Raw genomic sequence first — 57,071 nt, 5'->3', positions numbered from 1 at the left:
GGCGAAGTGTTCGCGGGTGCCCAGGCGGGCCAGGCCCACCAGGCCGGCGGCACCGTAGGCGCACCAGCCCACCCACGGTTCGGTCGAGCGCATGGACAGGACGGAGGCCATGGCGAAGGCCTGGGCGGCGTGCCCGGAGGGGAAGGCGTTCTGCGCGGAGAAGGGCCTGAAATCGTGGGTCCCCTTGCCGTCGTCGGGCCGGGCCCGGCCGAGGCCGTACTTCAGGGGCAGGATGGCCACCTGGGCCAGGACGGTGGCCACGCCCATGTCCACCACCACGGACCGGGCCTCGTCCCGCCCCGCGAGGCTGAAACCGAGGTAGCCGGCGCCCATGAGGATGAGGCCCCCCGTGCCGCCGGGCTGGGAGAGGTTCCGGAACAGCCGGTCCCGGGCATCGGTGCGGTTGCGGGTGGAGGCGTCGGCCAGGGTCCGGTCCAGGAGCAGGGCCGTGCCCACCACGGCGGCGGCGCCCACGCCCAGGGCCTGCCAGTCGGAGGTGGTCCAGGCGCCCGGGGCCCGGGCCACGGTCGTGGCGTCCTCCCAGGCCAGGCCCGGGAGCCGGGTGAACCCATCCCGGTCGTAAGGCGTCTGGCACCAGGCCAGGGTGCTGGCCAAGGCGAGGGCCAGGGCCCGCATCAGGCCTTGGCCGCCAGGCGCTGGGCCATGGCCTTGCCCATTTCAGCGGGGCTCACCACCACGGTGATGCCGGCGGCCTCCAGGGCGGCCATCTTCTCCTTGGCGGTGCCCTTGCCGCCGCTGATGATGGCGCCGGCGTGGCCCATGCGCCGGCCCGGAGGGGCGGTCTGGCCCGCGATGAAGGCCACCACGGGCTTGGTGACGTGGGCCTTCACGTAGGCGGCGGCCTCCTCCTCGGCGTTGCCGCCGATCTCGCCCACCATGACGATGGCGTGGGTGTCGGGATCGGCCTGGAAGAGCTTGAAGCAGTCGATGAAGTTGGTGCCGTTGATGGGGTCGCCGCCAATGCCCACGCAGGTGCTCTGCCCGATGCCCAGGGCGGTGAGCTGGCCCACGGCCTCGTAGGCGAGGGTGCCGGAGCGGGAGATGATGCCCACGTGGCCCGGCAGGTGGATGCGCCCGGGCATGATGCCGATCTTGGCCTGGCCGGGGGTGATGACGCCCGGACAGTTGGGGCCCACCAGGCGCTGCCCGGGGTGCTCGGCCAGCACGCGGTTGACCTTGACCATGTCCTGCACGGGGATGCCCTCGGTGATGCAGACGATGAGCTCGATGCCGGCGTCCAGGGCCTCGAGGATGGCGTCCGCGGCCGCCGGGGGCGGCACGAAGATCATGGTGGCGTTGGCACCCGTGGCCTTGCGGGCGGCCTTCACGGTGTCGAAGACGGGGAAGCCTTCCACCTCGGTGCCGCCCTTGCCGGGGGTGACGCCGCCCACCACCTGGGTGCCGTAGTCCCGGCAGCCCTTGGCGTGGAACAGGCCTTCCCGGCCCGTGATGCCCTGGACGATCAAGCGCGTGGAATTGCCGAGAAGGATGGACATGGGTGACCTCGGGGAAGGGGTTCAGGCGTCGTCGCGGAAGGAGTCGGGATCCGGCCCCGCCTGGGGCCGGGACGGGGAGATGCGGGGGTCCGGCAGCCTCGATTTGAGGGCGCGGAGCTCGGTGAGGTACCGGCGCTTGACGGCGTCGAGCTCCAGGTTCCTGCGGTACAGCTGCAGCACGAGGGCCACCACCACCGCCAGGTTGAGCGGCACGGCGATCCACATGAGGAGCGGGGCGTGGAAGGTCGTCTTCTCCCAGTTGCCCGCCCCCACGATCCAGATGAAGAGCCACATCATGGGCAGGAAGCCCACGGTGACGTAGAAGAAGCCCCATCCGATGCGCCAGGCTCCCCGGTGCATGACGGACTGGTACTCGGCCCATTTGGCCTCGTACTCGGCCTTGGGGTCGGCGGCCGTCATCGGATGGAGGCCACGACCTTGCGCGCCGCGTCGTCGAGATTGGCGGCCACTTCGATGCGCAGGCCGCTTTCGGAGAGGATGCGCTTGCCCTCCTCCACGTTGGTGCCTTCCAGGCGCACCACCACCGGGATCGTCACGCCGATGTCCTTGGCCGCCTTCACCACGCCCGCCGCGACGATGTCGCAGCGCATGATGCCGCCGAAGATGTTGACCAGCACGGCCTTGACGCCCGGATCCTGGAGGATGATGCGGAAGGCGTTCTTCACCGCCTCCTCGGAGGCGCCGCCCCCCACGTCCAGGAAGTTGGCCGGACTCGAACCGTGGTACTGAATGATGTCCATGGTGGCCATGGCCAGGCCCGCGCCGTTGACCATGCAGCCGATGCTGCCGTCGAGCTTGATGAAGTTCAGGCCGAACTTCGAGGCCTCGATCTCCGCATGGGCCTCCTCGTTGAGGTCGCGGTAGGCCAGGATCTCCGGGTGGCGGAACAGCGCGTTGTCGTCGAAGGCGATCTTGGCGTCCAGCGCGCAGACCTCGCCCTGGACCGTGACCACCAGCGGGTTGATCTCGACCATGGAGCAGTCCTTCTCCACGAACAGGCGGTAGAGGTTCTGGAAGAACGCGGCGCCCTTCTTCCAGCTTTCGCCTTCCAGGCCCAGCGCGAAGGCCAGCTCCCGGGCCTGGTGGCCGGTGAGGCCCAGGGCGGGATCCACGGCGATCCTCACGATCTTCTCGGGGGTGTGCTCGGCGACCTCCTCGATCTCCACGCCGCCCTCGGTGGAGGCCAGGGCCGTGACCCTCCCGGTGGCGCGGTCCACAAGGAAGCTCAGGTACAGCTCCCGGGCGATGTCCACGGGGTCGGAGAGGAAGACGGTGCGCACCGTGCGGCCCTCAGCCCCGGTCTGCTTGGTGACCAGATTCATCCCGTTCATCTTCGAGAAGAGTTCGGCGGCCTCCTCGGGGGTCTTCGCGAACTTGACGCCGCCGCCCTTTCCGCGGCCGCCGGCGTGGATCTGCGCCTTCACGACGGCCTTGCCGCCCATCCCGGTGGCGATGGCGGCCGCCTCCGCCGCGTCCCGGGCAACCCGGCCCCCCGGCGTGGCAACGCCGTACTGCCTGAGTAGTTCCTTGGCCTGGTATTCGTGGATGTTCATCAGGTCTCCTGGAGCGTGGCGCGGGTCGCGGAGCGCATAGTGTAGCCGGATCCTGGGTCTTTGTATCAACGAGTCCGGCGGATAGACTGGAGGTGTCCCCCCTTGGAGCCCGCCATGCCCCAGTTGGACCGACTTCTGGCCCACATCACCCCGCGGGGCGGCCTCCGGCTTCGCCTGGAGCCCAACGCCCCGCCCGTCCTGGAGCTGTCCGGGGGGGTGGAAATGCCGCTCCTGGCCAACCCCCTGCCCCCGACCATGGTCGAGGCCCTGGCCAAGGAGGTGGTGCCCACCGCCAAGGAGGCCGGCCTCGCCGCCACCGGCGAAGCCTTCTTCGACCACGAGGCCGGCGGGGAGCTGTATCGCGTTCTGGTGAGCCGCGGGCCCCAGGGCACCCGCATCACCGCGGAGCCCTCCCGGGGCGCCGCCACGGAGACCCAGCCCCTGCCCCGGCGCACGAACCCGGCGCCTGCGGCCGCGACCATCTCCCTCCCGCCCGCGAAACCCGCGCCGGATCCGGCCGCCGGAACCCGCGCCCAGCCCGCCAACAGCACCCACCCCCTGGCCGAATCTCTGTTCCGGGCCCTCCTGGAGCGCAAGGGCTCCGACCTCCACCTCAGCTCCTTCGAGGCGCCCATCGTCCGGGTGCACGGGGACCTGGAGGACCTCACGGACTTCGGGATCCTGGGGCCCACCCAGCTCATGGAGATGATGGAGTCCCTGGCACCGGAGGCCGCCTGGCGCCAGTTCAACGACAAGCACGACGCCGACTTCGCCTACCCCTTCGAGGCCGGGGGCTGCCGGCTGCGGGTGAACTACTTCATGGACAGGGTGGGGCCCGGCCTGGTGTGCCGGGTCATCCCCAACGAGATCCCCGACCCGGACAAGCTGGGCCTGCCCGACCCCGTGCGGCGCCTGGCGGCCCTCAACAAGGGCCTGGTGCTCGTCACGGGGCCCACCGGCTCGGGCAAGTCCACCACCCTGGCCGCCATCATCGACCTCGCCAACCAGCAGCGCGACGACCACATCCTCACCATCGAGGACCCCATCGAGTTCGTGCATCCCCGCAAGCGGTGCCTGGTGAACCAGCGGGAGGTGGGCACCCACACCGAGTCGTTCAAGTCCGGCCTGAGGGCCGCCCTGCGCGAGGACCCCGACATCGTCATGGTGGGCGAGATGCGCGACCTGGAGACCATCTCCATCGCCCTGGAGACGGCCATCACCGGCCACCTGGTCTTCGGCACCCTGCACACCTCCAGCGCCATCGGCACCGTGGACCGCATCGTGGACCAGTTCCCCGCGGACCGCCAGCAGCAGATCCGGGTGATGCTGGCCGACGCGCTGAAGTGCGTCATCAGCCAGGCCCTCCTCAAGCGCATGGGCGGGGGCCGCATCGCCGCCCTGGAGACGCTCTTCATCACGCCGGCCATTTCCAATCTCATCCGGGAGGGAAAGAACTTCCAGATCCCCAGCGCCATGCAGACGGGCCGCGCCTACGGCCAGAAGCTCATGAACGACGCGCTGGTGGAGCTGATCCTGGCCAAGCAGGTGGAGGCCAAGGAAGGCTACCTCAAGTGCCCGGACAAGGAATCTTACATGAACGCACTGAAGCGCGCGGGCATCGAGTGGGACCTGCGCGCGCACGAGGCGCAGCAGGGGTAGTGTAGGGCCATTGGATTTGTGGAACCAATTCGCCCAAATGGAATGTTGAGAAATATTCGAGTAAAGAACACGTACGCCGAGCACGCCGAGGCGCAGAGTTGCGCAGAGGTAGCTTCGCATTCTCGGCGCCGACCCATGCCGCCCAGGCCCTGCCCGCTATCGCGGGCCGCGCCGTTACCGGCGCGCGGCAGGGGGCGCAGGCCCTTCCGCATGCGAGCCTGTGGCGGGCCAGCGCCCCCTGCCTTTGACGGGCCTGGGCTTGATGCGCCGGATCCCGGAAACCGGCGAGGCAAGTGCATCCCGCCAGGAATGGCCTGAGCTTTTTCGAATACCCCGAGCTATCAGACTTCCGAGGCGTTTCGGGTTCTGGAGGAGGTCATGCAGAAAGGCGGTGCCCTGGAGATGACGTTCGAGGAACGCAAGGTCGTTTCTTGCGTGCCAGACCCCTTCCGGGAGGGTCCCTCGACCCCTAGGAAGGCCCCCCGACCTGACATCTGATCCGATTGCTGAGCCCAGGCCCGTTCAAGGCAGGGGGCGCTGGCCCGCCACAGGCTCGCATGCGGAAGGGCCAGCGTCCCCTGCCGCGCGCCGGTCACGGCGCGGCCCGCGAAAGCGGGCAGGGCCTGGGCGGCATGGGTCGGCGCCAAGGATGCGAAGCCACCTCTGCGCAACTCTGCGCCTCGGCGTGCTCGGGTCGGGTAGGCCCGGGGCGTTGCCGCCCCAGGCCCCCCTCAGATCCGGACGTGCCCGATTAAGGCATCCGGCTCCTCAGATCACGTGAGTAGCTGCGGGCATGAGCGTCACTGTCCGCTTCAGCCTTGGGGGCGGGAGCGGGAACCGCTTCAACACCTTCTCCATGGCCTCCCAGGTCAGGACTGCCCTTTGGGATCTTCGGCCCAGCCACTTCTTCCAGAGGTGACTCACCTCCCGAGCGAAGTTCCTGATGGATCTGAAGTTCCCCGTAATCCCGTAGTAGTTGTAGTGTCCAATTAGCTTCTGGCGCAGGGTCTTGTGCTGGTCCGAGAGCCGGTTATGCCGGTTCTTCTTCAGCCAGTCCCCTGTGGCCTTGATGGCGCGGCTGAACCGTTTCTTCGAGGTCTTCCGCTTCACCACCCAAGCCCCCTTGAGGGACTTGCCCCAGTAATGGGTGAATCCCAGGAAGTCGAAGTTGCCGGGTCCCCCTCCGGGGTCCCGCGGTTCCTTCGGTTTCCGGAACTCCACCAGCCGGGTCTTGTCCGGGTGGATCCTCAGTCCGAACCTTTCGAAGCGCTTCGGCAGCACCTCCAGGACTCGCCGGGCATCTTCCTCAAGGGCAAAGCCCATCACGAAGTCGTCCGCGTAGCGGACCAGAAAGGCTTGACCCCGCAGACGGGGCTTCACTTCCCGCTCGAACCATACGTCCAGCACTTCGTGGAGGTAGATGTTGGCCAGGGTCGGGGAGATCACACCCCCTGGGGAGTGCCCGTTTCCGGGTGCGTGATGCATCCTTGGTCGAGAACCCCCGCCTTCAGCCATTTGCCGATCAGACGCTTTACCACTCCGTCCCGCATCCGCTTGTCCAGGATTTCCCGCAGGCAGCCGTGGTCCAGCGTGTCGAAATACTGCCGGATATCCACGTCTAGCAGCCACCCACCGCCCAGGTTCATCGTCTGCTGCCAGATCGCCTGCAGTGCCTGGTGCGCCGACCTCCCGGGCCGGAATCCATACGAGCAGTCCAGAAAGTCCTGCTCATAGAGGGGTTCCAGGAGCATGACCACCGCCCTCTGGAGGACCTTGTCCTCGAAGGTGGGGATGCCCAGAGGACGCTGGGTTCCATCCGCTTTGGGGATGTATACCCTTCGCACCGGAGGGGCCTTGTAGGGGTCGCCGGCTTTGGCTCGGTTCAGCAGGGATTGGAGATTTGCCTCCAGATTCTCCGCGTATTCCTGGGCTGTTTGGCCATCCACCCCTACTGCCCCGTCCTTACGGGTTTGCCGGTAGGCTTCCTGAAGCCATTCGATGTCCATGTGGTGGGACAAGCTGCGAATTGCCGCCTCCGGCATTTGCCGGGACAGTTCCGCTATCCGTTGTTGTTTCGTGCAGACCGAGCTGGGAGTCGATATTCCCATGGTCTTTCCCTCCGACGATTCCGTGATCTGGCAGCCCCTTGGCTCCAGCGGGTCCCTCGGAACGGTTCCCCACCTTCATCGCTACTACGAGCTGCTCCGACTCCCTGCCGCCCTTCCCGCCGCCGTCATTTGGTTCCGGCTGGCGGTACCGCCTTCGCATCCGGTTGTTCGCTCCTGATCGGGTCGGTGCCCCCCGTCCAGGCCAGGGTTGTTTGGATCGTGGCGTCCCCAACCACGGGTCCAGGCGGAAACGACAGGGCCTCCCAGGTTCCTGGGGGACCCCCTGCGGACATGCCCTGCTCTGCGACCCCGGCGGGACCTTTGAGCCAGGCCGTTGCGGCTCTAAGGTGCGGCCTTCCGTTCGTACGAAAACGTCGGCTCCCACGGTAATAAGACTTTCGAGGCTCGATCACACGGCCTATACGCTCGCTGTCTACGCTTCGAAGGGTGGGTCACCCCACCACCACGCAAGACTCGCTTCTGGCTGCTGGCCAGCTTTGCCAGATGGGGTTGGCTACCCATCGGGTCCCATTGCGAGGTTTCAGGTGATTAGGTCATCCGTCCTCCTCGCCCAAGCTTTGCCTGGCGCACCGTACGGGTCCTTTACCCGAACAAACCGAAACCTCAAACCGGGCTAGGAAGGTTCCGCTATTTCGATCGGGCTACTAGTTGCTTCGCGCCAGGAGGATGTCCGGGATGTCCAGCAGCAGGCGCTTGGTGCCCTCGTGCCCGTCCACCCCCGCCAGCGCGGCGGTGGCGGCCCCGGAGGCGCGGCGGGCCAGTTCCCGCGTCTCGCTGAGGGCGTCGTGGCGCTCCAGGAGGTCGCGCAGGGCCTTCTCGTCGGCGGGGGTGATGGGGACCTTCTCGCCGTTCTCCCAGATGCGGGCGATGACCGGGCCCGCCTCCCGCGGGGCCCGCTCCAGCAGCGTGAGCATGGGGAGGGTCAGCTTCCCCTCCCGCAGGTCGGAAAAGACCGGCTTGCCCATTTCCGCCTCGGTGGACGTGTAGTCCAGGAGGTCGTCCACCAGCTGGAAGGCCCTGCCGATCTCCAGGCCGTAGCGGCGCAGGGCCTCGCAGTCGGCCTCGGGGCGCCCGGCCAGCACGGCGCCGGTCTCGGTGCAGCCCGCGAACAGCAGCGCCGTCTTGCGCTCCTGGATGTCGAAATAGTCCTTGCGGGTGGTTTCCAGGTTGAACAGGCAGTCGTTCTGGATGAGCTCGCCCTCGATCATGCGCGTGGTGACGTCAGCCATGATCTCCAGCATTCGGAACGACCTGCCGGCGATGGCCGAGGACATGGAATGCAGGTAGAGCAGGTCCCCGAAGAGCACCGTGAGGGTGTTTCCCCAGAGGGAATTGAGGGTCGGCTTGGCCCGGCGGGTCTGGGCGTGGTCGATGACGTCGTCGTGGATGAGCGTGGCCGTGTGCACCAGCTCGAAGACCACGCCGAACCGCACGTCTTCGCTGGAGTCCACCCCGCACAGCCGGCTTCCCAGCAGCACCAGGGCCGGCCGCAGGCGCTTGCCCTTGCCCGAGCCCACGTGGGCGGCGAGCCTGCCGATCACGGCGACCTCGGAGGTGAGCTTGCGCTGCAACTCCTCCTCCACCTCGGCCAGCTTGCCCGAGATGGGAAGGAAATAGCGCAGCAGGTCGATGCGGGCCATCGTTCAGTTCCGGTAGTTCGTGAACTGGAGGTCGAGCCCCTGGTCGTTCTTCTTGAGCAGGGCGATGGCGTCCTGCAGGTCGTCCTTGTTCTTGCCCGAGACCCGCAGCTGGTCGCCCTGGATGGAGGCCTGCACCTTGACCTTGGCGTCCTTGAGGACCTTCACCAGGCCCTTGGCCTTCTCGGAGGGGATGCCCTGGAGGATCTTGACCTCCTGGCGGCAGGTGCCCTTGCTGGCGGGCTCCACCTTGCCGAATTCCATGGCCCGGATGCTCACGCCGCGCTTGACCAGCTTGCTCTGGAGCACGTCCACCACGGCCTTGAGGCGCACCTCGTCGTCGCTGGTGAGGGTGAGCACCCCTTCGTCCTTCAGGTCGATCTTGGAGATGGATCCCTTGAAATCGAAGCGCTGGCCGATCTCCTTCATGGCCTGCGTGACGGCGTTCTTCACCTCGTCCATGTCCACCTTGGAGACAACGTCGAACGAACAATCACTGGCCATCAACCCCTCCGCGATCCTCCAATGTAGCATCCCCGTGACAATTTAGGAGCCGGGCAGAACCGGCATGGGCATCATCCGCCCAGGCCCAGGTCCTTCCGGAGGTCCTCCCAGCCCTCCCACAGGAACATGCGCAGCAGGGCCACCTGCACCAGCGCGTGGTCGATGCGGCCGTCCTTCAGCATCGCCTCGGCCTCCTTCCAGGGCACGGCCCAGACCCGCAGCTCCTCGGAGGGATCCAGGTCCAGCGCGGCCTCGGGGCGGCAGCCCAGGGCCAGGTAGAAGTGGCACCGGTTGTCCTGGATGGCGGGGTTGGGAGAACAGCTGCCCAGGCCGATCCACCGGTCCGGGACGTGGCCGGTCTCCTCCAGCAGCTCCCGGCGCCCGGAGGTGGCCGGGTCCTCGCCGGGGTCGCACACGCCCCCCACCACCTCCAGGGTGCTGGCCCCGATCCCGTGGCGGAACTGCTCCACCAGGAGCAGTTCTCCCTCCCGGGTGAAGGCCACCACGTTCACCCAGTCCGGGCACAGCAGCCGCGTGAAGCCATGCTCCCGGCCGGTGTGGGGCGACGCGCGGTGGACGAGCATGTGCTGGAACAGACGCGTCTCGCCTTTGGACTCGACAACCTTGTCCAGCCAGGGGCGGGTGGGATCGAAACCGGGGGAGTGCTGGGCGATCAGGCGCATGGGACCAGTCTAATCTTCATTCCGCCCGCCGAAGGTGCTATGGTTCCGCCATGGACTACCCACGAGCGTCGTTCCTGGCCCTGGCGGTGGCGCTGCTCACCGGCTGCAGTTCGGAAGACCCCCGGCTGCCGGAAAAGCTCTATGAGGAAGCCATCGAACTCAACCGGCAGGGACGGAACCAGGAGGCCCAGAGCCTCATGAAGCAGTTGGCCTCCCAGTATCCGGAGTCCCCCAAGGGCCAGCAGGCCACCAAGGACCTCTACACCCTGGAGGCCCTGCTCCGCCAGGACCTGCGGGACCGCACCCGGCAGCTCCACGGCACCATGAAGCGCATCGCCGACGCCCTCACGCGCTACAAGGGCAACCACGGCGAATACCCGCGGTTCCTGGCCTCCCTGGTGCCCGAGTACCTGGACCAGATGCCCGAGACCCCGTGGAAGCACCCCTTCCTCTACCGGCCCTACGTGACCGTGCCGATCATGGACGTCAAGGACCGCAAGGGCCGCGTCGCCCAGGTGTTCGGCACCAAGCTTGACGGCTACATCCTGGTGTCCCTGGGCGTGGACATGCAGGTGGGCGGCGACGACCTGGCCGCCGACACCTACGTGGTGAACGGCGAGTGGTACAAGGGCAGCGCCCCCCCGCCCATCCCCACCCCCCAGCCGGTGCGCTAGGACCTCATCCGCTTCGAGATGCCCCGCATGTGGGACGGTGTGACCCCCGTGACCGAACGGAAGGCGCGGGTCAGGGCGCTGTGATCGTAGAAGCCGCAGTTCTGGGCGATCTCGGCGATGTTCAGGTCCGTGTCCCGCAGCTGGCGGGTGGCCTCGGTGAGGCGCACCTGGTTGATGAGCTGGCTGGGGGTGACCCGGAAGATGCGCTTGATGAGCCGGGCGAAACGCACCGGGGGGATGCCGCAGCGCGCCGAGAGGTTCAGCGGGGAGATGGGCTCGTCGAAGTGGCTCTCCAGGTGGTTGAGGGCCTCGGCCAGAGTCGGGGGGATCTCCACGTGTTCGCCCGGAGCCAGAAGGACACGGCTGGTGGCCACCAGTCCGACGATCCTCCGCCCCTGGTCCATCACGGGGATCTTCGTCATGAGGCACCACCCCGGCCGCCGGAAGGAGTACCAATCCAGCTCCAGGTGGTTTATGAATGATTTTCCAGATTCCATGACGAGCTGATCCTGGGCCTCGAAGATCGCCGCCAGTTCCTTGGGGTAGATGTCCCAGACGCTCCGGCCGTAGAGCTCGGACTTGTTCTTGAGGCCCACCCGGGCCACCAGGGCCTGGTTGACCCCCACGTACCGGCCCTTGAGGTCCTTGATCGCGAAGACCGTGTTGGGCTGCTGGTCGAAGAGCTCCTCGATGGCGGATTGGCCGGCGAACAGGGCCGAGACATCGGGGGGGGCGAACGGCGGCCCCCCCCGGTTCGGGGGCGCCGGGCTGGGCCGGCCTGGGTTCAAGGTGTCCGAGAGATTCATAATCTGATGGTAGCCCTATTGGCTGAAGAGGTCCTGGAATCGATCCCGGAGCTTCATGACGGTGATCCTCCCGTCCCCCTCCGCCAGGATCCGGGCCGGGCGTGGAAACGCATTGGCGTTGCTGGCCAGGAAATGGCCAGAATAGGCACCGGTGTCCCGGAGGACCAGGGTGTCGCCCCGGCGTGGGCGACGGTGCAGGCTCGTCTTGAACGGCGTGAGCAGGTCGCCGGAGAAGCAGAGGTTGCCGGCGATGAAGGTCTCGAAGGGTTCGGACTCGGCCGCGCCCCCCAGGAGCTGCCACCGGTTGGCCCCCCCTTCCAGGAGGGCGTCCGCATGGCTCGTGATGCCCATTTCCACGGTCACGAGGTTGTGGACGGAGGCCACCCGCCGCACCTGGGCCACCGTGCACAGGGTGATCCCCGCGTCCTCCACGATGCTGCGCCCCGGCTCCACCATCAGTTCCGGCTCCCCAAGGGACGCCAGCGCTTCGCGGGCGCCCAGGGCCCGGCCCTCCACCTGGACCCGGCCCTGAAGGATCGCCTTCAGCATCGCCGCCTTGGGCCAGGGGCTGTGGAAGGCGGTCCCGTGCCAGCGGGAGGTATCCAGGACGCCGTCGGCGCCCACGCGCAGGCCGCCCGTGGTCCCGTTCCAGCCGAAGCCGTCCCGGGCGGCGAGGCGCCGGCGCAGGGCGTCCCAGGCCGGGCGGTCCAGGTAGTTGACGGGGAAGCCGCCCCCCAGGTTCAGGATGGGGCAGCTCCCCGTGCGGGCCCTCAGCGCCAGGCCCAGTTCCACCATGCGTCCCAGCACCGCGAGGTAGGGTTCCGGGCGCGTCAGCTGGGAGCCGATGTGGGCATGGAAACCCAGGATGCGGAGGGAGGGAAAAGCGGCGAGGCCCCCCAGCAGATCCGGGATCTCGCCGATGGGAATGCCGAACTTCGACCAGGTGCCGCCCGTGAGGATCCGGGCCCCGGTCACCTCCCCAAGGTCGAACCCCGAGAGGCGCAGGAGCACGCGGCCCCGGCACCCCTGGCCGCGGGCCACGGCCTCCGCCTGGACCAGTTCCTCCACGGAGTCGGCCACCAGGAGCATGTCCCCGGCCACGGCCTCCCGGATGAGGGCGTCCTCCTTGCCGTTTCCGTTGACGTTCACGGCCTGGGCGGGAACCCCGGCCTCCAGGGCGCAGCGCACCTCGAAGGGCGAGGCGGCGTCGGCCCCTGCCCCGCCCTGCGCCACGGCGGCCAGCAGCGCCGGATGGCCCGAGGCCTTCACGGCGTACCGGATCGAGCCTCTGGGGTACGCGTCCCGGAAAACCTCGGCGAAGCCCCGCAGGTTGTCCTGCACCACGGGCAGGAAGGTGATGTGGAGCGGCAGGCCGTAGGCCTCCCGCCACCCTTCGGCGGCATGCGCGAGCGTCCCATCCAGGTCCACGGGGGTCAAACCCGCTTCATCCGTTTCAGGAACGCCGGGTCGATGTCGGCGCCCAGCCCGGGTTTCTCCGGCAGGGTGACGACGCCGTTGCGCACCGTCATGCCGTCCACGACCGGATCCTCCCCGAATTCCAGGAAGGCGTCGAGATCGGCGAAGGTGATGTTGTGGCGGGCGGCGTGCACCTGGGCCGCGGCAGTCAGGCCGAGACGGCTTTCGGCCATGCACCCCACCATGCAGGGGATGCCCGCGGCCTCGGCGATCCAGGAAATCCGGAGCGCGTTGCTGATGCCGCCGGATTTCATGAGCTTGATGTTGAAGTAGTCGCAGGCCTGGGCGCGGATCAGCGCGAGGGCGTCGTGGGGGGAGAAGAGGGCCTCGTCCGCCATGATCGGGATAGGGCTGGCATCGCGCACGTGGCGAAGGCCCTCCAGGTCCGAGGCCGCCAGGGGCTGCTCGCAGCACTGGATATTGAACTTCTCCATGCGCCTCAGGGCCTGCACGGCCTGGGGGACGGAATACCCCTGGTTGGCGTCCACGCGGAGGGTGCAGTCGTAGCCCACCGCGTCCCGGATGGCCTGGAGCCTGGCGACGTCCGCGTCCGGTTCCGTCCCCAGCTTGACCTTGTGGATCCGGTAGCCCTTGGCGAGATGGTCGCGCACCTCCTGGGCCATCCTCTCCGGGGTGCCCAGTCCCGTGGTCCAATCGGTCTCGAAGGTCGTCTTGTCGCCGCCCAGCAGCCGGAACAGGGGGAGCCCCGCGGCCTTGCCGAGCAGGTCGTAGAGGGCCATGTCGAAGGCCGCGATGATGCTCGGGTTCGAATGGAGATAGCCGCCGAATACCTTCTGGGCGCCCTCGATGGCCAGGGGGTCCCGGCCCTTGAGCAGGTCCCGCAGGTGGCGGGCCACATCGAGGTTGGTGGCCTGGTTGTCGCCCGTGACCGACTGGAGGGGGCTGGACTCGCCCAGGCCCACCAGTCCGGAATCCGTGAGGATCCGGACCAGGACCCCCTGGGTGCCCTCGATGACGTCAAAGGCGATCTTGAAGGGCTGGATGAACTTCAGGTCGAAACAGTAGATTTCCACGTCCCTGATCTTCATCCGCCCCGTGACCTTCCGGGCGTCCGTGAGGGCCCGGGAGGCGGTGGCGGCGGGAAGGGCCAGGCCGCCGCCGGCCACGGCCAGGGCCCCTGCGCCCAGGGTCTTCAGGAACTCGTTGCGCGTGAATGGCATGTCATACCTCGGAAAGGAGACTCAGAACTGGATCTTCACGCCCAGGGTGTAGCGCCGGCCCTGGACCCAGGCCCTGGGCTGCTCGAGCTTCGGGTCCGGGTCGCCGGGATCGCCGGTGAAGGCCTGGGTGGCCGTCTCGTAGACGTACGTGGTCTTCCGGGTGTTGAAAAGGTTGAAGCAATCCAGGAAGGGGGTCGCCTTGAGGCCCATGGGCAGGTTCACCTGGTAGTCCAGGTGCAGATCGAAATGGGTGATCCAGGGGGTTCGGCCGAACTGGCCCAGGCGCCCATCCACGGGGGAAGCGGCGCCGGCCCCGGTGAAATCGCCGTGGTTGTCGAAGTGGGTGATGGGCACGCCGCTGGAGGCGTCGCCGTTGAGGCCGACGTTGAGGTCGTTGCCCGCCACCGTGAAGCGGTGGGAGGCCTGGAGCTTGAAGGCGTGCGTCCTGTCCCCGACGAGCAGGCCCGTGCCGACCATGAAGGCGCTGTTGTAGGCCTGGCCGATGTTCGCGAAGCCCGCGGAGGTGGTGCTGGGGCTGGCGCTGTAGCTCACCCCCTGGTAGTTGCCGCTCAGGCGGGACCAGGTATAGCTGAACTGCAGGGCATCGCGGTCGGAGCGCTTCGACAGGGAGACGTCCACGGACTTGTACTCGTTGTACATCTTCGGATAGAGGGTGTCATTGACCGTGATCTTCCGGCCGCTGTTCAGGCTGCTGGGATCCGTGCGGGCCGTCCAGGAAGCCGTCGGTCCGGGATTCCAGAGGATGCCCTGGCCGGGCCACTGCACGGGGCTGCCTCCGATGAAGGCGCTGGCGACCCCGGAATCGTAGTAGTTGCCCGCCGCGTCGGCGAGGGCCGAGATCTCGATGGGGTCCGTGAGCTTGCGGTACTTCGCATGCAGCCCCAGCCACCAGCCCCGGGACAGGTCCTTGTCGAAGCCGAGAATCCACTCCGTGCGCTTGGGCAGCTTGATCCCGTCCGCGACGGGGGCCGACTTGGTCTGGCCGCTGGAGTCCTGCATGAGGTCGTAGCCATTGGGGTCGAGGATGACCGGGTGGCCGTCGTTGTATGCGAAGGCGGAACTGGGCCCGAAGTACCCGTAGATGCGCTGGGTGAAGGTCTGGTCCCCCGCGAGGGCCACGGCGATGAAGCTCGGCATGGCCTCGTAGTACACGGCATAGCTCGCAGAGAACTTGGTCCTGCCGTCGTTGGCCGGATCCCAGGTGAGGCCGAGCCGCGGCTGGATGTAGTCCTTCCCCTTGAAGGAAAGGATGTCCGGACCGCCCACCTGCCGGACGCTCTGGGATTCCATGCGGGCCCCGTACATCAACCGCAGGCCGGGCATGGCCTCCCAGATGTCCTGGGCATAGAAGGCCGAATACCTGGACTTCCCCGTTGTCTGGCTGTGCAGTTCCACCAGGTCGAGCATGGGCCAGTCGTTGGGGAGGATGTAGTACAGGAGCGGGTACCGGCCGTTCTCGCTCAGGGGGTTGAGGGGCCCGGTGGTGGTCTGTCCGTTGTGCACCGTGGCGTCGATCTGGCTGAAACCGAACTTGAAGGAATGCTGGTTCCACAGCCAGGACAGATCGATGCGGGCCTGGCTGCTGGTGCTGTCGGTGGGGGCGGTGTTCACGACGCCCCGGCCTCCGCTGTATCGTGCGACCTTGCCCGCCAGTTCGGGGTGCGTCGCCGCGCCCGGTCCCCCGATGTAGTAGAAGTAGTCCCAAACCGCCTGGGTGGGCTGGACCGACTCGGCCGCATAGTCGTAGTCGGTGGAGATCTTCACGGAACCCACCTTGGCGGAGAGGAGGAGGGTCGGGGAGATGGTCCAGTCGAAGCTGAGGCTGAGGTTGGTCACGGTGTCCCGCTGGTCCAGGCCCTGGTTCAGGGTTCCGCCCCCCTGGTAGATGGGATCCTGGTTGGCCTTGGTGACGTCGGTGGACGCCGCGAAGGTGAACTGGATGTCCTGGGTGGCGAACCAGTTGATCTTGCCCAGGGCCTGCAGCCGATCCAGGGTGGGCCGGCCGCCCACGAGCCCCGGATCGTCGTTGGGAAGGGGCCGCTGGCCCTTGGAGGATTCCGAATCCACCCCGGCGAAGTAGAAGAGCTTCTCCTTGATGACCGGCCCGCCCAGTTCGAACCCGAAGTCGGTGCGGGACCGCGGCGGTTCCTGCTTCACGAATTCGTTGCCCTTGGCCACCGCCTGGCTTCCGCCCGGATCCCAGGTCATCCAGGCGCTTCCCCGCCTCGCATTGGTGCCCGATTTCGTCACCACGTTGACCACCCCGCCCAGGGCGGAGTACTCGGGCCGGAAACCGCCGGTCTGCACCTCGACCTGCTCGATGAAATCGGTCTTGAGGCCGGAGCTCTGGGTGCCGAACCGGTAGTCGTTGGTGTTCATCCCGTCGATCACGAACTGGTTCTCGGCGGCGGAGGCGCCACTGATGTTCACCCCCGACACCCCCATCACGCCCGGGCTGTAGTCCGTGGAGGAGCCCGGGGCCAGGAGCGCCAGCGAATTGAAATTGCGGGTCTTGGGAAGGGAATCGATGGTCTTCCGGTCCAGGTTCAGGCCCTGGGTGGTGCTGGTGAAGTCCACGGTGCCGCCGGTCTCCACCACCTCGACGACCATCTCCTTCATCACGCCCAGCTTCACGTTGACCGTCTGGTCGTTGTTGGTGACCACGGACAACCGGGTCTGGAACCTCACGAAGCCGGGCTTGGTGACCTCCAGCACCCAATCGCCCGGGTTCAGAAGGCCGAAGTGATAGGTTCCGTTGGCCTGGGACACGGTGGAGCGCCTCACCTGGTTGCTGGAGACCGTCACCACCGCCCCGGCCACGGGCGAACCGTCCGGGCCACGCAGGATCCCCGAAATGGCGCCGGTGGTCATGCTCTGGGAAAAGACCGCCGGACCGGAGGCGGCGAGGATCAGCGTGAGGACGCCTACCCTAGGAAGTGATCGGCTCATGATCGAAGCTCCTGGAAAGCGTTCGCCGCGGGAACGGCGAGCAAGGGGGGAACATCAATTCAAATAAGGGATTGGGTTCTACCAATCATCAGAGGAAACGAGGCCTTCCGCTTGGTCCACCGCCCGTGTTTTCCTGTGAATTTCATACAACCGGTGGGTCCAGCGTCAGCGAACGCGTTCCAGTTGCCGGAGGAAGGCCGGGTCGAGCTCGGCTCCCAGGCCGGGCTCTCCGGGCAGGGTCACGAGGCCTTGCGCGACCTGGATGCCCCCGAGGATGGGGTCCACGGAAAAGTCAAAATGGCTGTCCAGGTCGGCCATGGTGATGCCCCGCCTGGCACCGTGCACATGGGCCGCCGCCGTGAGGCCGAGGCGGCTTTCCAGCATGCACCCCACCATGCAGGGCACGCCCCCGGCCTCGGCGATCCAGGCGATCTTCAGGGCGTTGGTGATGCCTCCGCATTTCATGAGCTTGATGTTGAAGAAGTCGCAGGCCTCCTCCCTCAGGAGCCGGAGCGCGTCGGCGGGCGAGAAGAGGGACTCGTCGGCCATGAGCGGAACCGGGCTGACGGTGCGAAGGTACCGCATGCCCTCCAGGTCCTTCTGGTCCAGCGGCTGTTCGCAGCACTGGAGGTTGAACCGCTCCATGTGCTGCAGGGCATACCGGGCCTGGGGCACGGTGTAGCCCTGGTTGGCGTCGACGCGCAGGGTCACCACGCCGCCCACGGCCTCCCGGATCGCCCGGAGCCGGGCGAGGTCCGCCGCGGGTTCCTGGCCGAGCTTGATCTTCAGGGTCCGGAACCCCTGCGCCAGGGCCGCCCGGGCGTTCGCGGCCATGGCCTCGGGGGTTTCCAGGCCGATGGTCAGGTCCGTTTCGAAGGTGGCCGTGTCGCCGCCAAGGAGGCGGTACACCGGCAGTCCCGCCGCCTTGCCGAGGAGATCCCACAGGGCCATGTCGAAGGCGGCGACGATGGCGGGATTCGAGTGGAGATGGACGCCGATGAGTCCGAGGGTTCGCTCGATGGCCAGGGGATCCTTGCCGATGAGCAGATCCCGGATCTGCCGGGCCGCGTGAACCGCCGTGGCCTGGGTGTCGCCTGTCACCTTGAGCAGCGGACTGGCTTCCCCAAGCCCCGTGAGGCCCGCGTCGGTGCGGATCCGGATCAGGACGCCCTTGGAGCGGTCGAAGGTCTCGAAGGCGACCGTGAACGGTTCCTTCATCCTCAGTTCGTAGGGGTAGATCTCCACGTCCCGGATCCGCAGCCTGGCCGCCTGGGCCCGGGCTTCGGGCAGCGCCCCGCCACCTCCGGCGGCCCGGGTGGGGAGGGACGGCTGGGCCACCGCCCAGGCCATGCTTCCCATGCCGAACATCTTCAGAAACTCCATCCTGGAACAGATCATATCCCGCCCTCCGCAGGGCACCATGTTCCGTGATGGCCCACCGGTGGCGCTTGGCGGGAAGCCCTGCGGAACCTGCGAAATCCCGCCTATTGGTCGGAATTGACAAGGGGCGGCGCGATCGGAACCAAGCGGCCGCGTCATAATGTCAGGACAATTCCAGCCATGAACGCCACCGCGAACCCCGTGAACCGGGGACTGGCCTGATCCCCAGGGAGATGCCCCATGTCCATGCTTTCCCGCCTTTCCAACCTTCCCGGCCTGCTCCTGATGGGGTTGGCCACCCTGCTCGCACAGGCGGAAACGCCCCGGCCCGCGCCGGCCGCCCCGCCCGCCCTGACGGCCCAGGATGCCCAGGCATGGCTGGACGGGCTGCTCAGCTACGGAATCCCGTCCGCGGACGTGGCCAGCGCCGTGGTCACGGTGGTCAAGGACGGCCGGATCCTGGTGAGCCGCGGCTACGGCTCCGCGGACATCGCCTCCGGGAAACCCGTGGATCCTGCAACCACCCTGTTCCGGCCCGGGTCGGTGTCCAAGCTGCTCACCTGGACGGCGGTGATGCAGCTGGTCGAGCAAGGGAAGCTGGACCTGGACAAGGATGTCAACACCTACCTTGACTACCGCATCCCGGACCGGGAAGGCCGCCCCGTCACCCTGCGCAACCTCATGACCCACACGGCGGGCTTCGAGGAGTGCATCCGGGGCCTCATCATCCCGGACCAGACTGATTTCATGAGCAACGGCGCGACCCTGAAGCGCTGGGTCCCCCGACGGGTCTACGCGCCCGGCAAGGTGCCCGCTTATTCGAACTACGGCGCCTCGGTCGCCGGGTACCTGGTGGAGCGGGTGAGCGGCATGCCCTTCGAGGCCTACGTGGAGAAGAACATCTTCCGTCCCCTGGGCATGGAGCACAGCACCTTCGTCCAGCCCCTTCCGGACCGTTTCAAGAGCCACATGGCCACCACCTACCAGTTGGCCTCGGAGCCCCCCAAATACTTCGAACTCATCTCCATGGCTCCGGCCGGAAGCTTGTCCGCATCCGCGGACGACATGGGCCGCTTCATGATCGCCCACCTCAACGAAGGCCGCTTCAACGACACCCAGATCCTCAGCCCGGCCACGGTGCGGATGATGCATGAATTCGAACTGGCCTGCACGCCGGGGGCCCACCCCATGGCGCTGGGCTTCTACCGCCAGGACCGCAACGGGCAGACCATCATCGCCCACGGCGGGGACACGATGTTCTTCCACAGCGAACTGATCCTGCTCCCCCGACAGAAGGTGGGGCTCTACCTGTCCATCGACGGGGTCGGCCAGGACCGGACCGCCTACCGCCTCCGGCAGGCCATCGAGGACGGTTTCCTCGACCGCTACTTCCCCATGGCCCCGGCCCCCGCGCCGGTGGCGCTGCCCACCGCGCGCGAGCATGGGGCGCTGGTGGCGGGGAACTATTGGTGCAGCCGGAATCCCGAAAGCAGTTTCCTCTATGCTCTGCGGTTCCTGGGCATGCAGGAATTCAGCCAGGACGCCCAGGGCGACCTGGTGTGGAAGGACCTGCTGACGGGCAGGCCCCGGCAGTTCCGGGAGGTGGCGCCCTTCGTATGGCAGGACCTCCAAGGGCAGGACCGGCTGATCTTCGTGGTGGAAGGCGGCAAGGTCCAGCACATGGCCATCGAACCCTACTCGCCCATCATGATCTTCTTCCCCGCGACCGCCTGGCAGTCCTTCCTCGGCAGCAAGGGGGTGCTGGCCTTCACGCTGGCCGTGCTCCTCGCCGCCCTGGCGCTTTGGCCCCTGGCGGCCCTGGTCCGCTGGCGGTGCGGGAAGCCGTCCGGACTCTCCCCGCGGGCCCTGGCCTGGTACCGGGCCAGCCGCATGGCGGCGCTCACGAACCTGGCGTGCGCCGGAGGGTTCGCCTACTGGCTCCAGTCCATGGGCGAGCACCATCTGGTCTTCGCGGATGCCCTCCAGTGGCTGTTCCAGATCCTCGGGCTGGTCTCCCTGGCCGGGGCGGTGGCGGCCATCGGGAATGCGGTCCTCGCCTGGAAGGAACCCAGCGGCTGGTGGCGCAAGGCCAACAGCGCCGCCCTCGCGGTGGCCTGCGTCCTGGCGTCACTGCTCGCCCTCGGCCTGCACCTGCTGAAGCTTGGCCTCAACTACTGAAGACCGGCGGCGACAGGCACCCGGACACCGCCCCCGCCCCTCCCCGCGACAGCAGCGAGGGAGGAGCGGAGGACGCCGGAAATCCGGAATGGAGGGGCTGTCCCTACTGGACGCCCCAGTCCAGGATGACCTTGCCGGACTTCCCGCTGCCCATGACCTCGAACCCCTCGCGGAACCGGTCGATGGGGAAGTGGTGGGTGATGATGGGGCTGATGTCCAGGCCGCCCTGGATCATGGCGGCCATCTTGTACCAGGTCTCGAACATCTCCCGGCCGTAGATGCCCTTCAGGAACAGGCCCTTGAAGATCACCTGGCCCCAATCCACGGCCACGTCCTCGCCCAGGATGCCGAGCATGGCGATGCGGCCGCCGTTGGCCATGGAGTCGATCATGCCGCGGAAGGCCGCGCCGTTGCCGCTCATCTCCATGCCCACGTCGAAGCCTTCGGTCATGCCCAGTTCCTTCTCCACGTCCGCCAGCTTCTCCCGGGAGACGTCCACGGCCCGGGTGGCGCCCATCCTGCGGGCCAGGTCCAGGCGGTAGGGGTTCACGTCGGTGATGACGACGTTGCGGGCGCCCACGTGCTTGGCGATGGCCACGGCCATGATGCCGATGGGGCCGGCGCCGGTGATCAGCACGTCCTCGCCCACCATGTCGAAGGACAGGGCGGTGTGGGCGGCGTTGCCGTAGGGATCGAAGATGGAGGCCAGGTCGTCGGAGATGCCGTCGGGCACCTTGAACAGATTGGTGGCCGGCAGGGACAGGTACTCGGCGAAGGAGCCCGGGCGGTTCACCCCGACGCCCCGGGTGTTGGGGCAGAGGTGGCGCTTCCCGGCGCGGCAGTTGCGGCAGTGGCCGCAGACGATGTGGCCCTCGCCCGAGACCCGGTCGCCCACCTTGTAGCCCTCGACCTCGTCACCCACCTTCTCGATGATGCCCACGTACTCGTGGCCCACGTGCATGGGCACGGGGATGGTCTTCTGGCTCCAGGCGTCCCAGTTCCAGATGTGCATGTCCGTGCCGCAGATGGCGGACTTGTGGATGCGGATCAGCACGTCGTTGGGGCCGATCTCCGGCATGGGGACGTCTTCCATCCACAGTCCCGGTTCCCGCCTGCTCTTGACCAATGCCTTCATGGAATGCCTCCGTAAGCTACTTGATGACGCCCAGCTCGCGCCCGACCTTGGCGAAGGCGGCGATGGCCACGTCCAGGTCCTCCCGGCTGTGGCCGGCCGACATCTGGGTGCGGATGCGGGCCTGGCCCTTGGGCACCACGGGGAAGAAGAATCCGGTGACGTAGACGCCCTCCTCCAGGAGCCGGGAAGCGAAGGCCTGGGCCAGGGGGGCGTCGTAGAACATCACGGGGATGATGGGGTGCTCGCCGGGCAGGAGCTTGAAGCCCAGCTTGCCCATTTCCGTGCGGAAGTGCAGCGCGTTGGCCCGCAGCTGGCTGCGGAGGCCGTCGCCCTCCTTGAGCAGGCCCAGGACCGCGAGGCTGGTGGCGGTGATGGACGGGGCGAGGGTGTTGGAGAAGAGGTAGGGCCGGGACTTCTGGCGCAGCCAGTCGATGACTTCCTTGGAGGACGAGACGTAGCCGCCCGAGGCCCCGCCCAGGGCCTTGCCCAGGGTGCCGGTGAGGATGTCCACCCGGCCCATGACCCCGTGGTGTTCGTGCGTGCCCCGGCCCTTGGCGCCCACGAAGCCCACGGCGTGGCTGTCGTCCACCATCACCATGGCGCCGTGCTTCTCGGCCAGGTCGCAGATGGCGGGAAGGTTGGCCAGGTAGCCGTCCATGCTGAACACGCCGTCGGTGACCACCAGCTTGAACCGGGCTCCCGAGGCCTCCCGGAGCCGGGCTTCCAGGTCGGCCATGTCGTTGTTGGCGTAGCGGAAGCGCTGGGCCTTGCACAGGCGGATGCCGTCGATCAGGGACGCGTGATTGAGGGCGTCGGAGATGATGGCGTCCTCCTCGCCCAGGAGGGGCTCGAAGACGCCGCCGTTGGCGTCGAAGCAGCTGGAGTAGAGCTGGGTGTCCTCCATGCCCAGGAAGTCGCTGATCTGGGCCTCCAGCTCCTTGTGGATGTCCTGGGTGCCGCAGATGAAGCGCACGCTGGAAAGGCCGAAGCCGCGCCGGTCCAGGCCCGCCTTGGCGGCCTCCACCAGGGCCGGGTGGTTGGCCAGGCCCAGGTAGTTGTTGGCGCAGAGGTTGATCACCTTCTTCCCGTTGGCCTCCACCCAGGGCCCCTGGGGGCTGGTCATCACCCGCTCGTTCTTGTAGAGCCCCTGCTCCCGCAGGGCGCGGGTTTCCTGGGTGAGATGTTCGAGAAAGCGCTTGTTCACGTTGGACCCCTTTTCGGCTCGGCCATTATAGGACGGGGAGTTCGTGAGACTAGTCACGTACTCCTGGCCCCACTAGAATTGGCCAGAGGGCCCTCCCGATGCGCATGCTGATCGCACTACCCGTCCTGGTCACCTTTCTGGCCTGCGGTTCGGCCAAGCTTTCCCGCCGGGAGGCCGAAGGCGACATCCGGAAGGACTACCCCGTGCAGATCGTGGTGACCGTCCCCGAGTCCGTCTCGGCCATCAAGGGCTCGCCTGACCACGCCAGGCTCGTGGCCCTGCAGGAGGCCCTGGCCGCCAAGGGCGCTTTCGCCGTGACCCGCAAGGCGGAAGGGGACCGGGAGTCCTTCGCCTTCAAGCCGGGCGCATCGGCCCCCCGGGACCTGCGGCTCTCCCCCAAGGGCTACGAGCTCCCCGCCGCCGAGGCCGAGTTCGTCCGCGCCCTGAGGATCGAATACATGCGCGACTCCGCCCGGGTCACCTACCAGGTGCGCCTTACCCGGCCCACGGCCTGGTTCGGGCTCTTCCAGACGCTCCACCCCGGCGTCCGGCCCGGGGAGACCAAGGAGCGCCACGCCTCCTACCGGAAGGAAGGGCGGAGCTGGGTGCTGCAGGGCACCGACGAGACCCTTAAGAAGGCACGGTAGCCTCTGGTATCATCAAATTTTAGGGGCCCCCATGCACCATGAACGCATCGCCATCCTCGATTTCGGGTCCCAGTACACGCGCCTGATCACGCGCCGCCTGCGCGACCTGGGGGCCTTCGGGCTGGTCTACGGACCGGGCGCCACGGCCCAGGAGATCGGCGGACCCGACCTCAAGGGGGTGATCCTCTCCGGCGGCCCCAACTCGGTCATGGAAGCCGGCGCCCCGGACCTGGACCCGGCCATCCTGGCGCTGGGGGTGCCCATCCTGGGCATCTGCTACGGCCAGCAGCTCCTGGCCCGCAACCTTGGCGGCGTCATCCACCGCTCCAGCCGCAGGGAGTACGGCAAGGCCTCCATCCGCGTCCTGGACCGGGAAAGCGTCCTCTTCCGGGGACTGGAGGACGAGCTGCAGGTGTGGATGAGCCACGGGGACCACGTGGAGAAGGCCCCCGAGGGCTTCACCATCACCAGCAGCACGGCGGGCGTCCCGGTGGCGGCCATGGAGGACCGGGCCCGGCGCATCCACTGCATCCAGTTCCACCCTGAAGTGACGCACACCCAGCACGGCTCCAAGGTGCTGATGAACTTCCTCCACGTCTGCGACATGAAGCTGGACTGGAACACGGGCCAGTTCATCGAGGAGAAGACCCGGGCCATCCGCGAGCAGGTGGGCGCGGGCCGCGTGGTCCTGGGCCTCTCGGGCGGGGTGGATTCCAGCGTGGCCGCGGTGCTACTCCACAAGGCCATCGGCAAGCAGCTCACCTGCGTGTTCGTGGACACCGGCGTCATGCGCAAGGACGAGATGGCCCAGGTGCAGGAGGCCTTCGCGCCCTTCGACATGACCGTGAAGTGGGTGGACGCCCGCGAAGCCTTCCTGGGCGCCCTGGAGGGCGTGAGCGACCCCGAGCAGAAGCGCAAGATCATCGGACGGACCTTCATCGAGGTGTTCGACCGGGAGGCCGGGACCGTCCAGGCCGACTTCCTGGCCCAGGGCACGCTCTATCCCGACGTCATCGAGAGTTCGGGCGTGGGCGGGGCGGTGCTGGTGAAATCCCACCACAACGTGGGCGGCCTCCCGGACGTCATGAAGCTCCGGCTGGTGGAGCCCCTGAGGGAGCTCTTCAAGGACGAGGTGCGCCGCGCGGGCCTGGCCCTGGGCCTGCCCGAGGACATGGTCTGGCGGCATCCCTTCCCGGGGCCCGGCCTCGCCGTGCGAATCCCCGGCTGCGTCACCGCCCAGCGGGTGGCCATCCTCCAGGAGGCCGACGCCATCTTCATCGAGGAGCTCAAGGCCAGCGGCTGGTACCGCAACACCTCCCAGTGCTTCGCGGTGCTGCTGCCGGTGCAGACCGTGGGCATCATGGGCGACGAACGGACCTACGAGAACATGTGCGCCCTGCGGGCCGTGACCAGCGAGGACTTCATGACCGCCGACTGGGCGCGCCTGCCCCACGACCTCCTGGAAAAGGTGGCCCAGCGCATCGTCAACGAGGTCAAGGGCATCAACCGGGTGGTCTTCGACATCACCAGCAAGCCACCCGCGACGATCGAGTACGAATAGCCGGGAGCGCAGGACCCTCCGGCGGCATCCCATTTCCAGGGAGGGCGTCGATGACGGAATTGAAGCGCGTGGTGGTGGCCGGTGGCACGGGTCTGGTGGGCAGGCACCTGGCGGAGGCCCTCGCCCGGGACGGGGTGGAGGTGCGCATTCTCAGCCGCAGGGCGGACGCGGGGTATTCCTGGGACGACCTGCCCCGGGCCCTGGAGGGGGCCGACGCCGTGGTGAACCTCGCCGGCGAGGGCATCGCCGACAAGCGCTGGACCGCCGCGCGCAAGGAGGCCATCCTCCGCAGCCGGGTGGAGGCCACGGGCCGCATCGTGGCGGCCCTGGCCGCCCTGCCCTCCCCGCCCCCCGTGCTGGTGAACGCCAGCGCCGTGGGCTTCTACGGCCCCATGGACGGGCGCCCCATCCTCGAGGACCGCGGCCCCGGCCGGGGCTTCCTGGCCAAGGTGTGCCGCCAGTGGGAGGCCGCGGCGGACGCCGCCCCTCCGGGAATCCGGGTGGTGCGGCTGCGCCTGGGGGTCGTCCTGGCCCGGGACGGGGGCGCCCTCCCGAAGATGGCCTTTCCCGTGCGCATGTTCCAGGGCACCCGCCTCGGCGGCGGCCAGCAGGGCATCAGCTGGATCCACGTGGACGACCTGGTGCGCCTCATCCGCGAGGCCGCCTCGAACCCGGCCTACGCCGGGGCCGTGAACGCCACCGCCCCCCGCCCCGTGACCAACGAGACCTTCACCCGCGCCCTGGCGCGCCGCCTCCACCGCCCCATGCTGCCGGTTCCCGCCCCGGTGACCCGCGCCGCCCTGGGGATCCTGCTGGGCGAAATGGGCCGGGAGATGCTCCTGGAAGGGGCCTTCGTCTACCCCCGGAAGGCCCAGGAGCTGGGGTTTTCCTTCCGCTTCGAGCGGGTGGAGGACGCCCTCGCCGACCTTATCCCTTAAGGCGGCTCCGCTCCGAGAGCTTCCGGCTGAAGATGGCCAGGCTGGCGTAGAGCTCCACGTTCTCCACGATGATGTCGTCCGGGACGTCCAGGGTGATGGGGGCGAAGTTCCACACGGCCCGGATGCCGCCCTGGACCATCACGTCGGCCACGTGCTGGGCGCGATCGGCGGGGATGGTGAGGATGCCGATGCTGATGTGGAGACGGCGGATCACCTCCTCCAGCTTGTCCACGGAATACACCGGCACGCCGTGGATCTTCTTGCCCACCTTGGAGGGGTGCGCGTCGAAGGCGGCGGTGATGCGGATGCCGGCCTTGTCGAAGCCCGGGTAGCCCAGGAGGGCCGACCCGAGGTTGCCCGTCCCCACGAGGCAGGCGTCGGAGGCGGAGTTCCAGTTCAGGAAGGTCTCGATGGACGCCAGCAGGTCGGCCACGCGGTGGCCCACCTTGGGCTTGCCCTGGCTGCCGGTGGCCGCCAGGTCCTTGCGCACCTGGGTGTGGTGGATGCCCAAGTCCTCGGCCATCTGGGTGGCGGAAATGATCTCCTGGCCCTCGCCCTGTATGCGCTTCAAGTAATGGTAATACTTCGGTAACCGACGCAAGGTAGGGTTGGGTACCGCGGAAGCCGCCATGGATTTTCTCCGATCCGAGTATACCCAGTAACTCTAGGCTAACTCAGCACGAAGAAAATGAGGGCCGGCCCCGGTCACCTGGATGTCCACCAGCTCCCCGAAGGGAAGGCGCCGGCCTTCCGGGACGGACAGGTGGACGTTCTTCCATTCCCCCGTGCGGGCCAGCCAGTGGCCGCCGTCCAGGGCGCCCTTGCTCTCCACACGGGCCTTAAGGGAACGCCCCACCATGCGCAGGTTGCTCTCCAGGGTCAGTTCGGCCTGGCGGGCCTGGAGGCGCGCAAGGCGCCGGGACTTCTCGGAGTGTGGCAGGTCGTCCGCCAGCCGCGTCGCCGGGGTCCCGGGACGGGGGGAGTACACGAAGCTGAAGGACATGTCGTACCGCACCCGCTCCAGCAGGGCCAACGTGTCCTCGAAGTCCTCGTCGGTCTCGCCGGGGAAGCCCACGATGAAGTCGGTGGAGAGGCAGATGCGCTCCCGGGCCTCGCCCAGGTAGGCCAGGCGCTCGAGGTACTGGTCCACGGTGTATTCCCGCCGCATGCGCTTGAGCACCGCGTCGCTGCCGCTCTGCACGGGAAGGTGGAGGAAGGGGGCCACCTTGGGATTGGTGGCCAGGGTGCGGGCCAGTTCCTCGGTGAAGTTCATGGGGTGGCTGGTGGTGAAGCGGATCCACTCCAGGCCCTCCACGCCGGCGACCCGGTCCAGGAGCTGCGCGAAGGTGCAGCCGCCCATGTAGCTGTTCACGTTCTGGCCCAGAAGCTCCACCTCCCGGAAGCCCATGGCGGCCAGGTCCTCCACCTCGGCCACGACGTCCTTCCAGGGGCGGTGGCGCTCGGCGCCGCGGGTGGTGGGCACGATGCAGTAGGTGCAGGCGTGGTTGCAGCCCTCGATGATGGTCACCAGGGCCTTGGCCGTGCTGTGGCGGAGCGTGGTTTCGGGCGGGAACAGGTGGTTGTCGGGGTAGTCCCCGGTGTCGATGACCCGGGCCTTGCCGGACCGGGCCTCCTCCACCAGCCGCGGCAGCTGCTGGATGGCCATGGTGCCCAGGACGAAGTCGATCTGGGGCGCCCTGCGGAACAGCCCGGCCTGCTCCTGCTGGGCCAGGCAGCCGGTGACCCCCACCAGCAGGGGCCGGCGCTTCTTCTCCTCCCGCAGCCGCCCCAGCTCCGTGTAGACCTTGTTCACGGCCTTCTCCCGGATGGAGCAGGTGTTCAGGAGCACCACGTCGGCGTCCTCCACCCCCGCGGCGGCCTCGAAGCCTTCCTTTTCCATCAGACCCGCCAGCTTCTCGCTGTCGTGGTCGTTCATCTGGCAACCCCAGGTCTCGATCAGGTACTTCATCACCCACCGCAAATGGACATTCTACCGGGTGTCAGCGGGTGAGGGTGAACTGGTCGAGGACTCCCCCGGCTTCGTCCACCTGCCTGAACCGGAGCCGGCCCCGCTCGATCTCCAGGACGGAGAAGGAGTGCCGGTCGGCGACCAGGGCCTGGTGGAAGGGCTTGGGGCCGGCCTTGGGGATCCGGAAGCGGTTGGCGTGGCTGATGCCGCCCGCGGCCCCGGTGATGATCTGGATGGGACCCGCGGCCCGGGTGACGGCGACGCCGTCGAAGGCCAGGTCCGGGATGATGTGGGCCTCGGTGGTGCCGCCCGGGGCGAGGGTGATGGGGCGCGTCCGGGCGTAGGCGTGGAGGTGGCCGTTGAGCACCAGGTCCACCCGGTGCGCCTGGAGGACCGGCCACAGCTTGGACATGTGCCAATCATTCGTATGTTTATAGCTGGACGGATTGAAGCCGGGGTGGTGGTAGAGGACGATCCGCCAGCTGGTGGCGGCCGCGCCGTCCAGGGCCGTCTCCACCCAGTGCCGCAGGGCCGGGTCGTCCCAGTCCATGTACCTGTTGGAGTCCAGCACCACGAAGCGCGCGTCGCCGGAGTCGAACCAGAAGTTGCCCATGGCCGGGTACCGGGGGCCCGCGGCCTCACGGAAGGGGACCCAATCCTTGGCCGGGGCGAGGTTGGCCACGTGGCCCCCCTGCTGGAGGCCGGGCCCGTTGAGGGGCTGGTCCCAGCAGTAATAGTAGGCCAGGCTGCCCAGGGGCGGCGGCGCGCCCCGGTCCACGTGGGCCACGTCGTGGTTGCCCAGGACGCCCACCATGAGCGAACCGCGCATGAGGGGAGCCTCGCCCCCGTTGTAGGTGGGATAGAAGTGCGTCAGGTATTCCTTGTAGGTTCCGTGGGCGTAGGCGAGGTCCCCCACCGCCAGCATGAGATCGGGATTCTCCGCCGCGATGGCCTTTGCGATGGACCGGGACGCGGGGTTCGCAGGCTCCACCAGGTCGCCCGCGACCACCACCCGCTGGCGCTGACCCGGGGCCACCCGGGCCCGGGCGCCGCGCTTCTGGAAGACCGGCTTGCCGTCCTTGAGGACCCGGTAGTCGAAGGGTTTGCCGGGCTCCAGGGGCGTCAGGACCGCCGTCCACACCCGCTGGGCGGGCACCTTCGTGCCGGGGACGTCCACGCGCACGGAAACCGGATCGGCCGTGCGGAACCACCCCCGGGTGGTGCGCGCCTCCACCGCCCAGGTGCCGGCCGCGTCCGCCGGCGCGTGCCAGGCGAGGTTGAGCCGGTCCGCGCGGTCCGGCGCGTCCCCCATCTGGAGGCAGGGCGGGACGGTGAAGCTCCCCGCATCCTCCACGTCCGCGACGGCCTTGACCCGCACCTTGAGGGCCTCGGAGACGGCCTGGCCCGAGGGGGACGTGACCGTGAGGACGACGGTGGTGTCCGCCGCGGGCGCGAAAACCAGGGGCTTGCCGCTGGTGATGGGCCCCAGGCCCTCGTCCAGGGCGCCCCTGCCCCCCGTGAAGGTGGCCCGCAGCGTCACGGTGTCGCCGGGTTCCACCGGGTTGGGGTCGGCCTCGAAACCCGCGATGGACGGGCCCGCCGGGGTGACGGAGGAGCTCTTGGCGCCGCCGCCCTGGCAACCCGCCAGGAGCGCCAGCAACCCCAGGGCCACGTGCAGATGGACGGTGCTGGCGGGTCGCGGCATATTCATAATTAATTTATGTCATCGCGCCCCGGCAGGTTCCCGGTAGGCTCGGGTAGGAGCGTGCACGATGACCGAAGACTGGACCCAGGCCTGGCGGACCGCGACGGTCACGGACAATCGGGAGGTGGGCAGGGGCGCGCACCTCCTCCACCTGGAGGTGGCCGACGCCCTGCCCTTCCCCTTCGAGCCGGGCCACGTGGTGTCCCTGCGCCACGGGGGCCACCGCCATCCCTACACCCTCTCCCGGGTGGACCCGGCGGCGCGCAGGCTGGGCCTGCTGTTCCGGGTGGTCCCCGGCGGGCGCCTGACGCCGTCCCTGGCCCTGGCGGCCCCGGGCGCCGTCGTGGAGATCAACGGCCTGCACCACGAACCCATCGCGGACATGATCGCCCCGGAGGCCCGGGCCGTGGCCGGCCTTTCCACCGGATCGGGCATCGGCCCCCTCTGGGGCTTCGCCGAGCGCGCCCTGGCCTCGGGCTTCCAGCGCCCCATCACCCTGGTGGCCGGTTTCCGCGAGGAGGCGGACATCTGCCTGGCGCCCGAACTGGACGCGCTCCAGGCCGGGCACCCCGGGTTCGCCTGGCGCCCGACCCTCACCCAGGGCGGGCCGGAGTGGCGGGGCCTCCGGGGCCGGGTCGGCGAAAGCGCGGCCGCCCTCGTGGGAGATCCCCGCACGACCCATTTCCACCTGGTGGGCAACGGCGCCATGCTGGCGGAGATGAAGGCCGCCCTGGCGCTGGCCGGCGTCCCCGCCGCCCAGGTCACCTCGGAAGTGTTCTTCAACTTCAAGGCCGAGGCCGACCCGGAGGTGGTGCGGGACCTGGCCGGACGTTTCGGAGCGGATTGACCTGCTCAGAGGATCACGCACCTCGCCCGGGCGGCCTCAGCGTCGGCGATGGCCTTGCGCAGTTCGGGCACGGGCAGGACGACCCGCACCGTCACGGCCCCCGCGGTCCACAGGCTGAGGGTCCCGGCGCGCACCGACAGGGACCCGTCGTCCCCCAGGACCAGGCGGGCCCGGGGCCCCGCGGTGGCGCTGTGCCAGCGGGTGGCGCCGTCGGCGTCCGTGAGTACCAGATCGCCGTCCTCCCGCATGGTCAGGGCGCCCACGCCCTGGAAGCCCTCCCCGGGCGACTCCCAGTGCAGAGCCACGGCCGGGGCCAGGCGGTACACGGCCACCTTGCCATCGTCACGCACGTCCAGGCGGTACGTCCCGTTGCGGGAGGTGAGGGACTGCCCCTTGGCGAGACTGGCGCCCTCGGCCAGGGTGTCCTGGGCGCCAAGGACCGCGGCGAGGGCCAGGGACAGAAGAATGGGGGTTGTTGGATTGCGCATGGTTCACCTGGAGGGCAGCCTTCCGGCCCGCTGGAAGAATGCCCTCATCCGGCTGCAGGTTCGCTTCCCCGGAAAAAAGGAAAGAGGCCCCGAAGGGCCTCTTTCCTCTGGGGTTTGTGAGAGTTTGGTCATTCACCATTCAAAACCCATGCGGCTTTTCAGCCTTTGTTGAATTCAATAATGGGGTCGCAAAAAAGTGTGATCCCATTTTTGATTTTCTATTTCCGGCGGGATTTCCCCGCCACCCACCGAAACGCCAGTTCCTTCCGGAGGAGAGCTAGGAGGTCCTGGACGGAAGGGCGGAGAACGGGGGCCATTTTGCCCTTAGCCTCTCGCCGGCGAGCCCGCGAGCGCTCGAGATCTTGGCGCCATCGTGGCAACGCCTCGAATATGCCCTCGGTTCGATTCGGACCGAAGACACGGAGGGCTGCCACCTTCACCAGCGCATACGTTGCAGCCACCATGGAGGGTACCCTGGCCATCGAAATTGGATTCCGGCACTGGTCTTCGCCAAGTCCGATGTCGTGCTTCAGTTCCCGGTGGAGAACCTCGATCTGCCACCGGTCGAGGACCGCCTGTACCAGCGTCTCCACGGGACCCGTGAGATCGTTCGTGAGGACGTAGTAGTAAGCGTTGTATTCGTACCTTCCCGATGGGCCGATGTAGGGAATGGGCATCAGGAGGATCAACCGTAATACGCCAATGTGGCTTTTGTCGAAACGCCAGATCACGGGATGCGGAAGGATCTTGTACCGGAGGTTCCGCACGTCACCGCCATAGAAAAAGTCGCCGTGGGAGGCTGGGAAGGCGGGGTCCTTGGCAATCTGCTCCGGCGTGGGTAACCGGTCGCCATGCAGGGCTCCAGGAGAGGTGGGAGGCGCGTAGAGGATCGCATCCCTCCTGGCGCGCCCCACGAGGGTTACCCGGTCAGGAAGGTTGGGCAGCAGCGTCTTGTTGATGTATGCGCCATCAGTGGCTACAACAAGCTGTCTGTCTTCAGCCCCCAAGGCATCCAGGTCCGCCCTGAGCCTTTGAATCTGCGTCAAGCCCACTTCGGTGGCCTTGGGAAGCTTCGGCTCCTGGGCTTTGAGGGCCGCCTCCGCCTTCGTCGGTCGGCCCCGACGGCGAGGAGCGGTAGGTTCTGTCGTGGAGTCAACTTTCTTGCGCTTCTTCTTGCCCTTGCCGGGGATGAGATCCAGCCCCACCGTCACGGCGGCCGCTCTGAAATTGATCCGTGTGGGGATGGTCAAGGCGATGTGGCTCAGTGGCAGGCCCCAAAGCAGTTGCACTCCAATGCCCTTGGGCCCAGCGGCGTCGTGACACCAGCGGGCAGCGAAAAGGTTTTGAGATGTCTTCTTGACCACTGTCGCGTCAAGGGCCGTCGTGATTGGGCCGGACCCCGGGAACAGAGGAAGGGCTGCTTCCAGAGTCCCCCGGTGTACAAGGTTGAGGTCCCATTTCCCGCGGGAAAAGGCGTGGTAGACGGTGGCATATCCGCTCTCGGACTCACGTCCATCCAAGGTGAGTACCCCTGTGAGGGTGCCGGTCGTGATTCCTGCCACGATTCCCAGGGCCGTGTTGCTGACGATGCGGTAAACACTGATCCGATTGAAGGCGGGCCGATGGTGGCGCTGACTCAAATCCAGGACCTCCTGGACGAGTCTCTGCCTGGCAATGCTGGCGGGCGGCGACGACTTCACGCCCTTTGCGATGGCTGGGGGGCCTGAAGGGACAGAAGGATCTTGCGTAGGCGACTCGAAGTCGCCATGATGGGGTGCGGAGTTCATATCCAGCTCCAGAGGTTTCGAAAAGGAACGGGTGGTCGAGACCCGTTCCTTTTTTGTTATGGAAGACCCTTTTACGATTCCCGTGTTCGGGACGGGCAGACGAAGTCCCTACCCGTAAAAGACCCGGTACACGATGAGAGAACCCTGCTCTCGTTAGGTTTCGGAGGGGCGGGTGCCCCGGGTTGCCTGGAAGCCTCCTTTCTTCTTCGTTACCCAGCTGTGGGGTCGAGCCACGGCCAGGGCAGTTTGGTTATTGATGGGTGCTTGCCCCAGACGGAAAGCGGAAGGACCAAAGTTCTTGCTCCGGAACGCCCAGGAGTTGCGAGACGAAAGCTCTCACCACCGGAGAACTTCCTGTCTTCACACCGAGGCTGACGGTGGCCCGGCTGATCCCAAGCTGGTCCGCTATCCGCTGGTGCGTCCATCCTTGCTTTTTGATGGCGGCGATGATGTCCTGGGGGTGCCAGCCAAGGGTGGCCATTTCGTTCTCCTTACCCGGAACCGGTTGGGATGTTACAATTGCTTACCTTGCGCTTACCAACTTACCCTTCCCCTATGATGAGTCAAGAGAATTCAGGCCAACCAGACCAACCCACCGTTGCCCAACGCATTCGAGAGGCTAGGGAAAGGCATGGGCTCACCCAGGCGGCTCTGGCTGCCCGCATGGGCGTTGCTCGGCCCATGATCGCCCAATGGGAAACAGGGGCCCGGCATCCCTGGATCAACACCTTGAAGCGCCTGGCGGAGGCCCTGGAAGTCCCCTACGAATGGCTCGCATTTGGCGAGGCAGGTTCAACCCAGCCGGGAAAGACCTCCAATGTGGACCCCTTCCTGCTCGCCACCGTTCATGCGGTGGTTAAAAAGGCTTTTGATGAGCGGGCACTGGAATCAGAGGATCTGTTCTTCTTCCAGGTGGTCGCCTCCATCTACGCTGTGGCCTACCAACTTCAGTTGAAGGAATTTCCATACGATTCGCTCGCCTTTCAGGCTCGTTTACGGGATTCGGTTTTGAAGGTTCTCAGCGCCTAAGTCTTTTGGGATAAACGGGCTCACGTTCTCCACTTCAGCCCCGGTCGACTCCTCGGGTCCTGGCTGTACCTGCCCCAAGAATACAGCCTCGGCGGGCCGCGGAGGCACGTACCCTTGGGGGGGTAATCCCAACAAAGGTGCAATCAGGGATCAAGTAGCGTCCCTGTGCCGGTGGGCGATTCCCATGACGGTGGTGGGACTTAGACCAAGCTCCCGGGCGACGAAACGGTAGGAGCGGCCTTCTTCCAGCAAGCGGATCACCATGGGAGAGAGACGATCCGACTTCGGGCGTTCCCCGGCTTTGCGCCCAAGGGTGCGCCCCTTGGCTTTGGCAGCGGCGATCCCAGAGCGGATCCGCTCCCGCAGCAGGTCCCGCTCGAACTCGGCCAAGGCGGCCATTAGGGATGCGATGAGCTTGCCCTGCGGTGTTCCCAGATCGAACTGGAGGCCGGTTTGGGCGATGAGGGAGACCCCGGCCTTGGCCTGAAGGCCGTCGGGAATCCAGCAACCGGTCGGTGACTACCCCGGGGTCGTGCATGAGGCCTGCCGGCTACCGAGTCCAGGCCCGACCCACCGCCATATCAGCCTGGCAGTTGAAGATCATGCCGCTCTGCCGGAGCCAGGGGCATCCCTGCTCGAATTTCCCGTTGCACGGCACGACTTCAAGACTACACTGAGTCGTGGAATGTGCCCCGTGCTCCCTGAACCTTGCCCTCCCAAAACGCCTTTGCCGTCTCGCCCGTTACTGACGGAGCGGGATGCCACAAGCTTGGAGCGGATTTTCGAGGTGCTGGCCAGTGCGACCCGACTTCGGCTTCTTCATGCCCTCAGCAGCATGGACGATCCCTGCATGGGCGACCTCGCCGAAGCCGTCGGCATGAAGCCATCGGCGGTTTCCAACCAGCTTCGTCGCCTCGCCGAAATGGGCATTCTCGATACCCGTAGGCACGGCAGTCACATTCACTACCGAATCGTGGACGAATGTGTGGCCAAGCTGCTTTATCACGGTCTCTGCCTCAACGAAGAACGCCAGAAGCATCTTGGGGGCGTTCAGGCATGAGACGGTGGATCGCAATGCTCCTGCTCGTGGTGGTCGCCAGCTTCCTGGCGGCCTCTAGGCAGGATCATTGCCACGATGGTGGGAACGGACATCAACCCTCTTCCCCACACATTCTCTGTCTGGATGACTGTGCTCCCGCTGTGATCGCGAAGACTCCGGTCCCACCATCTCCAGACCCGCTTCCGGAACCGACCTACGAAGATACTGCCGTCCGGCCCGTCCTGAACCTGGACCTCGAACCGGAGAAAGCCCCTCCTCGAGCATGACCCTGCCGTAGCGCAATTGGGTCGGCTCTCTATGAGCCTATTTCTCCATATCCTTCGAGGACTCCATGCGAACCCTATTCATCGGGGCACTGCCCTGCCTGCTGGTCGTGCAGGCAGCGGCCCAGGCTCCACTCACCTTTCAAGACATCCAAGGCAAGGCGCGGCCTGCGCCTGAACAATGGCGTGCAGAGGCCCTTCTCGCGGAGCGCGGGCTCCAATCCTTGGAAAGCAAAGGCTTTCTTCGGGAAGGTCCGAGTGTCGCCCTTCTGGCCGGTCCACGTCGGACTCCAGGAAGTGGCACGAGCACCGACAAAGGCTTCGAGGTCGATCTGCCTCTTTTCCTGTCCCCCCGGACCCGCTCAGCCCTCGAAACCAGCCTGGGCAAGGCTCATCCCCTGATGGTCGAAGCCGCTCGTCGGGAGGGTCAGTTTCGGCTCAGAAGCGCCTATTTGGATGCTTGGCTGGCAGCCCGTCTGGTGGTCCTACGCGAAGCTGATCTCGGCACCGTGGACCGCTGGCTGGGGGCCGCGAAGGCACGCCTGGAGGCCGGAGCCGATCCCGCCTTCCAGGTCTCCCTAGTGGAGGGAGAACGCCTCAAGGTCCAACAGGAATTGGATGAGGCCCGGATCCAGGAGTCCAAGACCTGGGGTGCCCTGGTGGCACTGGCCGATCTCCCGGTCGCTCCCGTGGCATTGGCGGAGCCCGGTTCTGTGCCGGTGATCTACACCGTCGATCTAGATCGGCAGTTGCAGGAAAGCCCGTTGCGAAAGGCTCTCCTGGCCCAAGCCGACCTGGAAACCCAAAGCCTCCGCCTGAAAGAGGCCCAGGCACTCAGCCGCTGGAGCCTGCGGGGGAGCTACGCCCAGGAGGGAGACGAGAAAGTCACTCGAATTGGGATGGCCATTCGTCTTCCGCGTCCCGGCGAGAGCGCAGCGATACGACGGAACACCGAGGTCCAGCTTCGTGCGGTCCAGGGCGAGGCCAGACAGGCACTCGCGGAACTGGATGCCCGGGTCGAATCGGCTTTCTCACGCATCAAGAAGACCCCTGCCGCCACGGTCGTCCCGGACTTTGCGAAATCCCTGGAGGCCGTCAGCCTGCGCCTCCAGCAGGGGCGGGAACGTCCCTCGGATGCGCTGCCCATCCGCCGCCAGTTGCTCGAATCCCAGATGGCCTCCTTTCGCCGCGTTCACACGCAGCACCTCCTGGTGGCCGAACTTCAGACCCTGCTCCCCGAGGTGAACCCATGAACCGGATCGTCATGAGCCTTCCCCTGGCCTTGCTGCTGGTGGCGGGCGTTGGATGCTCGAAGAAATCCTCCGCGAAGGAAGTGAGCGAGAAACACGAGCATGAGCAAGGCGAAGCGGGCGAGGGAGCCCATATCTCGATCCAGGAAATGCGGGGCATCAAGCTGCTGAAGGTATCCGAAGGTCGCGTGGAAACCCGGTGGGTGCCCGGCGAGGCCCAGGGGGATGAGACGGCACAGGCGGTACTGAGTAGCCCGGTCAAAGGCATCATCAGCCAGCTTGTGGCCATTCCCGGACAGGGCCGGGGGGCGGGCACGACCCTCGCCCTCATTCAGAGCCCCGAACTGGCACGCCTCAAGGCGGAGTGGATCTCCGCCAAATCCAAGTTGACGCGGGCTCAATCGGAACTGGCTCGTGAGGAGAAGCTCTACAAGGCCGGGGCTGGAGCCCGCAGGGATCTTGAAACCGTCCGTAGCGAAGCGGAAACGGCACAGGCCGAAGAAGAGGCCGCACGCCTGGGACTGGAGGCTGTGGGCCTCAAGCCTGGAGAGGCGGGGGCCACCTTCCAGGTGAAAGCCCCTTCTGCGGGTTCTCTGGTCGCCTGGAAGGTCCAGAAGGGCCAGGGCGTCGAAGCTGGCCAGGAACTAGGCATTTTCCAGGCTGCCCAGGCTTCCATCGTGAAGCTGGAGGTTCCCCAGCCGGGTCCGGTGGGTTGGAATCCGGGCTCAGAGACGGAAGTGCGCCACACCAGCGGCAAGGTCTGGAAGGCCCGCCTGGAAGGGACACCGACGGCCCTCACGGCGGACACGCGGCGGCTGGGTTTCCGGCTCCGATTTGTCGGGGGACCGCTGCCCATCCCCGGCACTCCGGTTGAGGTGAAGGTACCCATGGAGAAGGGGATCTATCTGCCGCAGGCGGCCCTTCAGCAGATGGATGGGAAGTGGGGTGTCTTCGTCGTGGAGAAGGACAAGGCCGAGTTCCGTCCCGTGATGCGGGGCGTCGAGATCAAGGACGAGGTGTTGGTCCTCGAAGGGATCAAGCCCGGCGAGACCGTCGTGGCCGAGGGGGCCTACCTGCTGAAAGCGTTCCAGCAGAAGCGTTCCGAACCTGAAGGGGAGGAAGGCCATGGCCACTGATCCGAACCTGCCGAACGGCTCCGACGTGCCCCTGGATCCGACCATGCCCCATGACCCCTATGCGGTCTACACACCTCAACACCGGACACCCATCCGCCGCTGGTTCGACTGGCTGTTGCCGCGCAAGGGATGGATCTTCGCGTTGAGCATCGCCTGGGGGCTGGCGGGCATCCTATCCTTCGTCAATCTCAAGCGGGATCTCTTCCCGGACATGAGCCTGCCGATTCTGAGCGTGCTCATCCAGAGCCCTGGACGGGCCACCCCGGAACTGGAGCTTTCCGTGGCCCAGCCCACGGAACAGGCCCTGGGCGGCATGCCGGGCGTGAAGCGGGTCAACACCATCGTCCTGCCAGAACTGGTGCAGACCGTGGTGACTTTCGAGGGAGACACGGACCCCTGGCGTGCCCGCCAGCTTGTGGCCGAGCGCCTCTCCGGCGTGATCGGGAGCTTCCCTTCCGGGACGCGCCCCCCCTTGATGAGCAGCGCTTCCGGGCGCCTCCATGAACTCATGGAGATCGTGCTGGAGGGGGAGAAGGTCGATCCCCTGCGCCTGCGTGACCACACCGATCAGGTGCTGGTGCCACGACTCCAGGCCGTTCCGGGCGTGGCCCGCGTGGAGAAGCTCGGAGGACAGGAACGCTCACTTCAGATCGTGCTCGTTCCCGAAAAGGTCCGCAGTCTGGGCGTCAGCCTGGACAAGGTGATGGCCGCACTGGAGCAGAGCCACCAGGATCTGGCTGCGGGTGTTCTGGAGATCCAGGACAAGGGTTGGTATATGTCCGTGGGTAGCCTTGCCGCCAGCCCCGAGGAAGTTCGCCGACTGCGCGTCCAGACGGCTAAGGGGACCGTCACCCTCGGCGAAGTCGCGGAGGTTCACGAAGCTCCCGCATTCCGACGCGGCCTTACACGGCACAACGCCCACGAGGATGTGAGCCTGCGCATCGTGAAACAGCCCACCGCCGCCACCTTGGACGTGGCCGAGGGTGTGCGGGATGCGGTCAGGGAACTTCAGAAAGGCCTTCCCGAAGACATGAAGTTGGAGACCATCTACGACCAGGGCAACCTCGTCACCCATGCCTTGAACGGCGTGACCCTCGCCTTGATGGTCGGCGGAATCTTCGTGGCCATCGTGCTGATCATCCTGCTCGGGAGTTTCCGGGGTGCGACCCTGGTGCTCGCCGTGTTGCCCCTCGCCACCTTCGGCGCGGCCATTCCGTTACAGTTCTCGGGTCTGGGCCTGAACGCCATGACCCTCGGCGGTTTGGCTATTGCCGTGGGCCTGCTGGTGGATGCCGCCGTGATCATGGTGGAGAACCTCGCCCACCGGCTGCATGAGCACCAGGAACACATCGAGCCTCGGCGGGTCGCCTTGACCCGAGCTGCTGCGGAGGTGGCCACGCCGATCCTCATCGCAGTGCTCGTGATCCTGGCGGTCTTCATCCCGCTGCTTTCCATGGGCGGCATCGCGGGCAAGCTCTACGCCCCCCTGGCCATGGCGGTGGCTTCGGCCATGACCATCAGCCTCGTATTCACCTTCACCCTGGTTCCCGCTCTCGTGGAGCGGTTCCTGCCCCCTGGAGCTTCCCTCGAAGAGCCTCGGCTCGTGATAGCCATCAAGCGCTTCTATCAGCCCGGCCTCGACTGGGCGCTCCACCACGGCGCACTGGTCCGCGTCCTAGCCCTCGGGCTGACGATCCCCAGCATCTGGCTGGCCTTTCGCCTGGGGACCAACTTTCTCCCCACGCTGGATGAGCGGGCGTTCATGCTGCTTTCCAAGGTGCCCTCCGAAAGCAGCCTGGAGGCCGTGGACAAGGCCAACCTGCTGCTGGACGAGCGGCTCCGCAAGGTCCCCGGTGTGGAGTCCGTCTACCGCCGCAGCGGTCGGGCCGAGGTCACGGAAGATCCTTGCCCCATCACGGATAGCGAGGTGATGGTGATCCTCAAGAAGGACGCCGACGAGAAATTTGTCGGACGCGAAGTGTTGGAAGCTGCTGAGGAAATGCCCTTCCCCGTGGAGGTTAATACTCCCATGCAGGAACGCATCGCGGAAGGTATCGGTGGCACGCCCGCCGACATCCAGGTGAAGCTCTTCAACCGGAATCTGGAAGCCGTGCGGAAGGAACTCCCGGCACTGCGGGAGCGGCTGTTGAAAGTCGAGGGCGTCCGGAGCGTGACACCCGATACGCCGGACCCCATGCCGCGCTGGCGGGCAGTCTTTGACGAGGAAGCCGTTCGACGCCTGGACGTTCCTCGTCCCCTGGTCGCCAAGACCCTCCAGGCGGCCCTTCAGGGCCTGGAGTCCGAGATCCGCTTCGATGGCCCTCAGCGCATCGAGCGCATCGTGAAGTTCCCGAACGATGGTCGAATGAGCCCCGAGAATCTGAAGGACACGCCGCTGGTCCTGGAGGATGGTCGCGCCCTGTCACTCGGTCAGGTGGTCCGCTTCGAGGAGACCTCCACACCCACCTTGGTTCGGCGCGAGTCCGGCCAGCGAAGGATCGGACTGAACATCCGCACCATGGGCGACCTGGGGGGCACCGCCAAGCGCATCGAAAAGGCCCTTGAAGGCGTAAAACTCCCGGAGGGCACCTTCCTCAAGCTGGGTGGCAAGATCGAGGAGGCCCGCGAGACCCAGCGCCGTCTGGGCATCGCCATCGCAGCGGCCCTGGCCCTAGTGGTGGGACTCCTCTACATCGCCCTCAAACGCTGGCGGGAAGTTCTGGTGGTTGTCGCCACCTTGCCGGACGCCTTCGCTGGAGCCCTATTTGCGCTCTGGCTGGCAGGCGAGACCTGGAACATCAGTTCCATCGTCGGCATGATCGGACTCTTCGGTGTGGCCGTGCAGAACAGCTTGGTGCTCATCACCCAGGCTAAGGGACTCATGGATACTGGAATGCCTTTCGAGGAAGCCCTTCGGGAAGCCAGCCTGGGCCGTGTTCGCCCCAAGCTGATGACCGCCGGGGCCGCCATCCTGGGCCTGATGCCGATGCTGTTTGGGCTTGGTGGTTCCGAGTTGGAGCGGCCCCTCGCCATTGCCATGGTCGGCGGGTTGATCACCAGCACGCTCTTCACCTTGGTGGCCCTGCCCAGCTTCTACGCCTGGGTGGGCCGCCCCAAACCTAACGGCGACGCGGGAGCAACGGAGAAGTAGGTATGCACTCCCCTCAGGCCATACCGGACCATCCCACCCAATCCTCGGGTCAACCACTCCCGAATGCGGTTGATGCATTCGAGCATTTCCTGGGCCAATGCGCCCATGCTTCCCGAACCCCGACCAGGATGGACTACTCCTTCAAGTTCCATTCCGGGCATCGGCGCAAGGCCCAGGATCAGTTCGACGAGAGCGGCCAAATCCGCATTGGAATCACGGGAGATTGTCTCCCCTGGGTGGCCACTCCTGTGAATCCGGAGGAATGTGCGCTGGGTGAGGCCGTCCGGTGGCCTGAGGGGAAGTGTTGGTTACACCGCTTCTTCGATCCGTCCAACATGCTGAACTTCTATGACCCTCCAGGGTTTCTCAGAAGGGTGTCGCAGCAGTTTGGTCCGGCATCGACAGTCCCCACGACGTCGGACAGCCCGGAGCCGGAAGGTCACATCCTCTGCTATCAGCTTACTCCGCCTCGTCCGGAAGGGATGTTTTACTACTCCCGCAACAAGAATGGAGAGGCGAGGCTTCTCCTGAAACGGGATGGAACGCCCGCTCGCATCAAGGTCGTTCAGGTCAACGAGGGCGCTGCTGGTCTGTCTTTTGGCAGGTATGCGTTGGACCGGCATCATTATGGGCCTTCGACGCAGATCACCCTCGCTTCGACATCTCCAAATATCACCTGTCCCTTCAGCGCCAAGACTGGAACGACACCCTCGCTGCGACGCTGGACATTCTCATGGGGGATACACCATGACTCGATCCCTGGTGTTCAAAGTCCACGGCATGGACTGCGCCGAGGAAGTCGCCGTTCTCAAACGCGCCCTTGGTCCTTTGGTGGGGGGTGAGGACCATCTCCGGTGCGACCTGCTTAATGGGCGGTTGTTCGTATCGGGTGAGAATCCGTCCTCATCGGAGGTCATCCTTCGGGCCATCGCCCAAACCGGAATGAAGGCCGAGCCATGGTCTGAAAGCGCCCAAGGGGATGGCCACGGACGCCCATTGGCGCTTCGAACCCGAACCCTGGCCACCCTTGCGAGCGTATTGATCATCCTGATCGCACTTGCCACGCATGCCATGGATGGCGCTGGAATCCTTGGAGCCCTCGGCTGGAGAGAGGCCGAAGGGTTTCACCATGTTCCTGTGACTGTGAAGGTGCTCTATGCGGCTGCTTCTGTCCTCGCCGCTTGGTTCATCCTTCCCAAGGCGTGGTATTCCGCCAAAACGCTGCGTCCGGACATGAACCTTCTGATGACGATCGCTGTTGTGGGCGGGATCGCAATCGGGGAATGGTTCGAGGCCGCGACGGTCGCATTTCTCTTCTCCGTCTCCCTCACCCTGGAAAACTGGAGCCTTGGCAGAGCGCGGCGTGCCGTGCAGGCGCTGTTAAAGCTGACGCCGGATACCGTTCACGTCCTGGCGTCATGTGGATGCTCTTGTGGGGAAGTCAAAGATACGGAGCCCGGTGAAGTCACGGTGGGAACGAGGATTCAGATCCGCCCAGGTGAACGCATTCCTCTGGATGGCTCCATCGTGGAGGGAGAAAGCGAGGTCAACGAAGCCCCCATCACCGGGGAGAGCATGCCCGTCCTTAAAGGCCCAGGGGCTGCCCTTTACGCTGGTGCCATCAATGGGAACGCGACATTGATTGTCGCCACGACCCACACCGCCACGGACACGGTTCTGGCCCGGATCATTCGAATGGTGGGAGAGGCTCAAGGCAGACGCGCCATCGCCGAGCAGTGGGTGGACCGTTTCGCCAGGGTCTACACCCCGATCGTGATGATCCTGGCGCTCCTGGTGGCCGTGATGCCTCCCCTCCTCGGGCTCGGTGCATGGTCGCCGTGGCTCTATCGCGCCCTGGTGCTGCTGGTGATTGCGTGCCCTTGCGCCTTGGTGATCTCGACACCCGTCAGCATCGTCTCCGGTCTGGCGGCGGCTGCGCGGCACGGCGTATTGATCAAAGGAGGCGCCTACCTGGAGGCACCTGCTCACCTGAATGCCATTGCTTTCGACAAGACCGGAACCCTGACCGAGGGAAAGCCGGAGGTCACACAGGTGGTGGCATTGAATGGGTATTCCGAACGCGAAGTGCTCCAGTTCGCGGGTGCTCTCGAATCCCAGAGCGACCATCCGCTCGCCATCGCCATTTCGTCCCATGCGTTCAAAGGTGGTGCACGAGCACCCAAGGTGGAGGATTTCGAGATCATCCCCGGAAAGGGAGCCTCTGGGCACGTGCAGGCAAGGAACTGCTGGCTGGGTTCCCACCGGATGGTTTCCGCAAAGGGAATGGAGAACGAAAGGGTGGCAGATGCGACTGCTGCCTGCGCCAGGGCCGGTCGAACACTGGTCTACATGGGGAACGAGACCGAAGTCATGGGGCTCATCATCCTTCAAGACGCCCTGCGAGTTTCGGCTGCCGAAGTCATTCAGGACATCCGACGGGCTGGCATCAAAAACATTGCCATGCTCACGGGCGACAACCGCAGTACTGCCCAGGCCACCGCAAGCGCCGTCGGCGTGGATGATTGCAGGGCGGAATTGCTCCCTGCTTCCAAGGTCGAAGCCATTGTGGATCTGCTCGCTCGGCACGGCAGCGTCGCCATGGTCGGAGACGGCGTGAACGACGCGCCCGCAATGGCGCGGGCCACCATGGGCATTGCGATGGGAGCCGCAGGCAGCGATGCGGCCATCGAGACAGCAGACGTGGCCCTGATGTCTGATGATCTGTCGAAGATCCCGTGGCTCATCCGCCACTCCCGGCGCTGCCTGCGCGTGGTCAAGCAGAATATCGCCTTCGCACTTCTCGTGAAGGCCGCCTTCGTTGTTCTCACCCTCTCCGGCCATGCATCCATGTGGGCAGCCATCGCTGCGGACATGGGAGCGTCGCTGCTAGTGGTGTTCAACGGCCTAAGGCTGCTGAATCCCAAGACGTAACCACCACGACGTGCCGCCGTGCGGAGGGAGAATCAAACGCGCCGGGGGGGCACGCCGGTACATAAACCGAATAAGGGGTACCCCAACAAACGTGACACCAGCCGTTTCTTCCTTGGAGGGTGTCAGGCTTCCAGCTCCATGCGGGCTTCCAGATCCAGCTCGAATCGCCCGTAAGGGTTGATGTGCTGGGTGAGGAGGGGGCTCAAAGCCCCGAGATCCCTGGGCGTCAGACGTTCAGACCAGCCATCGTCCGCCAGCACGCGCTGGATCATCAGCGTGTTGATGTAGACCAGGCTGGACTGGAGCAGGTGAAGGCAGAGCAGGCCCATCTCCTGATCCTCCCGCCGGTTCGTTGCCAGCTCGCCGCCCCGTCCGTAGAAGATGAAGCCGTTGGCCGCGTTCCAGCTCTCCACCACGTTCAGGCCCTCGTTCACCTCCCGGCGAAGGTCCTCGGAAGCCAGGTAGCGGCAGAGGAAGAGGGTTTTGATGGCCTTCCCCAGTTCCGCCAGGGCCTTGTACGCGGGATGCGGCGCGTTCGCCCGAGTGAAACGCCGGAGCAGGCTTTCCGCGTCGGCCATGCCGCGTTTCATGGCCACGGCGTGCTTCACCATGGCGTTGAGCTGCTGCTCAATCAGCTCCCAGTCGATGCTCCGGGAGGCCAGTACCAAGTCAAGGTTCAGGTAGGCCTGGCCCGCCTCGGACCGGTAGAGCCGCTGGCTGTGGATAGCCTTGATGCGCGGCATCAGCTCGAACCCGAGCAAACGGCAGAAGGCGAAAGCCACCTCGCATTGCCCGTGGCTGTCCACGTACTGGCGCTCCACCTCTATCTCCGTGCAGTGGCGAAGGACTCCTTCGATCATCGCGGAGGCCTCCGAGGAGGACACCCGCTTGAATTGTGAGTAGACGCACACTGACTTTTTCTCGACGTGCCAGTAGACCATCACGCCGCGCCCGCCGTAGCGGTGGTGCCATTCGGTGAGCAGGTTCTGGTCCCAGGCCCCGAATTGCTTGGAGTCCGAGGCACAGGCCGTGGTCCCTTCGCCCCAAATATGCGGCAGACGAGCTGTCAGCGTGGCGTTCACTACTTGGGCGATGGCATGCCGCAAGCCCTCGATGGAGAGGTAGCGGCGGCGCACGTACAGGAGGTCCTTGTAGTCGTCTTCCGGTTCGGCGGCCATGCTCTTCAGGCCCGTGTTGGTGCCCGACCCGTAGAGGCAGAGCAGGAGGCGGCGCCGGAGGGTCGCGGGATCCATGCGCTCCCTGGGTGTGGGGCTCCGGAAGGCCTTGGTGAAGCCCGTCCTGAAATCTGCCTCCTTGAGCACCTCCAGGAGGCTGGTGGACGGCCACCGCTGGCCTACCTCCCGTTTCAGACTGCCCAGATTCTCCGGATCCGGAAGCGCCTCGAAGGGGGTGACGGAGATCCAGCCCCCCTTCTTGGGCAGGATCCTTACCTTGGGGTTGGCGGGCATCCCTTCGTCCAAGGTTTTCAAAGCCTCGGCCAGCTCGGCGCGGATCGCCCCCGTGAAGGCCTTCGCGTCGAGGGGAATGCCTAGCTCCGCATAGTAGGTCGCCCGCTTGACCTCGAAGTCCTGGGGCAGGTCCTCTTCGGGATCGCGGTACCGGCGGCTCCCCTCCACCCAAATTTCCCGGCAGCGGAGGCGATCCCGGAGCGCGCGCAGTACGCAGACCTCATAGGCGATCCGGTTGATCTTCGGCGGATCGCCCTCCGCCTCCACGACGTGGGGCATCCAGGCCGGACGCACGACACCCTGCAGGGGCACTTTTGCTCCCTCGGGATAGGCCGTGCCCTTGGTCTTCATGTGGGTCTTCAGCAGGGCCAGGGCCTCCATCACTGGCTGATGGCGTGGGTTCGTGCAGCGGAACGCGAGGGACTCCAGCAGTTCGGGAAGCATGCGTCGGTAATGGGCACCGTAGGACCGCTTGAGGACCAGGCGCACCGTGCCCTGGTAGGCTGGACCGGTTGTGCGAATCTCCTGGAGGATCGAGCGTAGGAGCTTCTCGGGAGCCACGGGGTAGATCACCTCCTTCACGGCTCCCTCCGGAGAATCCAGGGAGGCCTCCGCCATCCGGACCAGCACCCCGACTTTCCCTGGCACCTTCTGAAGCTGGCCCGCCAGTTCCTCCTCCACCTTCTTCTGCGCTCGCTTGGTCATCTTCTGGATGGTCTCGATGAGCAGGTCCACCAGGTGGTCCGTCAACTCCTCGCCCCGGCGGTTGAGGTAGGCAGACAGCAGCGTGGCCCGCAGGGGGCCGCCGTGACGGCGCAGTTCGTGGGGCTCTTCTACGGCTGCACGCTTCGCGTATCGTTCGATGAGCTTGGGCGGAACGCTCTTGAACAGGTCTCGCGGGAGCCCCACGTCCTTCAGCTCCCGAAGACGGGAAGCGGTCGCCTTCACGCTTTCCACGCCCACCTTGCCTGGGTCGGCCTTGAGGGCCTGCCAGGGCGTCCACTCCGGCTCTTCCTCGGAGGGCTGTGTCTTCAGGAGGCTATCCAGGCGGTCCGAGGCCTTCCGGCCCAGCTTCTCAAAGATGCCCTGGGTGAAAGTGGTCTCATGCCCCTGGAGGGCGGAATTCAGGATGCGCTGGCCATGCTCATCCGCTGGTGGCTCGGTCCGGAGCTCCCGGCACCACTGGTGCATGGCTTGAGTCAAGCGATCCGGGCGGTGCTCCTGGGGAATGACCTCCTGGATGAGCCAGCCTTTCAATGCCTTTTGATCCCTGAGGGTGAATTCGTGGAACCCGCACCATTCGCGGATTTCCGCTCGATGGCGCTTGATCGTGGCACCCTCCCATGGGTAGCGGTTGAATGCCTCCGGATCCACCCCTACATGGTCAGCCACGAAACCAATGACCATCGGCGGGATTGCCCCGGCCTCGCTCGGGAAGCACCCCTCCGATTGAAAGAATTTCAGGAGGATGGCGAATCCAAGGCGAGTTGAGCCCGTCTTGTTCTTCAGGAGCCCCCGCTCATGCGGCCACAGGGACCATGCCTCCGCCAGGTCGTCTTCAGACCACGCCAGTTTCATCCCAGCCTCCCAGAATGCACCAGTTGAAGTAGAGTCATATTGGCATGACGCGAGGGCCACGCCAGCCCTACATTTCCAAGGGCCAAAATCCGAGGGGTTCAATTGATACAGAAGGTGGCCATCTATTGCCGGGTCTCCACAGCGGACCAGTCCTGCGAACGGCAAGAACGGGACCTCCATGCCTATGTGGAGCGGGCCGGCTTCCAAGTGGTGGGCGTCTGGAAGGAAACGGCTTCCGGCAACAAGGACCAACGCCCCGAGCGCAGAAAGGTCCTCGCCCTGGCCCAGGACCGGCGCATCGACGCCATTCTCGTTACCGAACTCACCCGCTGGGGGCGCAGCACCATGGACTTGGTGCAAACCCTCCATGATCTTCAGGCATGGAACGTCTCCCTCATCGCCCAAACCGGCCTCCAGTTCGATCTGGGAACACCGCAGGGCAAGCTCATCGCATCCCTAATGGCCGCCTTGGCCGAGTTCGAGCGGGACCTGCTGCGGGAGCGGATCCGCTCTGGGATCGCCGCTGCCAAAGCCAAGGGGCGCACCCTTGGGCGCAAAGCCGGGGAACGCCCGAAGTCGGATCGTCTCTCTCCCATGGTGATCCGCTTGCTGGAAGAAGGCCGCTCCTACCGTTTCGTCGCCCGGGAGCTTGGCCTAAGTCCCACCACCGTCATGGGAATCGCCCACCGGCACAGGGACGCTACTTGATCCCTGATTGCACGTTTGTTGGGGTTACCCCTTGGGGCGGAGGTTTGGGAAGGAAGGGCTGGCCGCATTGGTGGCAATGCCAGTGGGTATGGGCGATTTCCTGGCGGACTTCCCATTTTGTACCGCGCCCGGTTGTTTAGACCAGAGATTAGCATCACGCTGCCTGCCCGGTAACCCAGGCTTGGCGTGCCTCGTTGGGTGTGCGCCCGCCTAGCTTTTCCAGCCGCCAGGCGCGGTTGTAGAGGTCCATGAAGTTGGCCAGGGCCTGCCGGAGGTCGGCCAGGGTCTGGTAGATCCGGCCCTCGATGACCTGCTTCTTGAGGGTCTTCCAGAACCGCTCGATGACCCCATTTGTCTGAGGCTCGCCGACATATGCCAGGCTCTGGCGGACGCCGAAGTGCTTCAGTTCCCGCTGAAAGTAGTCCGAGACGTATTGGCTGCCATGGTCGGATCGCACGGCCAGGCCGGCCGCGATCCCCTTGCCCACGGCGCCATAGTGCTTCCGGAGGCCCTGCTTGATCGGCTCCATGGCGTTGAACCGGTCACCGGACTTGGAGGCGTGGATCCCGACGCATTCGGCATTGAAATGCTCGACCGCGCCAAAGATCCAGACGGTGCCCTCCTCCACCACCTGGACGGTGGTTCCGTCGGTGCCCCACAGCTCCAGCGGCCTCTGGGTCAGGATGGTGCCGTCATGGGTGTTGGGCTCGCCCTGGGGCGCCCGCTGAGGCGAAAGCAAGGCGTTTTCCCGCATCAGACGCAGGACGCGCTTGGGGGCCACCCTGACCTTCCGCTCGAACTTCAGCCGGTAGTAGACCTTCCGGTGGCCCTCCTCGCGGAAGGGGGAATTGGCGAGGTCCTCCTGGATCCAGGGGAGCAGGACGGCATCCGGGACGAGGGGCTTGGGGCCTCGCCTGCGGGGCTCCGGCTGAACTTGGCGGCGGAAGTAGACCGTCGCCCGCGGCGCCCCCCACGTGCGGCAGACACGCCGCACCCCGTAGCGCAGGCCGGTGCTCGGAGAGATCGCCGCGCTCATTTCCTCGACCTCCCCGACAGAAAACCCGGCGCCCGGCTGGCCTTGATCCGCAGCAGTTCGTTCTCCATCATCAGCTCGCCCAGGCGGCGGTTGACCTCGTTGAGCTGGGCCTGCAGGGGATCGCCCTCACGCTCCTTCATGGCTTCCTCGATGCCATGGATACCTTTGTCTCGCCAGGCTTCCAGGCGGCTGATCTCGACCTTCAGGTCGCGGGAAACCTCGTCCAGGGTCTCTCCGCACAGCAGCCGCAGCACGGCCTCCATTTTCCGGCGCTTGCTCCAGCGCTGAACATCAGCGGACATTCCTACCTCCAGGAATGGGTGTGACGCCAACCTGGACGGCTGCCAAAACGGCCTGGAGCGCGGAATTCCCCCCCAGGCCCCCCCTCTGCCCATCCGAGAGGGGCCGACCCACACGCCGCGGCCCGTGCTCGGCCATGGAAGGGGTGATGGATTTCCTGCTGGATTCCGCTCCGCGGAACTCGCTGCGCTCGCCCTCCGGGTCCACAGGAAACGGGCTGGCGCCCGCCCTTCGGGTCAACACCCCTCCCACAGCCTCGGCCTGCGGCTGGAGACCCCTACGGGTTCTCCACACGGGCCGCTGGGCCTTCAAGCAGCAGCAGGGCATGAGCCGCACCCTGTCGCCGGCTGCTACGCAGCGGCTCGCCTCCGGCATGGCCTTGCCGGTTCCATGACTGCCTTCCATTGATTACCCCCTCCTGGTGGTCCAGGAAATTGGGGCGCGGCCCACGGACTTCCCATTTCGCCATCTCCCTCGGCAAATCCTGTCGGCTGGCCCAAAACAGGAGGAATGCGCCCCCGGCGAAGACAAGGAGCAGCAGGCTTTGGAAAAGCCCGACACTACTGCTCCACTGCTGGGCGGTGGCCAAAGCAAAAAACAATAGCAAGAAGGAGACAGGGAGGAATTCGTAGCGGATTCGAGGCTTTTGACCCGGCCGGTATTTCTGGAGCAGCGGGCTGTTGGCCTGGGCCGCAACGGTCTTCCCATCCACCACCCAGGAGGTACAGGCTTCATCCAAGATTTGCTGGATTGCTTGTGTCGTGGTTGATCCGTCAATTGGACATCGGAAACGTTTATCAAGGCCAGGGGAAGGCACTGGAGCCCTTGCGACCAAGTGGTCGAGGGTGTTGAGGGCTAGATGGTTGACAAAGTCCTGGTCCGGATCCTGATTCTTCATGCCTGCTCCAAGCCAGAAGGTCAGCCCCCCTGGGCGCCCGGTCTAACAAGATGCTTGAAGGGTGCTCTACCATGACCGGTGGAGGTCAAGGTGTCATGGGGTTCCGCCGATTGACGCTCTGAACTCGGTATCGGCCCGAAGCCACTGCCTGACCCAGGAACCATCGTTCGAACGCTCTTCCATGTACAGGGGCTTCTTGTCGAATTCCTTCCACTTGTCATCGGCGGACTTGAGGGTACGGCTGATCATCCTGGCCTTGGCCCGGTGTTCGAAGTCTGCAAACCACCAGAGGTAGTGGCGCCAGCCCAGGCCTACCCAGGCCTCGCCGCTTTGGATGCTGTCGAGAATCGGCTGGGTGAAAGGATTCCTCATTGTGGCGTCCGAAAAGGCGCCAGCTGCCTGAACACGGACTACGTCCGAGGCCCGAAGCATGGCCAGCAGTTGCTCCTCGCACATGTAGCCCAACTGGCCGCCACCCCCTTTCGGGGGAGCGAACCGGGAGCGGGTAAACCGCCTCAGGTTGAAGAACTTCCCCGTGGCGCAATCGGTGGCTCCTGCGGCCTTCCAAAGGACCATGTCTGTGGAGCAGAAGCCCACGAGCACCTTCTGGCCGTTCTGCTCCAGGCGGTGGATCATCCGCATCACGCCCTTCAGACCCTCGGGGTCGCTGAGCTCATGGCGGGGGTCGACCTCGGTCACGATGACGAGAAATATTCGCTCGCACTTCGAGCGGGACACGATCGAGGCGATCTCATCGGCCCGATCCGTTGCGGTGATGTCGTCGAGGCTGATGATGACGGTCTGAAGGACCACCATGCCCGGGAGGAGGAGCCTCAGTTCGTCGCCGACGGTGACCATCTTGTCGTAAAACCCGTTCCGGAAGGTCTTGGGGACAACTGCTGGAGAGCAGACCGCATTGGGCTGCAGGTTGTTCACGACGTTGACCAAGAGCTGGTTCGTTTTTGTCCACCAGGCGTCGGAACTGAGATCGGCCGTATCTACGTCTTTGGGGAAGTGCGGCCAAGTCCGCAATTCACCCCGGTCACTGGTGGGGAAATAAAGCTGGGGATCGAAGATCATCTCCATCCCGGGGTGCTTCTGCCGGACCTTTGCCAAGAGAGCGGCCACTTTGTCCTGATCCACATTGACTGGACTCAGGATTGCACCTTTATAGGACTTTAGTTCGTCCTCGAAAAGGAGGTTGGTGCTGTCATTTCCCATTTGGTGGTAAGAGGGCATGAAGGCTCCTATGCGTTACAGGGCGGCCCAGGCGGTTAGCAGGTCTTGAGGGGTCCGATACCGGCCCACAGGCCATGGATCCACCATTCGCAGCAGGGGGGGCAGCCGGTTGGCGATCGCCCACGTCTGGAACGCCTTGCTCGGTCCTCGCCGGGTGGCCACCTTTGCGATGAGGGTATCCACGCCGTCGGCCTGATCCGCATACGGGTGATTCCCGTAGGCACAAAAGGCCAGGGAAACAGCCAAGGAGAACTGATCGGTTCGCCAATCGATCATCTGCTTGTCGTTGTTCAGTTGTTCCGGCGCGGCGAACAAGGGCGTTCCAGGCCCTTGAGCGAGCCAGGTTTGGGTCAGGGAAAGCTGGGCAAGGTTCCGGACCAGGCCGAAATCGATCAGGACCGGGGTCCCGTCCCCACGAAGCACAATGTTGTCGGGCTTCACGTCCCGATGGACGAGCATCGCCTTCTCCACTTCCGCCAAGGCCGAGGATAGCTGGCGGCAGATGGAAACGAGCCGGTCGCGATCGATGGGGCCCTTGGACCGAACCGCGTCCGTCAGCGAGCCTCCGTCCAAGAATTCTTCCACGGATAGAACATAGTCGGCCCCGCCATGTGAGAACGACTCGATCGCCAGGAACCGGGGCAAGGAGGGATGCCGTGTGGCTGACAGCGTTGCAAGGGCCTCGATTTCCCGTTTGGTCCGTTCAGTCACCGCTCCCGGCAGGTACACCTTGAGGGCTATGGCAGCACCGGAAGGCGTATCAACGCGGTAGGTTGCCTTGAACTCCCCATGCCCAGCCAAACCCGAAAAGATGGCGCCCTTCGCGCGGCAGTACGCCGCCGCAACCACGGCAAGCCGTTTCTCATTTTCTGGGGTCATGAGTGCCTCAGTAATCCAAGCTGGCAAGGGCCTTGGATGTAAGCATAGGCATTAAGGGCTCAAGACCGCAAGGTTCAATTAAAACCTGGATACCTTCAGGTCCAACGCTGCAAAGACCTACCTGGCGTCGCTCGAACTCCTGCCGGTAGGCACTCGCGCGGTGGGCGGCTTTAGAGGGGAGGACAACTAAAGATTTGTGGGCGAAGCAGGTGTTCCGGTATGCCTGCTGAAGGGCCTCTCGCCATCGGCTCAGCTTGGCTTCCAGTGCGAGCACCATGTCTGGGCCCAGAAGGCCGATCACATCCGTCCGGCCATTGCTGTATTCGAACTCAGTTTTCATCTTCGACAGGGACCAAGGTGATTCACCCGAAGCGAGGAAGTCGAGGAGCACATCCACCAATTCCTGTTCCGTACGAAATTCCCCGGTCACCGCAGCCCCCGACCCACTGTAGCATTGGGGGCTACCGCACCCTCCGGAAATGGTCCTGCGAGTGGCCCGATCTGGTTCAACTAGGATGTTTTTGCTAACTTGTTTCAAGTTCGCTCCTGATTACTTTCCGGATCGCCGTCTGAACGTCTGTCGTTTTTTTGCAATTTGAGATAAGAGGCATCCCTCGGTTCACCCTTCCGACCAATCCCCAGTAAGGCGCCGGTCCACCACAAAGGTGACGGCTCAGCCTCGCCCAGCGCTCCTTGGGGCAGGCGTGCTCTTCCCAGAACAAATACTCCGCCAAGTAGGCCTGACCGTGCTTTTTGCTCACCCGCCCTTGATTCAGGTCGTTCAGCCATGAAAGGAAGCATTGAAGGCCCCTTGCTCCTCTCGTCAGGCAGGTAACCACACTCACTGGCCCTTCGCCACCGTCGTGCCATCCGTGAAGTCCAGCGGCTGGCAGGTCCACCAATTGGGACCGGCCGGCCAGATCCTTTCGGGTCATGCGAACGATTTCCGGCATGCGAAGTAGCGCTTCGCGGAACTGCCGACACCAGGTCCACGCGGTCTGGTAGCTTCCGAGCCCGAGTTCGGCCTGAAGCTTCCTGGCTGTCATCCCTGCGGGAGCCTGTGCATAGATCCAGAGCCCCCAAAACCAGGTGCGAAGCGGCTTCTTGAGCGATTCTGCCAGGGTCCTCTGCGTCGCGGATTCCTTGTAGGTGCACCCCCGCCTTCCGCAGACCCAGCGGCGACCGCCCTGTCGTTCCTGAGCGTATGCATAGCCGCAGAATGGGCAGGTGAACCCAGAAGGCCACTTTTGCTTAAACAGAAACCGCCGGCAGGCACGCTCGGAGTCGAAAGTGGCCAAGAAAGAAGGGCTGAAGTCAAGGTTTTGCGTCATTCGAATCACTTTTATGGATACATCCAAAACCAATGTTAATGTTATCTACAAAGCAATTCAAGGCTCCATATTTGCCGAATTGATTCAGGCGTCAGGTCAGACAAGGCTCCTGGAACGGGCACGCTTGACCGCCCCTGCTGCCGGGGCTTGCTGAAGCGCTACCCTTCGATTGCGCCGCGCTATCGGAACTACGGGCGTTTCGAGCTGGACCTGGATGCCTGCTGGAGCTTGGGGTCTGACTTCTCAAGGTGACTTCTCAAGGAGAAATGGCGGCTCATTGCACTTTGTTGGGGTTACCCCCGGTAGGCTCTTGGGAGGTATTTCCTCAAGGAGTCCCCCCATGCACCAAGATGCCATCCGGCCCCTCGCCGAGCGCTACCGTGCCGACGTTGAATCGGTCCATGGGACTTGGTTCCTGGCCACCGACCGGTTGAAGGCCTTCCGAACCATCCGGCGTGGCGTGCAGATCGTGGTCGAGGACATCGCCGCCGGGCGCTTCCCTCCGGATTACCGGGGCTCCAGTCTTGAAGTGGTCATGACGGCCATCACCGAGCAAAAGCAGGTGTTTCAGGGAGCAGCCCACGCCTTCTACTGGAAGCCCAAGCTGCGGATCCCGGACATCTACGAAAACCGGGAAAACCAGCAGGCTTTCGGGCGTTTCCTGGCGGAGGCCCTGCGGGCGACCCGGGATGACCAACTGCTCCAGATTCTCGGGGCCCTGGATGCCCGGAAGATCAAGGGCCTGGGGCCAGCCACCGCCAATATCCTTTACTTTCTCCACCCAACCCGGATTCCCCCATTCAACACCGCGATTCTGAGAGGGTTCAACGCCCTTGCGGGCACGCGTCTCGGCCTGGGTTCCTGGAGCGACTACCTGGTGTTCAGGGATGCGGTCCTGGCGATGAATGAGGCGAACCAGGCCCTCTTTTCCAAGGACCTCGGGGCCATCTGCGGATTCCTCTTCGAAATCGGAATCGGCAAGGTGGCCATCGAGGGCAACGTGGATGCGGCCCTCCAGTTCGAAGCCCGGAAGCGGGAGGCCCTGCTCCGGAAGCGCCACCAGGAGATCCAGGACGATGCGGTCGAAACAGGCGCCCATGCACGGATGCAGGCGCATCTGCTCCGGATTGGCCGAGCCCTCGGGCTGACGACATGGGTGGCGAGGAACGACCGGAACGCCGCGAGCCCCTTCGGTGGAAGCCTGGGGGAGTGCTGCATCCAGTCGCTGCCCCTGCCGGACCTCCCTGGGGAGACCATCTCGACCATCGAGCTGATCGATGTGCTCTGGATTTCCGAAGGGCGCATCGTCGCCGCCTTCGAGGTGGAGAAGAGCACCTCCATCTATTCAGGGATCCTGCGGCTTCAGGACCTGAGCCTCTCCATTCGCGGCGACGATCCCGAACTCTTCCTCGTAGCCCCCGACAACAGGGAAGGGGAGGTGCGAGCCCAGTTGGCCAGGCCGACGTTTGCAGGGCTGGCAGCTCGTCCATGCCTGATCACCTTCAGCGACCTGGAGGCCCACTGCGAAGCGCTATGCCGGTTCGGCGCTGACATTACCGTCATGAAGAAACTTGCGAGGCAGGTCTGAGGTCTCGCCCTCATATTGCCGAAGGTCCAGGTGATGAAAATGGGAGTGGAAACGGTCCACTCACTGATCCTGGTGTTTCTTAAAGAATCATTAAAAATAGCAGGATTGCATTGCCCTGACTCCAGCGTTGCTCCATGTTGGGACGTTGATGGCACGCGGGATCCAGCCCTTGGATCAGCGGATGCCCGAGGCCCGGTACCGGACCTTTCCTTGGAGTCGACCATGTTGACTGCAACCCTGATCACCTTGACGATGCTCGCAAGCCCGAGCCCGTCGAAACCCCCAACCAACGGGCGATGCCCCGTCCTCGGCAACCCCGTGTCCGAGCGCAACCAGACCACCACCGTTCGGGAACATTCGTACCGGATCTGCTGCGATGAATGCCGCACCGATCTCGAGAAGAATCCCGAAAAGTTCCTGAACCAGGACGGCAGCCCGAAAAACGCATCCCAGAGCGGGCCGGGCCGGCAGGTGCGGGAACGGTACTGATTCCTGTTCAATCGGATCGTTTGCATAGTGTTCAAGAGCACCTGATCACCGTCGTGGTCTCCAAGTGATTGCGCTTCCCATGTCCCAGCCCTGCTGCAACGAAACACGATCTCCGACCGTGGTGTGGATCACCTGCATGATCGTCGGGGGCATCCTGCTCTACCTTGCTTTCGGTGCGCCCTGATGAGCCAGCGTTCCTCTCTTCCACCTGGACCTCGCCGCGAGGTTCGGCCCAACCCACATGTGGCCCACCAACGTCGGGCCGGAGGTCCATTCGTGAACCGCGACATCACCATTGCTCTTCTTACGGGCGTCATCGCCGGCTTTGTCGCCGGCTTCTTCCTGGGCAACAACAGGACCACCCAACCGGTGGCGCAGGTCCAGAGCCCGCTTCCTCCAGGTCCGGCAGCGCCATCGGCGGCCGGCTCCGTCGATGCCTACCAGCGCATCCAGGGCGTGTTGGCCAGCCTTGCCCTGGATCCGAAAAACGCCAAAGCCTGGATCTCCCTGGGCAACGATTATTTCGATACCCACCAGCCCCAGAAGGCCGTGGAGGCCTACGACAAGGCCCTCGAACTGGAGCCCAAAGGCGCGCACGTCGCTGACGTGCTCACGGACCAGGGGATCATGTACCGGGAGATGAAGGCGTTCGACAAGGCCACGGCCAACTTCAAGAAGGCCAACAAGGCGAACCCCGGGCACGTCCAGAGCGTGTTCAACCTGGGGATCGTCTGCTATCAGGACCTCAAGGACCTGCCCGCCGCCCGTCAAGCCTTCACCCGCGTCATCGAAATGGCCCCTGCCTCGACCCAGGCGGAACAGGCTTCGTCGCTCCTCGCAGCGATGGCGGGAGGGAAATCCTGAATCGGCGTATCAGGCCCGGTCCTGAAGCGGAAGGCTAACCTCCAGGCGTGCGCCTCCCCCAGGGCGATTCGCCGCCCGGATTGTTCCCCCGTGGTTCTGGGTGATCCAGGCTGCGATGGCCAATCCTAGGCCCGCGCCCGATTGATGTTCCCGGGACCGGGAGGGATCCGACTGGTAGAACCGCTCAAAGACCCGCACCAGGTCGCATTCTGGAATGCCGGGCCCCGTGTCGCTCACCGTCAGGCGGACCCATCCCTCCCCGGATTCGACTTCCAGGTCGATGGCGCCTCCTCCAGGGGTGAATTTCAGGGCATTGTCCAGCAGGTTGATGACCAGTTGGGTGAGCCAGCGCTCGTCGCCCAGCACTCTCGCATCCCCCAGGGTCCGGACGTTCATGACGATTCCCGCCTCAAGGGCGCGGGGCTCGAAGGTCTCGGCGATGGCGGAGGTCAGCTTTCCCAGTTCCACCGTCTCCCGGCACATGGAAAGGCGCCCCGTGTCGGCCCTGGCGAGGAGCAGGAGATCCTCCACGATCCGGTGCAGGCGGTCCACCTCTTCGCCCAGGCTTTCCAGGCCCTTCCGGTGTTCTTCCACCGTGCGGGGTTGGTCCAGCAGCACCTCGATGGTATTCCGGAGGGTGGACAGCGGGCTGCGCAGCTCATGGGAGGCGTCCGCGGTGAATTGCTTCATGGCCTGGAAGGACTGCTCGAGCCTTTCGATCATGCGGTTGAGGGTATCCACCAGACGGCCGATCTCGTCGTCCACCCCGGGATGAGGCAGGCGCTGATGGAGCTGGCTGGCCTCGATCGCAAGGGCTTGGCGGGCGATCCTGTCCACCGGAGCCAGCGCTCTCCCGGCAATCCAGTAACCCCCGGCCAGGGAAAGAAGAAGCCCCGCGGGGGTCATGAGAAGCAGGGTCAGCCGGAGATTCGTCAAGGTCAGCTCGATGTCTCCGAGATTTTCCATGAGCCGGACGATGCCGGGCCGCCCCGACCTTGAGCGATAGGGGATCGACAACACGCGCCAGGGTGCGCCCTGCTGCCGGATGGTCACCAGGCGGGCGGTTGGCACGGCCTCCCAGCCCAAAGCTCCCACGGCGGGAGCCAGGACGTTGGCCCTCATCTCCGGAGATTTATAGAAGACTTCGCGTCCCCCTTCCACCTCGTGGACGAGCACCAGGTGGCCGAGCTGGTCCAGTGTCCGGAGCTGGTCAGGGGTAAGAT

48 protein-coding genes and 1 pseudogene (2 of these 49 only partly in view) are annotated in these 57,071 nt (G+C 65.5%); 18 read left to right on the top strand and 31 right to left on the bottom strand.

What is annotated here, in order from left to right; genetic code table 11:
- The 4 genes in view from ACZ5LB_RS04535 to sucC are tightly spaced (at most 21 nt apart) and all read right to left on the bottom strand, a layout consistent with a single transcriptional unit that may run on beyond the window.
- Positions 1–636, bottom strand: partial view of a phosphatase PAP2 family protein gene (locus tag ACZ5LB_RS04535; RefSeq protein ID WP_464604931.1) — the 5' portion only. 159 nt of this gene lie to the left of the window's left edge; the window shows 636 of its 795 coding nt (coding positions 1–636); its start codon is at positions 634–636; its stop codon lies off the left edge, out of view.
- Entirely contained in the window at positions 636–1,517 is an 882-nt protein-coding gene (gene sucD / locus ACZ5LB_RS04530) for a succinate--CoA ligase subunit alpha (RefSeq protein ID WP_464604930.1), read from the bottom strand. The genes ACZ5LB_RS04535 and sucD overlap by 1 nt, the downstream gene beginning before the upstream one ends.
- A gap of 21 nt (positions 1,518–1,538) precedes the next feature.
- Positions 1,539–1,937 carry a hypothetical protein gene (locus ACZ5LB_RS04525; RefSeq protein WP_464604929.1) on the bottom strand — a complete coding sequence of 133 codons (399 nt, stop codon included), beginning with the start codon at positions 1,935–1,937 and terminating at the stop codon, positions 1,539–1,541.
- Positions 1,934–3,091 carry an ADP-forming succinate--CoA ligase subunit beta gene (gene sucC / locus ACZ5LB_RS04520; protein ID WP_464604928.1) on the bottom strand — a complete coding sequence of 386 codons (1,158 nt, stop codon included), beginning with the start codon at positions 3,089–3,091 and terminating at the stop codon, positions 1,934–1,936. Before sucC ends, ACZ5LB_RS04525 begins: the two co-directional genes overlap by 4 nt.
- A 114-nt stretch (positions 3,092–3,205) precedes the next feature.
- Here sucC and ACZ5LB_RS04515 point away from each other — a divergent pair, with 114 nt between their 5' ends.
- Positions 3,206–4,750, top strand: a complete 1,545-nt coding sequence (locus ACZ5LB_RS04515; protein ID WP_464604927.1) for a type IV pilus twitching motility protein PilT — start codon at positions 3,206–3,208, stop codon at positions 4,748–4,750.
- 768 nt (positions 4,751–5,518) lie between these two features.
- On the opposite strand, the pseudogene ltrA reads toward ACZ5LB_RS04515, so the two are convergent.
- From ltrA to ACZ5LB_RS04495, 4 genes and pseudogenes are all read right to left on the bottom strand, one after another.
- Positions 5,519–6,756: pseudogene (gene ltrA, locus ACZ5LB_RS04510) on the bottom strand (group II intron reverse transcriptase/maturase).
- A gap of 767 nt (positions 6,757–7,523) precedes the next feature.
- Positions 7,524–8,519, bottom strand: a complete 996-nt coding sequence (locus ACZ5LB_RS04505; RefSeq protein WP_464604926.1) for a polyprenyl synthetase family protein — start codon at positions 8,517–8,519, stop codon at positions 7,524–7,526.
- Positions 8,520–8,522: 3 nt separating this feature from the next.
- Positions 8,523–9,020: a YajQ family cyclic di-GMP-binding protein gene (locus ACZ5LB_RS04500; RefSeq protein WP_464604925.1), complete on the bottom strand. Its 498-nt coding sequence runs from the start codon at positions 9,018–9,020 to the stop codon at positions 8,523–8,525.
- 71 nt (positions 9,021–9,091) lie between these two features.
- Entirely contained in the window at positions 9,092–9,703 is a 612-nt protein-coding gene (locus ACZ5LB_RS04495; RefSeq protein WP_464604924.1) for an NUDIX hydrolase, read from the bottom strand.
- Between the two features lie 50 nt (positions 9,704–9,753).
- Here ACZ5LB_RS04495 and ACZ5LB_RS04490 point away from each other — a divergent pair, with 50 nt between their 5' ends.
- A complete protein-coding gene (locus ACZ5LB_RS04490; protein WP_464604923.1) occupies positions 9,754–10,377 on the top strand; it encodes a hypothetical protein in 624 nt (207 codons plus the stop codon).
- Here ACZ5LB_RS04490 and ACZ5LB_RS04485 read toward each other — a convergent pair.
- From ACZ5LB_RS04485 to ACZ5LB_RS04465, 5 genes are all read right to left on the bottom strand, one after another.
- Positions 10,374–11,165: an AraC family transcriptional regulator gene (locus tag ACZ5LB_RS04485; RefSeq protein ID WP_464604922.1), complete on the bottom strand. Its 792-nt coding sequence runs from the start codon at positions 11,163–11,165 to the stop codon at positions 10,374–10,376. The two genes, ACZ5LB_RS04490 and ACZ5LB_RS04485, sit on opposite strands and share 4 nt — an antisense overlap.
- A gap of 33 nt (positions 11,166–11,198) precedes the next feature.
- Complete coding sequence (locus tag ACZ5LB_RS04480) at positions 11,199–12,611, bottom strand: diaminopimelate decarboxylase family protein (protein ID WP_464606275.1); 1,413 nt, start codon at positions 12,609–12,611, stop codon at positions 11,199–11,201.
- A 5-nt stretch (positions 12,612–12,616) separates the two neighbouring features.
- The gene (locus ACZ5LB_RS04475) at positions 12,617–13,840 is read right to left on the bottom strand and encodes a mandelate racemase/muconate lactonizing enzyme family protein (RefSeq protein ID WP_464604921.1); all 1,224 of its coding nucleotides are present in this window, start codon (positions 13,838–13,840) and stop codon (positions 12,617–12,619) included.
- Between the two features lie 21 nt (positions 13,841–13,861).
- Complete coding sequence (locus tag ACZ5LB_RS04470) at positions 13,862–16,810, bottom strand: TonB-dependent receptor (protein WP_464604920.1); 2,949 nt, start codon at positions 16,808–16,810, stop codon at positions 13,862–13,864.
- Between the two features lie 165 nt (positions 16,811–16,975).
- Positions 16,976–18,208 carry a mandelate racemase/muconate lactonizing enzyme family protein gene (locus ACZ5LB_RS04465; RefSeq protein WP_464604919.1) on the bottom strand — a complete coding sequence of 411 codons (1,233 nt, stop codon included), beginning with the start codon at positions 18,206–18,208 and terminating at the stop codon, positions 16,976–16,978.
- Between the two features lie 222 nt (positions 18,209–18,430).
- Here ACZ5LB_RS04465 and ACZ5LB_RS04460 point away from each other — a divergent pair, with 222 nt between their 5' ends.
- Positions 18,431–20,368 (top strand): serine hydrolase domain-containing protein, encoded by a 1,938-nt coding sequence (locus ACZ5LB_RS04460; protein WP_464604918.1) that lies wholly within the window; start codon positions 18,431–18,433, stop codon positions 20,366–20,368.
- 103 nt (positions 20,369–20,471) lie between these two features.
- Here ACZ5LB_RS04460 and tdh read toward each other — a convergent pair whose 3' ends face one another.
- Positions 20,472–21,503, bottom strand: a complete 1,032-nt coding sequence (gene tdh / locus ACZ5LB_RS04455) for an L-threonine 3-dehydrogenase (protein WP_464604917.1) — start codon at positions 21,501–21,503, stop codon at positions 20,472–20,474.
- Between the two features lie 16 nt (positions 21,504–21,519).
- Complete coding sequence (locus ACZ5LB_RS04450) at positions 21,520–22,707, bottom strand: glycine C-acetyltransferase (protein WP_464604916.1); 1,188 nt, start codon at positions 22,705–22,707, stop codon at positions 21,520–21,522.
- 104 nt (positions 22,708–22,811) lie between these two features.
- Between ACZ5LB_RS04450 and ACZ5LB_RS04445 the strand changes: the two genes are divergently transcribed.
- Genes ACZ5LB_RS04445 through ACZ5LB_RS04435 form a run of 3 tightly spaced genes read left to right on the top strand, consistent with a single transcriptional unit; the run spans position 22,812 to position 25,853 of the window.
- Positions 22,812–23,354: a hypothetical protein gene (locus ACZ5LB_RS04445; protein ID WP_464604915.1), complete on the top strand. Its 543-nt coding sequence runs from the start codon at positions 22,812–22,814 to the stop codon at positions 23,352–23,354.
- A gap of 31 nt (positions 23,355–23,385) precedes the next feature.
- Positions 23,386–24,915 carry a glutamine-hydrolyzing GMP synthase gene (gene guaA, locus ACZ5LB_RS04440; RefSeq protein WP_464604914.1) on the top strand — a complete coding sequence of 510 codons (1,530 nt, stop codon included), beginning with the start codon at positions 23,386–23,388 and terminating at the stop codon, positions 24,913–24,915.
- A gap of 50 nt (positions 24,916–24,965) precedes the next feature.
- A complete protein-coding gene (locus ACZ5LB_RS04435; protein ID WP_464604913.1) occupies positions 24,966–25,853 on the top strand; it encodes a TIGR01777 family oxidoreductase in 888 nt (295 codons plus the stop codon).
- Here the strand turns inward: ACZ5LB_RS04435 and ACZ5LB_RS04430 are convergent.
- The 3 genes from ACZ5LB_RS04430 to ACZ5LB_RS04420 form a co-directional block, all read right to left on the bottom strand.
- Positions 25,843–26,424, bottom strand: coding sequence for a redox-sensing transcriptional repressor Rex (locus tag ACZ5LB_RS04430; RefSeq protein ID WP_464604912.1), 582 nt, complete (start codon positions 26,422–26,424; stop codon positions 25,843–25,845). The two genes, ACZ5LB_RS04435 and ACZ5LB_RS04430, sit on opposite strands and share 11 nt — an antisense overlap.
- 93 nt (positions 26,425–26,517) lie before the next feature.
- Entirely contained in the window at positions 26,518–27,822 is a 1,305-nt protein-coding gene (gene miaB, locus ACZ5LB_RS04425; protein ID WP_464604911.1) for a tRNA (N6-isopentenyl adenosine(37)-C2)-methylthiotransferase MiaB, read from the bottom strand.
- Positions 27,823–27,853: 31 nt separating this feature from the next.
- On the bottom strand, positions 27,854–29,533 hold the full coding sequence (locus ACZ5LB_RS04420; protein WP_464604910.1) for a metallophosphoesterase: 1,680 nt from the start codon (positions 29,531–29,533) through the stop codon (positions 27,854–27,856).
- A gap of 61 nt (positions 29,534–29,594) precedes the next feature.
- Here ACZ5LB_RS04420 and ACZ5LB_RS04415 point away from each other — a divergent pair, with 61 nt between their 5' ends.
- The gene (locus tag ACZ5LB_RS04415) at positions 29,595–30,374 is read left to right on the top strand and encodes a ferredoxin--NADP reductase (RefSeq protein WP_464604909.1); all 780 of its coding nucleotides are present in this window, start codon (positions 29,595–29,597) and stop codon (positions 30,372–30,374) included.
- Positions 30,375–30,379: 5 nt separating this feature from the next.
- Here the strand turns inward: ACZ5LB_RS04415 and ACZ5LB_RS04410 are convergent, their stop codons facing one another.
- The 3 genes from ACZ5LB_RS04410 to ACZ5LB_RS04400 all read right to left on the bottom strand — a co-directional run bounded on the left by ACZ5LB_RS04410 (position 30,380) and on the right by ACZ5LB_RS04400 (position 33,130).
- The gene (locus ACZ5LB_RS04410; protein ID WP_464604908.1) at positions 30,380–30,862 is read right to left on the bottom strand and encodes a hypothetical protein; all 483 of its coding nucleotides are present in this window, start codon (positions 30,860–30,862) and stop codon (positions 30,380–30,382) included.
- A gap of 218 nt (positions 30,863–31,080) precedes the next feature.
- A complete protein-coding gene (locus tag ACZ5LB_RS04405; RefSeq protein WP_464604907.1) occupies positions 31,081–32,649 on the bottom strand; it encodes a transposase in 1,569 nt (522 codons plus the stop codon).
- A gap of 250 nt (positions 32,650–32,899) precedes the next feature.
- Positions 32,900–33,130 carry a helix-turn-helix domain-containing protein gene (locus ACZ5LB_RS04400; RefSeq protein WP_464604906.1) on the bottom strand — a complete coding sequence of 77 codons (231 nt, stop codon included), beginning with the start codon at positions 33,128–33,130 and terminating at the stop codon, positions 32,900–32,902.
- Between the two features lie 29 nt (positions 33,131–33,159).
- Between ACZ5LB_RS04400 and ACZ5LB_RS04395 the strand changes: the two genes are divergently transcribed.
- A complete protein-coding gene (locus ACZ5LB_RS04395; RefSeq protein WP_464604905.1) occupies positions 33,160–33,678 on the top strand; it encodes a helix-turn-helix domain-containing protein in 519 nt (172 codons plus the stop codon).
- A 150-nt stretch (positions 33,679–33,828) separates the two neighbouring features.
- On the opposite strand, the gene ACZ5LB_RS04390 is transcribed toward ACZ5LB_RS04395, so the two are convergent.
- Positions 33,829–34,113 carry a recombinase family protein gene (locus ACZ5LB_RS04390; RefSeq protein WP_464606273.1) on the bottom strand — a complete coding sequence of 95 codons (285 nt, stop codon included), beginning with the start codon at positions 34,111–34,113 and terminating at the stop codon, positions 33,829–33,831.
- A 334-nt stretch (positions 34,114–34,447) separates the two neighbouring features.
- Here ACZ5LB_RS04390 and ACZ5LB_RS04385 point away from each other — a divergent pair, with 334 nt between their 5' ends.
- From ACZ5LB_RS04385 to ACZ5LB_RS04365, 5 genes are all read left to right on the top strand, one after another.
- Positions 34,448–34,738, top strand: a complete 291-nt coding sequence (locus tag ACZ5LB_RS04385) for an ArsR/SmtB family transcription factor (protein WP_464604904.1) — start codon at positions 34,448–34,450, stop codon at positions 34,736–34,738.
- Between the two features lie 331 nt (positions 34,739–35,069).
- A complete protein-coding gene (locus ACZ5LB_RS04380; protein WP_464604903.1) occupies positions 35,070–36,254 on the top strand; it encodes a TolC family protein in 1,185 nt (394 codons plus the stop codon).
- Complete coding sequence (locus ACZ5LB_RS04375; protein ID WP_464604902.1) at positions 36,251–37,387, top strand: efflux RND transporter periplasmic adaptor subunit; 1,137 nt, start codon at positions 36,251–36,253, stop codon at positions 37,385–37,387. The genes ACZ5LB_RS04380 and ACZ5LB_RS04375 overlap by 4 nt, the downstream gene beginning before the upstream one ends.
- Positions 37,377–40,538, top strand: coding sequence for an efflux RND transporter permease subunit (locus tag ACZ5LB_RS04370; protein ID WP_464604901.1), 3,162 nt, complete (start codon positions 37,377–37,379; stop codon positions 40,536–40,538). Before ACZ5LB_RS04375 ends, ACZ5LB_RS04370 begins: the two co-directional genes overlap by 11 nt.
- A gap of 747 nt (positions 40,539–41,285) precedes the next feature.
- Complete coding sequence (locus ACZ5LB_RS04365) at positions 41,286–43,469, top strand: heavy metal translocating P-type ATPase (RefSeq protein WP_464604900.1); 2,184 nt, start codon at positions 41,286–41,288, stop codon at positions 43,467–43,469.
- 122 nt (positions 43,470–43,591) lie between these two features.
- Here ACZ5LB_RS04365 and ACZ5LB_RS04360 read toward each other — a convergent pair whose 3' ends face one another.
- Positions 43,592–46,516, bottom strand: coding sequence for a Tn3 family transposase (locus tag ACZ5LB_RS04360; RefSeq protein WP_464604899.1), 2,925 nt, complete (start codon positions 46,514–46,516; stop codon positions 43,592–43,594).
- Between the two features lie 102 nt (positions 46,517–46,618).
- Here ACZ5LB_RS04360 and ACZ5LB_RS04355 point away from each other — a divergent pair, with 102 nt between their 5' ends.
- Positions 46,619–47,224, top strand: a complete 606-nt coding sequence (locus ACZ5LB_RS04355; protein ID WP_464604898.1) for a recombinase family protein — start codon at positions 46,619–46,621, stop codon at positions 47,222–47,224.
- A gap of 154 nt (positions 47,225–47,378) precedes the next feature.
- On the opposite strand, the gene ACZ5LB_RS04350 is transcribed toward ACZ5LB_RS04355, so the two are convergent.
- The 7 genes from ACZ5LB_RS04350 to ACZ5LB_RS04320 all read right to left on the bottom strand — a co-directional run bounded on the left by ACZ5LB_RS04350 (position 47,379) and on the right by ACZ5LB_RS04320 (position 52,907).
- On the bottom strand, positions 47,379–48,260 hold the full coding sequence (locus tag ACZ5LB_RS04350) for a transposase (protein ID WP_464604897.1): 882 nt from the start codon (positions 48,258–48,260) through the stop codon (positions 47,379–47,381).
- Positions 48,257–48,562, bottom strand: a complete 306-nt coding sequence (locus tag ACZ5LB_RS04345) for an IS3 family transposase (protein WP_464604896.1) — start codon at positions 48,560–48,562, stop codon at positions 48,257–48,259. Before ACZ5LB_RS04345 ends, ACZ5LB_RS04350 begins: the two co-directional genes overlap by 4 nt.
- A gap of 275 nt (positions 48,563–48,837) precedes the next feature.
- Entirely contained in the window at positions 48,838–49,458 is a 621-nt protein-coding gene (locus ACZ5LB_RS04340) for a hypothetical protein (protein WP_464604895.1), read from the bottom strand.
- Positions 49,459–49,551: 93 nt separating this feature from the next.
- Entirely contained in the window at positions 49,552–50,697 is a 1,146-nt protein-coding gene (locus tag ACZ5LB_RS04335) for a hypothetical protein (RefSeq protein WP_464604894.1), read from the bottom strand.
- Positions 50,698–50,712: 15 nt separating this feature from the next.
- Positions 50,713–51,576 carry a serine/threonine-protein kinase gene (locus tag ACZ5LB_RS04330; protein WP_464604893.1) on the bottom strand — a complete coding sequence of 288 codons (864 nt, stop codon included), beginning with the start codon at positions 51,574–51,576 and terminating at the stop codon, positions 50,713–50,715.
- Between the two features lie 7 nt (positions 51,577–51,583).
- On the bottom strand, positions 51,584–52,006 hold the full coding sequence (locus ACZ5LB_RS04325) for a hypothetical protein (protein WP_464604892.1): 423 nt from the start codon (positions 52,004–52,006) through the stop codon (positions 51,584–51,586).
- Between the two features lie 94 nt (positions 52,007–52,100).
- Positions 52,101–52,907: a transposase gene (locus ACZ5LB_RS04320; RefSeq protein WP_464604891.1), complete on the bottom strand. Its 807-nt coding sequence runs from the start codon at positions 52,905–52,907 to the stop codon at positions 52,101–52,103.
- On the opposite strand from ACZ5LB_RS04320, the gene ACZ5LB_RS04315 reads away from it, so the two are divergent.
- The 4 genes from ACZ5LB_RS04315 to ACZ5LB_RS04300 all read left to right on the top strand — a co-directional run bounded on the left by ACZ5LB_RS04315 (position 52,867) and on the right by ACZ5LB_RS04300 (position 55,848).
- On the top strand, positions 52,867–53,061 hold the full coding sequence (locus tag ACZ5LB_RS04315) for a hypothetical protein (protein WP_464606369.1): 195 nt from the start codon (positions 52,867–52,869) through the stop codon (positions 53,059–53,061). The genes ACZ5LB_RS04320 and ACZ5LB_RS04315 overlap by 41 nt on opposite strands.
- Before the next feature lie 186 nt (positions 53,062–53,247).
- Entirely contained in the window at positions 53,248–54,495 is a 1,248-nt protein-coding gene (locus tag ACZ5LB_RS04310) for a hypothetical protein (protein WP_464604890.1), read from the top strand.
- 222 nt (positions 54,496–54,717) lie between these two features.
- A complete protein-coding gene (locus tag ACZ5LB_RS04305; RefSeq protein WP_464604889.1) occupies positions 54,718–54,984 on the top strand; it encodes a hypothetical protein in 267 nt (88 codons plus the stop codon).
- A 276-nt stretch (positions 54,985–55,260) separates the two neighbouring features.
- A complete protein-coding gene (locus tag ACZ5LB_RS04300) occupies positions 55,261–55,848 on the top strand; it encodes a tetratricopeptide repeat protein (RefSeq protein ID WP_464604888.1) in 588 nt (195 codons plus the stop codon).
- 9 nt (positions 55,849–55,857) lie between these two features.
- Here the strand turns inward: ACZ5LB_RS04300 and ACZ5LB_RS04295 are convergent, their stop codons facing one another.
- A protein-coding gene (locus ACZ5LB_RS04295; RefSeq protein ID WP_464604887.1) for a sensor histidine kinase crosses the window boundary here: on the bottom strand, positions 55,858–57,071 show its 3' portion. 193 nt of this gene lie beyond the right edge of the window; 1,214 of the gene's 1,407 nt are visible here — the last part of the coding sequence; its start codon lies beyond the right edge, outside the window; the stop codon is at positions 55,858–55,860.

This window comes from Mesoterricola sp. MK458 (assembly GCF_055384935.1).
This window is presented reverse-complemented; position numbering and strand designations above follow the sequence as displayed.

Bases quoted from the DNA above. Each gene is read 5' to 3' on its own strand.
- ACZ5LB_RS04505 (WP_464604926.1), bottom strand. From the start codon at position 8,519: ATGGCCCGCATCGACCTGCTGCGCTATTTCCTTCCCATCTCGGGCAAG.
- ACZ5LB_RS04500 (WP_464604925.1), bottom strand. From the start codon at position 9,020: ATGGCCAGTGATTGTTCGTTCGACGTTGTCTCCAAGGTGGACATGGAC.
- ACZ5LB_RS04515 (WP_464604927.1), top strand. From the start codon at position 3,206: ATGCCCCAGTTGGACCGACTTCTGGCCCACATCACCCCGCGGGGCGGC.
- ACZ5LB_RS04365 (WP_464604900.1), top strand. From the start codon at position 41,286: ATGACTCGATCCCTGGTGTTCAAAGTCCACGGCATGGACTGCGCCGAG.
- ACZ5LB_RS04490 (WP_464604923.1), top strand. From the start codon at position 9,754: ATGGACTACCCACGAGCGTCGTTCCTGGCCCTGGCGGTGGCGCTGCTC.
- ACZ5LB_RS04445 (WP_464604915.1), top strand. From the start codon at position 22,812: ATGCTGATCGCACTACCCGTCCTGGTCACCTTTCTGGCCTGCGGTTCG.
- tdh (WP_464604917.1), bottom strand. From the start codon at position 21,503: ATGAAGGCATTGGTCAAGAGCAGGCGGGAACCGGGACTGTGGATGGAA.
- ACZ5LB_RS04405 (WP_464604907.1), bottom strand. From the start codon at position 32,649: ATGAACTCCGCACCCCATCATGGCGACTTCGAGTCGCCTACGCAAGAT.
- ACZ5LB_RS04360 (WP_464604899.1), bottom strand. From the start codon at position 46,516: ATGAAACTGGCGTGGTCTGAAGACGACCTGGCGGAGGCATGGTCCCTG.
- ACZ5LB_RS04475 (WP_464604921.1), bottom strand. From the start codon at position 13,840: ATGCCATTCACGCGCAACGAGTTCCTGAAGACCCTGGGCGCAGGGGCC.
- ACZ5LB_RS04495 (WP_464604924.1), bottom strand. From the start codon at position 9,703: ATGCGCCTGATCGCCCAGCACTCCCCCGGTTTCGATCCCACCCGCCCC.
- ACZ5LB_RS04330 (WP_464604893.1), bottom strand. From the start codon at position 51,576: ATGACCCCAGAAAATGAGAAACGGCTTGCCGTGGTTGCGGCGGCGTAC.
- ACZ5LB_RS04435 (WP_464604913.1), top strand. From the start codon at position 24,966: ATGACGGAATTGAAGCGCGTGGTGGTGGCCGGTGGCACGGGTCTGGTG.
- ACZ5LB_RS04340 (WP_464604895.1), bottom strand. From the start codon at position 49,458: ATGAAGAATCAGGATCCGGACCAGGACTTTGTCAACCATCTAGCCCTC.
- ACZ5LB_RS04305 (WP_464604889.1), top strand. From the start codon at position 54,718: ATGTTGACTGCAACCCTGATCACCTTGACGATGCTCGCAAGCCCGAGC.
- sucD (WP_464604930.1), bottom strand. From the start codon at position 1,517: ATGTCCATCCTTCTCGGCAATTCCACGCGCTTGATCGTCCAGGGCATC.
- guaA (WP_464604914.1), top strand. From the start codon at position 23,386: ATGCACCATGAACGCATCGCCATCCTCGATTTCGGGTCCCAGTACACG.
- ACZ5LB_RS04350 (WP_464604897.1), bottom strand. From the start codon at position 48,260: ATGAGCGCGGCGATCTCTCCGAGCACCGGCCTGCGCTACGGGGTGCGG.
- ACZ5LB_RS04470 (WP_464604920.1), bottom strand. From the start codon at position 16,810: ATGAGCCGATCACTTCCTAGGGTAGGCGTCCTCACGCTGATCCTCGCC.
- sucC (WP_464604928.1), bottom strand. From the start codon at position 3,091: ATGAACATCCACGAATACCAGGCCAAGGAACTACTCAGGCAGTACGGC.
- ACZ5LB_RS04375 (WP_464604902.1), top strand. From the start codon at position 36,251: ATGAACCGGATCGTCATGAGCCTTCCCCTGGCCTTGCTGCTGGTGGCG.
- ACZ5LB_RS04370 (WP_464604901.1), top strand. From the start codon at position 37,377: ATGGCCACTGATCCGAACCTGCCGAACGGCTCCGACGTGCCCCTGGAT.
- ACZ5LB_RS04420 (WP_464604910.1), bottom strand. From the start codon at position 29,533: ATGAATATGCCGCGACCCGCCAGCACCGTCCATCTGCACGTGGCCCTG.
- ACZ5LB_RS04415 (WP_464604909.1), top strand. From the start codon at position 29,595: ATGACCGAAGACTGGACCCAGGCCTGGCGGACCGCGACGGTCACGGAC.
- ACZ5LB_RS04320 (WP_464604891.1), bottom strand. From the start codon at position 52,907: ATGACGCAAAACCTTGACTTCAGCCCTTCTTTCTTGGCCACTTTCGAC.
- ACZ5LB_RS04460 (WP_464604918.1), top strand. From the start codon at position 18,431: ATGTCCATGCTTTCCCGCCTTTCCAACCTTCCCGGCCTGCTCCTGATG.
- ACZ5LB_RS04380 (WP_464604903.1), top strand. From the start codon at position 35,070: ATGCGAACCCTATTCATCGGGGCACTGCCCTGCCTGCTGGTCGTGCAG.
- ACZ5LB_RS04345 (WP_464604896.1), bottom strand. From the start codon at position 48,562: ATGTCCGCTGATGTTCAGCGCTGGAGCAAGCGCCGGAAAATGGAGGCC.
- ACZ5LB_RS04310 (WP_464604890.1), top strand. From the start codon at position 53,248: ATGCACCAAGATGCCATCCGGCCCCTCGCCGAGCGCTACCGTGCCGAC.
- ACZ5LB_RS04465 (WP_464604919.1), bottom strand. From the start codon at position 18,208: ATGATCTGTTCCAGGATGGAGTTTCTGAAGATGTTCGGCATGGGAAGC.
- ACZ5LB_RS04410 (WP_464604908.1), bottom strand. From the start codon at position 30,862: ATGCGCAATCCAACAACCCCCATTCTTCTGTCCCTGGCCCTCGCCGCG.
- ACZ5LB_RS04525 (WP_464604929.1), bottom strand. From the start codon at position 1,937: ATGACGGCCGCCGACCCCAAGGCCGAGTACGAGGCCAAATGGGCCGAG.
- ACZ5LB_RS04395 (WP_464604905.1), top strand. From the start codon at position 33,160: ATGTTACAATTGCTTACCTTGCGCTTACCAACTTACCCTTCCCCTATG.
- ACZ5LB_RS04400 (WP_464604906.1), bottom strand. From the start codon at position 33,130: ATGGCCACCCTTGGCTGGCACCCCCAGGACATCATCGCCGCCATCAAA.
- ACZ5LB_RS04335 (WP_464604894.1), bottom strand. From the start codon at position 50,697: ATGCCCTCTTACCACCAAATGGGAAATGACAGCACCAACCTCCTTTTC.
- miaB (WP_464604911.1), bottom strand. From the start codon at position 27,822: ATGAAGTACCTGATCGAGACCTGGGGTTGCCAGATGAACGACCACGAC.